The sequence below is a fragment of the Bacillus sp. MYb78 genome (assembly GCF_002975115.1).
In the GTDB taxonomy this organism is placed as follows: domain Bacteria; phylum Bacillota; class Bacilli; order Bacillales; family Bacillaceae_G; genus Bacillus_A; species Bacillus_A cereus.
The window spans coordinates 1-57,671 of sequence record NZ_PCOB01000012.1; the positions used below are offsets into that span (position 1 = coordinate 1).

A 57,671-nucleotide genomic window follows, 5' to 3' on the forward strand; every position below is an offset into this window, starting at 1 on the left:
GATTTTGTACATGCTTAAACAAGCGAAAATGTACATGTTTATCTTGACATTTACAAAATGGCCAAACTTCGGGTCTGATCCTATAATCACTAATGATTCAGGGGAGAAGACCTGTTTTAACATGGTAACGATCTGATTAAAAAAATAAATTGGTTGAAAGGTAAACCCTTGTTGAGTGATAAATAAATAAGGTAAATTTAATAATAATAAGAGTGATAAAAGAATTGATGAAAGCTTAATTGTGAATTGAGATATTTTATTTAACATTAAATCCCTCCGACATCTTTTTACAACATTATACAATAAATTCTATATTATTGTTTTATTTTTCTGAAAAATAAAAATACTATTAAATTTTATAGTATGTAAGATATATTTACAAGATAAAAAAGTGATAGCAGGGGGGCCGCGCTCTATGTTTATCAAGATAAAAGGACTAGTGAATCTAAAACAATAAACAAGAGCAAAATGCACAGAATTCTCATTCTGCGGGTAGTTACTTTTCTTGGCTTGATGGTTATGTAACGTGATCCCTAAAAATGAATATTGCTTTTCAACGCTTTTTCATGCAAATGAGTAGAACGTATGGAGGACTATGTATGTGTTGTTAATGAGAGGAAAGAGTGTATTGCGTAAAGAAGATAACGTAATTTTACCGCACGGAAAAGCTAAATTTAGTATATAAGTGAAATGGAATGAGGGGATTTACTTTTTGTTGTGAAAAAAATTTTCTTTTTATAACTTGATAAATGAAAAAATATTTTATATACTAATTCATGTAAACGGTTTACTAAATCTTATTTTGCTAGAAATGAAGGGAAGATTCGCATGGAAACAAGGGGGAGAGTAATCGGGATTGATATCGGTACCACAAGTACAAAAACGGTTGTGTTCACAGAAAAAGGAAAAGTCATTGCATCACATGCAATCGATTACCCAATTATTCAACCGAATGTAGGATGGGCTGAGCAAGATCCTGATGTAATATGTGCCGCTGTATACAAAAGTGTAAGCGTTGCCATTGAAAAAGGTAATGTATTACCAGAAGATATTTCTTCAATCGGTATTAGTACAGCTATGCACGCATTAATTGCAGTAGATGAAAATGGTGCGCCATTAACGCGTTCTATCATTTGGGCAGATAATCGAAGTACGAAGCAATCAGAAAAATTATTACAACAAATGAATGGGCATGAAATTTATAGACGTACAGGTACACCGATTCATCCGATGTCACCACTTTCTAAATTGTTATGGATGAAAGAAGAGGAACCAGAGTTATATACAAGTGCCTATAAATTCATTTCCATTAAAGAGTATGTGATTTACCAATTATTTTCACGCTACGTAGTTGATTATTCGATTGCTTCTGCTACAGGGTTATTTAATTTAGAAACATTAAACTGGGATGAAGATGTTTTGACTATGTTACATATGTCACCAGAACAATTATCAACCCCTGTACCCACTACATATATTTTATCAGGTATGAAGCCAGAATTAGCACAGAAGATGGGGATAAGTGCAGAAACACCAATTGTCATCGGAGCAAGTGATGGGGTTCTTGCAAATGTAGGAGTTGGTGCGATATCACCGGGTGCGGCTGCAATTACGATTGGAACGAGTGGTGCGGTTCGAACAATCTCATCAAATATAAATACAGATGAGAAAGGGAGAACGTTTTGTTACGCATTAACAGATGAGCACTGGGTAATCGGTGGTCCAACGAATAACGGCGGAATATTACTGAGATGGTTACGTGATGAATTTGGTAGTCCAGAGCAAGAAGTAGCAAGAAAGCTCGGCATTGATCCTTATGATTTATTAATTAAATATGCAGAAAGCGTACCAGCTGGAGCGGATGGGCTATTGTTCTTACCTTTCTTATCTGGAGAACGCGCACCTTACTGGAATGCAAACGCTCGTGGTACATTCTTTGGAATCAATCTTCAACATAAACGAGAACATTTTATACGTGCAGTGATGGAAGGTGTTTGTATGAGTGTATATTCAGTAGCACTCGCAATCAGGGATTGTACAGGGCCACTTACTGAAATACGAGTTTCAGGAGGGTTTGCAAAATCTGCATTTTGGAGACAAATGTTGTCCGATATGATGGGAAAAGAATTGTTTGTACCTGAAAGTCATGAAGCATCTGCGCTTGGGGCAGCGGCAGTTGCTTTATATGCTGTAGGAAAAATTGATTCTCTTGAAGAGGTAAAGGATTGGATTGATATTGTCCATCATCATGTACCGAATAAAGAAAATACGGCTATATATTTAGAAATGTTTTATATGTATGAACGACTTTACAATCGCTTGAAAGAAGAATTTGATTGTATAGCTGCTTTCCAACGTAAACAATAGGGGGATTGGGAGAAATGGTAGTTGGGATCGTACTAGCGGCAGTTGTCATACTACTTTTACTTATTACGGTAGTAAAATGGCATCCATTTGTCGCATTAATTTTAACAGCAATTGGTGTAGGTTTAGCAATGGGAATGCCTTTAATTGGAACTTCACCAAAAGATCCAGGGATTATTGATTCTATTAAACTAGGGCTTGGTAATACGTTAGGCTTTTTAGCGATAGTTTTAGCACTAGGAACGATGCTTGGAAAAATGATGGCCGAATCTGGCGGTGCTGAACGTATCGCTAACACATTAATTAATCGTTTTGGGAAGAAACGAGTTCACTGGGCGATGATGTTCGTTGCATTTTTAGTAGGGATTCCGGTATTTTTCCAAGTTGGATTCGTCCTATTAATTCCGTTAGTATTTACAATTGCGTTAGAAACTGGGGTATCACTTATTACAATCGGTATTCCGCTAGTAGCAGGACTGTCAGTCGTACACGGACTTGTCCCACCGCATCCAGCGGCAATGGCGGCAGTGGGTATTTTTAAAGCAGATGTAGGGAAGACAATTTTATATGCGTTAATTGTCGGACTTCCAACTGCAATTATTTCAGGTCCACTTTACGGGAAATGGATTGGTGCTCGTATACATAAGGAAGTACCATTAGATATAGCGGAGCAATTTATTGAAAGAGATAAGAAGAAAGAACTTCCTAGCTTCGGAAATACATTGTTTACTATTTTACTTCCAGTATTTCTTATGCTTGGTGCATCCATTGCTGAAGTAGCGTTACATAAAACGAGTCAACTTGCACAAGTGTTACACTTTATTGGAGATCCAATAGTCGCTTTATTAATTGCAACGATTTATTCTTTCTTTAGCCTTGGTTATGCAAAAGGATTTTCTAAAGATAAAGTATTACAATTTACAAATGATTGCCTTGGGCCAATTGCAAACATACTGTTAGTAATTGGTGCTGGTGGTGCATTTAATAAGGTATTATTAGATTCTGGAATTGGTACTACAATTGCTGAAATGGCGAAAGAATCACATATTTCACCAATATTACTTGGATGGGGAATTGCTGCACTTATCCGAGTTGCGACAGGATCGGCAACTGTTTCTATGATGACAGCAGCTGGTATTGTTGCGCCGATTGCAGCAAGTACACCAGGTGTAAATGTTGAATTATTAGCACTTGCAACAGGTGCAGGGTCATTAATTTTATCACACGTGAATGATTCAGGATTTTGGATGATTAAAGAGTATTTCGGAATGACTGTGAAAGAAACGTTATTAACATGGACTGCAATGGAGACTATATTATCTGTAGTAGCACTTGGGCTAATTTCGATATTAAATATATTTGTATAGAATAGGAGATTGATTAATATGAAACTAGGATTAATTGGATTAGGAAAAATGGGATTCCCATTAGCTGAACACTTACATGAAGACAAGCATGAAGTAGTTGTATACGATGTAAATAAAGAGCTTGTAGAAAAGGCAGGAAAACTAGGAATTACTGCACGTCATACATTAAAAGAAATGATCGCTGAATTAGAAGCTCCTCGTACGATCTGGGTAATGGTGCCTGCAGGAGAAGTTGTAGAGTCAGTATTAAAAGATGTGTATCCGTTATTAGATGAAGGTGATATCGTTATTGAAGGTGGAAATTCATTCTATAAAGATACGTTACGCCGTGCTGAAGAAGCAAAAAGCTTCGGATTACATTATGTAGATATCGGTACATCTGGCGGTGTAGAAGGAGCTAGATACGGTGCTTGTTTAATGGTTGGTGGAGAAAAAGAAATTTACGACCAATTAGAACCTTTATTTAAAGATTTAGCAGTAGAAAATGGCTATTCTTATGCTGGCCGCGTTGGTAGTGGTCATTTCTTAAAAATGGTTCATAACGGTATTGAATACGGCATGATGCAAGCAATTGCTGAAGGATTTGAAGTACTAGATAAGAGTGACTTTGATTTCAATTATGAAGATGTTGCAAAAGTATGGGCGAACGGATCAGTAATCCGCGGTTGGTTAATGGACTTAACTGAAAAAGCATTTGCAGATGATCCTAAACTTGATGGCATTAAAGGTGTAATGAACTCTTCAGGAGAAGGGAAATGGACTGTTGAAACTGCGCTTGAGTTACAAGCAGCGGCACCAGTAATCGCGATGTCATTATTTATGCGCTATCGTTCTCAGGAAGATGATACATTCCATGGAAAAGTAGTTTCAGCACTACGTAATCAGTTCGGTGGACATGAAGTTGTAAAAAAATAAGGATGTTTTTGAAAAGAAACTTGTGCATAAGCGCAAGTTTCTTTTTTATAGTTTAAGAAATTACTAATTTAAAAATACCAATCAATCATCGTTTTTTTGTCACAAATGACAGCGTCAACATTCATTGATTGAACAATATATTCTATATTTTCTTCTTTAGCTAATAATAAGGTTGTAAAGGAATCGTATATACTCATAAACGCATACTCATTGTCTTCTCCAGTAATAATTAACTCATTATTGCTAATGTCCCAAATATCTAATGGAGTAGTATTATTTACCTGTAATAATCCGTTTGTATCAAGAATTGGTTCAGAGAAATATAGATTTTTTGCACCTTTAGAACCGAGGAGTTTAAGTAATTTGTGTAATAAAAATATAGACGTATAATCTTCTGTTGGATAATAAAGATCTTTTTTTAAGTTTGAATGTAGCTTTTCAGCTAAATCCTCTCTTTTATATTCTTCTGAAAAGGCACTAATGGAAGTCAACATGGCCATTGCTAGGTCTGCGTATGAATGTAATCCACTACAAGACATCATTTCCTTCCAAGAAACGGATTTCCCATTGTGAATGATTTCTTCAGCGCTAGGATAGATGTGCTCATATGGTCTTTTTCTCACAGACTTTTCCCATCCTAAAGGCATTTGGACAAATGGATGTAGCAATATAGCTGCAGATTTAAAATTACTTGGTAGTTGTTCTAAAATTGGTGATTTGTCATCTAGCCAAATGTAATCCAACAAAATATAACCTTCTCTTAGACTTTGAAATGTACGGATTCCCGTATTATGTTTTTTTGTATTGATTGTATCAAATATAAAGCAAAGCATGAAATATGTCCCAACATAAAAGTAAGAATAAATAAAATGAAGTTTTCATAAATAGTAAAAGGGTGCTTATGTCATCAGTATAGCTAAAAAATGTTGTTACATATGAGAAGAGCGTGTTAATAAAATATGAGGTGGTTAAATGGGAAATGAGCAAGTGAAGTCTGTAAAGGAAGAAAAAAAGTTATGTCTTTGTATGATTGTCAAAAATGAGTCTAGAATTATGGAAAGATGTTTAAATGCAACAAAATCAATTGTAGATTATGTTTCTATTTGTGATACTGGATCGACGGATAATACGCCTGAAATTATTGAAAATTGGTGTAAGGAAAATGAGATACCTGGGACGGTTCATCATGAGCCGTTTAAAAACTTTGGTTATAACAGAAGTTTAGCTGTTTCATTAGCGCAAAAAACATATCCAGAAGCAGATTATTTATTAATATTAGATGCGGATATGATTTTAGAGGTTGATCCGAATTTCGATAAAACGAGCTTAACGGAAGATCATTATCTTACATTGCAATATGATGTTCATATTAAATATTGGCTTACACGTCTTTTGAAAGCTTCTTTATCATGGAAATCTGTCGGTGTTACTCATGAGTATTGGGATATAGATCGTTCAAAAGTTGGAGCGAATTACAATACGAGGGTAGATCGGTTAGAGACTCTTGTCGTGAATGATCCCGGAGATGGCGGGAGTAAAGCTGATAAATTTGAAAGAGATGAGAGGTTGTTGTTACAAGGAATAAATGACCCAGAAACAACGCCAGATTTGCATATAAGATATTTATTTTATTTAGCCCAAACTTATTTTCATTTAAGTCAATTTGAAGATTCGATTAAATGGTATAAAAAACGAGTGGAAGCAGGGGGGTGGGTTGAAGAGGTATTCTATTCGTTATTGCGAATAGGATTTTGTTATGAGCAGTTAGCAAATCGTTCAGCAAATAAACAAAATGAAGTGACAGATGCTGATGAAAAAGAAACTGTTAAAGGGCAAGAAGAGCAATATTTAGCATTAGCTGTTTTTTATTTTCAAAAAGCGTGGGAATATAGACCAACCCGGGCTGAACCATTATACCAACTTGCAAGGTTGTATCGATTACGATCTCAAAACAATATTGCTTTGATGTATGCTCTGCAAGGGAAGGAAATTCCTTTTCCAAAGGATGATCTTTTATTTGTAGATTATCATGTGTATGATTACTTATTTGACTATGAAATTTCTATTAGTGCTTTCTATATACCGCATAAAAAACATTTAGGGGCCGTGTCGCAAAAGTATTTGGAATCGATTAAAGAAGAGATTCCATTTCATATAGCAAATGTAGTAGAGAATAATGCGAAATTTTATTAAATACATTTTCGGTTAAAGGAGTAGTGGAGTAATCATGGAATTAATGCGATGGGCGATTGAACTAGGAGAATCGGTGCATGGAAATACGTATGAAGAATTGATGCCACTACTAGACTATTATTATGATCGTGATCATTTAAAAGCGTATTGTATCGCAAATCTTCTTTTAAACATGGATGTATTAGATGAACATCGGGAAAGAATCGAATTAAGAAGATGCATCGCTGCTTATTATGCTGGATTATATAAAGTAGCAAGAAAACATGCAAATGAGTTAGTACTTAAACATCCGGATGTAGATTTATATAAAAATAATTTAAAATTAATGGAAGCTTATTTGAATAAAGAATATGATTATTGTCTTTTTATATGCCCAAAGACATACGGTAGTTTCATAGATGTTGCGCGAGCTTTAAAGTGGCGGTTGGAGCAGGAGGGAAATACAGTAATTATATCAGAAACGATACTGGAAAATGTAAAGAATACAGTTGTTTTTGGAGCCCATACATACGCATATAACCCGAATCTTCTTCCGAAAGATGCAATTATTTATAATTTAGAACAGCTATACGAAGGAAGTCCATATGCACACCCCCTTTATTTAATATTATTAAAAGATAGAGTGATTTGGGATTATAGTAAACAAAATATAGAATGGCTAAAACAAAAAGGGGTAGGAAAAGAAATAAAACATGTAAAAATGAACTATGCTCCAACTTTGGAAATAAAAAAAGATGCATTTGAAGATGAGATTATTGAAGATATTGATATTCTGTTTATAGGTGCTCTTAATCCGAGGCGACAAGCTATTTTTGATCATCTAAAAGCGATTGCCCCGAATTTAAATATAGTTTTTAAAAATAATGCGTGGGGAATTGTTAGAAATGAATTGATTGCTAGAGCTAAAATTATATTAAATATTCATTTTTATTTATCAGGAATTCTTGAAACACCTCGCGTGTCTTATGCAGTCGCAAATAAGAAATTTATTATTTCCGAAAATAGTAATCCAGAAGATGAGGTAGAGTGGCCAGGAATTGTGTTTACTCCGTACGAAAAAATAATTGAAAACGTAATGAAATATATAGAATTACCAGAAGAACGGAAAAGATTAGCGGAAAAAGCATATAATCATTTTGAAGCAAATGAAAGTTTAGGTACATTGAGTCTCAGAGATGAAACGAAGTAATTGTGCGAAACTCATACGAAAGTATGAGTTCTTTTTTGTTTATCATACTATTTTATGAAACAAGTTAACTCTTAATATTGTGTTTTGTATAGAAATTTCTGATAATATATAAGTAGAACTTGAAAACAAAGGGGAGAAATAATCATGAAACTAGTCGTTATTAATGGTACACCAAGAAAATTTGGTAGAACTCGCGTGGTGGCAAAATATATTGCGGATCAATTTGAAGGGGAATTATATGATTTAGCAATTGAGGAGTTACCTTTATACAATGGAGAAGAGTCACAACGTGATTTAGAGGCAGTAAAAAAATTGAAAACATTAGTGAAAGCTGCGGATGGGGTTGTATTATGTACACCAGAATATCATAATGCGATGAGCGGTGCGCTGAAAAACTCTTTAGATTACTTAAGTAGTAGTGAATTTATTCATAAACCAGTTGCGTTGTTAGCGGTTGCTGGTGGCGGTAAAGGTGGAATAAATGCATTAAACAGCATGCGAACGGTCTCTAGAGGTGTTTATGCAAATGCCATTCCAAAACAAGTTGTGCTTGATGGATTACATGTGCAAGATGGTGAACTTGGGGAAGATGCCAAACCATTAATTCATGATGTAGTTAAAGAATTAAAAGCATATATGAGCGTATATAAAGAGGTGAAAAAGCAACTAGGAGTGGAGTGATATGTCCTCACTTTATCATGATTCTCGCTTGTATTACATTCTAGGGGCCAATAGTCTATCTGCTATTGGTTCCGGAATTGTTATGATAACGATTCCGTGGCTGTTAATTAAAGAGAGTGGAGGAGAGACAACGTTTGGTTATGTTTCTATCATTGCAACCCTCATTATGTTTTTATTAACACCATTCATTGGGCAAAGTATTGATCGTTTTTCAAGAAAATCTTTATTGTTATGTAACGAAGGAATCGGAATAGCCGTAATCGGAATAATGGTTATTTGGGGATTTGCTGGGCAACCTTATCATTCTATTCACTATATTCTTATTTATATAGCCGGATCATTCTACTATTTATTATTTTATCCTACAATATTTGCGTTCAACCAAGAGATATTTCAAGCAGAACATTATAAAAGTTTAAGTGGAACGATGGAAATACAAGGACAGTTAACACAAGTTATTTCTGGAGCGGCCGCGAGCTTCTTAATTGAAATTGTATCTTTGAAGTGGATTTTGTTAGTAGACATGTTAACTTTTGCTGGAGCATTTTTTCTTTTCTTATGTATACCGTACGTAAAGAAAAAAGAAGTGAAAAGAAAAATAACATTTAAGAAGCAATTGTTTGAAGGAATTCACTTTATGAAAAAACGTCCTAAGCTCTTTTGGTTCTTACTGGCCACTTATATGCCGTTTATAGGTGTTATGATGGCAAATTATTTAATACCAGTTTATATTTCGGATATACTTAAAGCCAATGCCTCTGTATACGCAATAGAGGGGATGATGTACGGTGTTGGAGCGGTTGTTGCAGGAATCTGTATTCCACTCATAATGAAATATGTAAAAACAGAAGTTTCAATCGTTATAACGATGTTTATTTATGTAATTTCAATTACCGCAATGATTATTGAACCTTCCGTAATTTTCTTATATGGACTTGCAATTTTTCATGCAGTTGGAAATGCGGGTACAAGAGTGGCGAGAAATGTATTGATGATGGAGGAAATTCCAAACGAAGTAATGGGACGTGTAGACAGCTTATTTCGCCTAATTGGTACTGGAATACGAATTTTATTATTAATGTTGTTTACAGCGGGTGTATCTAAAGTCGGAGTCATGCTGCCGTTTTACGTATTAAGCTGTATATTGATTTTCTCATTAGGAATCGCTATTTATTATGTACTATCACAACGTAAAGTAGCGGCGCATGTTTCTAATAAATCAATCGTTTGAAAAAACACTTCTGCCTCCCTTTCTTTTTCTATATAATAACAAGAAAGGGAGTGAATACTTATTTATGAACAAATGGATCTTTCTTATGATTTTATTATTACCGCCACTATACATCATTTATATGACGTTTCGAATGAACAAAGTTGCTCGTGAAAAGTTGAGCTATCACTCTCCGTACGTTCTTATACTGGGTGCAAAGTTATTTGGAGATAGACCGTCTTTATCTCTTCAAAATCGTTTGGATGTAGCGTTGGAGTATTTATTTTCCCATCCTGAAGCGAAAGTAATTGTTTCAGGTGGTCAAGGAGAAGATGAAGATATACCGGAAGCTCATAGCATGAGAAATTATTTAATGGTACACGGTATAGATGAGAGTCGTATTTTAATAGAAGATCAATCTACAAATACGTATGAAAACTTAAAATTTAGTATGGATTTATATAATGTGAAACATGCGGTAGTTGTAAGTAATACATATCATTTATATCGAACGAAAATAATTGCAAAGCGTTTAGGTATGAAGATGGAGGCGCTAGCTGCTGAAACACCAATTCGTTCTAAGAGAAAAATGTATGTTCGCGAATATGCTGCTATTATGAAAACAATATTGTTCGACCGTTAGAGCTCAAATGCGAGCTCTTTTTTAATTTAAAAGCGTATCATTTGAAATGAATGCCATATTCCATCAAAATAAAGGAAACAACAGTAAAGGAGTTGTGTTTGTGATTCAATTTAATCATGTGTCAAAATCGTATGAAGATGGCACGAAAGCAGTGGATTCATTGCATTTAGAAATTAAAAAGGGAGAATTTTTCGTTCTCATCGGTCCGAGTGGTTGCGGGAAAACAACGACAATGAAGATGATTAATCGTTTAATCGAAACGACTGAAGGATCGATTTTAATCGATGGAAAAGATATTCAACAATATAATATAAACGAATTACGTTGGGATATAGGATATGTGTTGCAACAGATTGCATTGTTTCCTCATATGACAATCGCTGAAAATATTGCAGTTGTTCCTGAAATGAGGCAATGGAGCAAAAAGGAAATAAAAGCACGCGTCGATGACTTGTTACATATGGTTGGATTAGATCCGGATATATATCGAGATCGTATGCCTGATGAATTGTCAGGAGGACAAAAACAACGTGTCGGTGTCGTGCGAGCATTAGCCGCAAACCCGAAAATCGTTCTTATGGATGAACCATTTAGTGCGTTAGATCCATTAAGTAGGGAACAGCTTCAGAAGGATATTGTACAGTTGCAAAAAAAGATTCAAAAAACAATCGTGTTCGTAACACATGATATGCAAGAAGCATTATCACTTGGAGATCGCATTTGTATTATGAAAGATGGAAAAGTTGTTCAACTAGATACACCAGAAGGAATTATACATAATCCGAAAAATGAATTTGTAGAGGAGTTCATTGGAAATCGTGGACGAACTTGGTATGAGGAGAAAAGTGTAGCAGATGTATTGCCGCTTGATCAAAGTGTGCAATTAGAAGGGCAGGCACTATCATTACATTCTTCTTTACAAGAAGCGTTAGTTCGTGTGCGTGATGAGGAGATCGTTCCAGTTGAAGAAAACGGTCAATATATTGGAGCGTTAACAAGTCGTCATATCGTCAATTACATTGTTGAACAAATGAAGGAGAGAGGCTAAACAGTGACTAATTTTATACAAACGTTCCAAGAACGAAAAATAGAATTACTAACTGCATTAAGTGAGCACTTACAAATATCGCTTATTTCATTATTTTTTGCAGTAATTATAGCGGTGCCACTTGGCATTTTATTAACAAGAAAAGAACGAATGGCTGAATTTATAATAGGAACTTCTGCAGTAATGCAGACAGTGCCGTCACTTGCATTACTCGGACTATTAATTCCGTTAGTAGGAATCGGAAAACTTCCAGCGATTATTGCATTAGTTGTGTATGCACTATTACCTATTTTACGAAATACATATACAGGAATAAGGGAATTAGATGAATCACTAATAGAAGCCGCGAGAGCTATGGGGATGAATAGTTGGAGAAGGCTGTGGAAGGTAGAGCTTCCGCTTGCATTGCCTATCATTATGGCCGGTATTCGTACAGCGATGGTATTAATTGTTGGAACGGCTACATTAGCAGCTCTCATTGGTGCTGGTGGGCTCGGTAAGCTTATATTATTAGGCATAGATCGAAATGATCATGCACTTATCATTTTAGGGGCCGTACCAGCCGCGTTACTCGCTTTATTCTTTGATATAGTACTTCGCATACTTGAACGACCGAAACGCTCTTCTAAGCATGTTATATTGACGATATGTATAGTTGTAGTAATGATTGCTTCTCCATTTCTTTGGAGTACAGAAAAGAAAGATATTGTTATTGCGGGCAAACTTGGATCAGAACCTGAAATTTTAATTCAAATGTATAAGCAGCTTATTGAACAAGATACCGATTTAAACGTACAATTAAAACCAGGTCTTGGAAAAACAGCATTTGTATTTGAAGCGTTGAAATCCGGGGAAGTAGATATATACCCAGAATTTTCAGGAACAGCTTTATCTACTTTCGTGAAAGAAGAACCAAAGAGCACAAATCGTGATGAAGTATATGATCAGGCTCGCATTGGAATGGAAAAGAAATATAATATGGTTATGTTGAAGCCAATGGAGTATAACAATACATATGCACTAGCCATGCCGAAAAAAATAGCAGATCAAAAGAATATAAATACAATTTCTGATTTAGGGAATGTTGCGCAGGAAGCCAAAGTAGGGTTTACATTGGAATTTGCTGATCGTGGAGATGGTTATAAAGGAATGCAAAAATTATATAACTATAAGTTCTCGAATGTTAAAACGATGGAGCCGAAGCTGCGTTATAGCGCAATTCAATCTGGAGATGTTAACGTAATTGATGCATATTCAACAGATAGTGAATTGGAGCAATACGGACTGAAAGTGCTAAAAGATGATAAAGGGTTATTCCCACCTTATCAAGGAGCACCATTATTAAGAAAAGAAACGTTACAGAAATATCCTGAACTTGAAAAGGTATTAAATAAATTATCTGGAAAGATTACAGATGGAGAAATGCGAAAAATGAATTATGAAGTTAACGTAAATGGTAAAAGTAGTGAAGAAGTCGCAAAACAATTTTTAGAAAAAGAGAATTTACTTCGTTAAATTTACAAGAAATATACAAATTTATATGTTTGAAATGACCGTTCATTACAAAATGAGCGGTTTTTTTGTGCATACTTATACATTTTTTCAAAAAAGTATTCCATTTTTGTTCATTTTCTTTTAGAATAAGTAATGTTTTCCTGAAAAAATATAAGAGAAACGTCTATTAGAGAAAAAGGTGACTTTAATAGTTGAACGAACATAACACCTAGAATGACAGATGGGGTGGTACAAATAGAAAAGAAGTTAGGATTTTTTCCGTTAATCGCATTAGTAGTTGGAACAATGGTTGGTGGCGGTGTTTTTAGTTTACCGCATGATTTAGCAGTAGGAGCAAACAGTGGTGCAATAATAATTGGCTGGTGTATTACAGCGATGGGAATGATTCCACTTGCGCTCGTATATCAAACGTTAGCAAGACAAAAACCGGAACTTGAAGGTGGAATTTATAGTTATGCACGTGCTGGTTTCGGTGAATATATTGGATTTAATAGTGCTTGGGGATATTGGCTAGCAGGAATCTTAGGTAATGTCGCAACAATTATGTTACTGTTTAGTACATTAGGTTATTTCTTTCCAATTTTCAAAGGAGGAAATAATGTTGCATCTATCGTTGGGGCATCACTTTTATTATGGACACTTCATTTTCTAATTTTATTTGGAATCCGTGAAGCTTCTATTATGAATGTTATCGCAACAATAGGGAAGTTAGTTCCAATCGTTTTATTTATTGTTGTAATGGTAACAGCCTTTCGCTGGGACACATTTACACATGATTTTTGGGGAGAAGGAACCTTCTCACTTTCCGCTATACTTGGTCAAGTGAAAAATACAATGCTTGTAACACTTTGGGTTTTCATTGGAGTTGAAGGAGCGGTTGTATTATCCGGAAGAGCGAAGAATAGCCGAGATGTTGGTAAGGCAACAGTAATGGGACTTATTTTAGTAATGTCCATATATATTTTAATTTCTGTTCTGTCAATGGGAGCGATGACAAGAAGCGAACTTTCTGTGCTAGAAACTCCGTCAATGGGACATGTATTAGAGCATGTTGTTGGTCCATGGGGTGCAGTTGCGATTAACATTGGGTTAGTTGCTTCACTTGTCGGTACATTAATTGGCTGGTTTTTACTTGTTTCTGAAATTTCTCATGTAGCCGGAAAAGATGGCGTATTTCCGAAAGTCTTTACGAAAACAAATAAAAAGCAAACACCGCACATGGCATTATGGATTTCAAATGGTGTTGCCCAAATTATATTTATCATCGTTCTGTTTTCAGAATCAACATATCAAATTATGTATTTCATTGCATCAACATCAATTTTATTACCATATTTATTATCAGCGTTATTCCAATTTAAATTAGTCATTACAAACGAGCTAAAAGACGCTAAATTAAAAAACGGAGCGTTAGCTTTAATTGCTTCTATTTACTCTGTATGGCTTCTTTATGCAGCTGGTTTAAAGAATTTACTACTAGTTTCAATTGTGTATGGAATTGGAATTATTGTTTACACGTTTGCAAGAAAAGAACAAGGGAACCGTTGCTTTGCAGGTGCAGAGAAATATGTGATGTGGGCAATTATTATTGCGGCTATCACATCACTGTATATGTTATTAACTGGAAATATAAAAATGTAAAAAGTCCTTTTCATTTAAAGGGCTTTTTTCTTTGTTTAGAGAATATTTACTACATAAGATATTCAGGAGGGATGAGAATGGAAGAAAAAGAACAGTTGTCTAGAATAATTGATTTAGCTAGTGAGTTAAGGAAAGTATTAGTGCAAGAATCTTTTTTTAATCATCATCCTGAGCTGAGAGGAGTCATTGAGAATTTAGCAAGTTCTGTTGAAAATTTGGCGGAATTGCAAAAAAGTAAAGATGAAAATGCTGAAGATCGATTACGTTACGTACTTGCTAAAATGAAAATTGCTCATAATGCAATTTTACAAGAGAAAAAAGCATTTCCTTCTCATTAATATACGTTTTAATTTTGAACCTGGCGGATAACGTCAGGTTTTTTATTTCTAGTTTTTCGTTTCTTTCATACACTAAGAATAGTATGAAAAAAGAAGGTGACTAAGGTGAAATTACATAAAGCTCTTCAGCCAAGTTTTATAAAACGAATGTACTATATGAGATTTTTAGGGAAATTTACAAAAGCTGAAAAAGAGAAGAGTGGAGAGAATTTCTTTGTACAATGCTTATCGCCAATACCATTCACTTTACAGGAACAATTTGCAAATGAACCATATGTATTTGAGGGGTTATGTAGTAATAAAAAGAATGAAAAAATCTTTTTGGAATTAAAGAAAAGAAAACTAGAAAAGCAATTAGTGATGTTTCGTCTTTATTATGAAAGAGGAAATGTATACGTGGAGTTAATATGTACAGAAGAACCGAAAGAAATAGCAAGCAGCTATAAAATGATTCCGGCACCTAAAGTTACAAATAATAAAAAAAGAGAATCTTTAGAACGAAAACTTAGCAACGGTTATTTATCATTTCTTATGCCAAAATTTCCGAAAGACTTTGAGCCTCCCGAATTATTGTGGCACGATGGAAGACTGTATGGAAACATATCCTTAAAGTCATCAATTAGCTCAATCGCATATTTTGAACAGAAACGTGAATGTAAATATATAAACTGCAGTGACTGGACGAAGTATGTAGAAATAGCGGTAGAAGATCAATTATATTTTGTAAGTGATCATGTGTATGAGCAATTAAAAAAACGAATGCATGAAGAAGGTAAGCTAGTTGAAGTAGAGGATATAAAAGTGCAAAAAGATGAATGGGAATGGGATGAGCGTGAATCGTCCTTTTTACAGTATGTACAAAGTATGGTGCATAATAAAGGGCTATATTTGGATGCAACGGATATTTATAATTTCCATATAAGTGTAAAAACAAATATGTTAACGATTCTTGGGGGTATACCGGGCGTTGGGAAATCACGTTTTGTGCAAACTTATGCAGAAGCATTAGGATTACAGTATGGGGAAGAATTGGTTTGGATTCCAATTTCACCATCGTATCAAGAACCACATGATTTACTTGGTTACCTTCATCCAAATGGTACTTTTATTGAAAGTGAAACGAAGTTAGTTAGGACGTTAATGAAGGCGAAAGAAAATCCCAATCAACTGTATATAATCGTTTTTGATGAAATGAACATGTCACATATTGAGCATTGGTTTACTCCATTTTTATCTGTTCTTCAACTTGAAACAAAAAATCGTATTTTAAACTTGTATGAGGGTGTTCAGGACATTGAGAATTCAATTCCATCAACAATTGAAATTGGAGAAAATATTATATTTGTAGGTACTGTGAATTTTGATGAAACAACGAAAGAGCTCTCCGATCGATTATTAGACCGAACGAACTTAATAACGTTACAAAAAATTCCGTTTTGTGAGATGGGCATGGAACTGGGGAAAGTCGTATTACACCCACCTTTGAAAGTAACAGCGGGAGAATTTCGGATAAATTGGATGAGAAATAAAGCGATGATTGAAGTGTTTTCTGAAGAAGAATTAGAGCTATTAGATAAGTTGCATGTCGTATTGTCATCACATGATGCGTCTAAGGGAATTTCTTTCCGATGTGCAAACGCAATTGCGACTTATTTGCAAAATATACCGTTCCAAAATAACCATACCTATATGATCAGTAGAGAAGAAGGGTTTGATTTACAAATAAAGCAGCGTGTATTGACGAAAATCAGAGGGACCGAAATGATGGTTGGTTCTTTACTTTCTGAAGAAGCAAAAAGGGGAGCGACCTTAGTACCTCTTTTGCAATCTGCACTTGCAAACAGAGTATCTACATTTGAACACTCTTTAGCATATATACGAGAAAAACGTAGGGAACTGGAGTTGTATGGATATGCAAAATGAAGGGCGTTACGAAACAAAAATCGTTGATACGAATGAAACGCTCCCTTTTGTATTAAAGTTAATCATTGGAAATGAGGGGAAAGGAGATTATATTTTATTAAATCGTCTTTGTACATCTACTACAGCATTAGTTCAATGCATTTATAAAGTACAAGAATTAAAACCGATTAGATTGCAGTACAATTATGAAATCCCAATGAATATTACTTTTATATGGAATAAAGTATATGAGGGACAGAAAAATATAAAAGAGGCTCAATATGAAATAAATGAAAAAAAACAAAGAGTATTAATATATGAACATGGGAAAACAGAATTCTTTTATCCATGGCGCTGTGGTTTATACCATTTTGAAGTGCGTATAGAAGATACAACGTATTATGGTGCTTTTCAAATCGTACCGAAAAATTTTTTTGATGATCAATTTGAAATGATTCAAGACTATGTGAAGTCAATTTTAAATGAGTTGATTTTGGATAGAGGTTATTATAAAAAGACTTTCACTGCACTTAGCGATATTGAGGATTCTTCTTATTTAGTTTTGCTTAGAAAGTTACCCCAAAAAATGAAGATGATAAAGCAAATCTTTAAGAAAATAGAATCAAGCTCAAAATTTATAAATGCATATAAATGGGAAGGAAAAGAGAGAAAGCCAACAAGAAAAGGAACCATAGTGGCAGAAAGAAAACCTTATGCAAAACATTATAATCGTAAGTTTATGGAACAAAAAAATAGTAAGGAAAATGCATTTCTTAAATATAAATCGATGCAATTTTATCATTATTTAATTGAAGCTAAAAGTTTTTTACGTCAAACAATTGAAATATTAGAAAGAGAAAAAAAGAAAAAATCAGAAGAGTTTCAAGCCGTAAAAACGATTATACAAACAATTGAGCGTAATGGATCAGTAACCGATAGAGAGAAGCAAAAATATAAAAATATACATTTACTAAAAGAAGCCGATTTACGAAAGAGCTCAATGAAAATACAAGAATATAAAATATTGGCGCACATTGTTCATGAAAATGTACAATACTTTCAAATGTTAATGCACTCCTCGTTTTGGAGGGAAGTTACTGAAACAAGTAACATGAACTTACATGATTTACCGATACCACATCAACAATTACTACATCATTTAGAAGTACTCCCGCAATATACGGATCAATCTCCATCGTTATTATTTGTTTATAAGCCAACGTTTTTAGTGTATGAATATTACGCTTTTTTTATCGTTATTTCAATTTTAGAGCAAATTGGTTTTGAGGCTAGAAATTCCATTCGTGAACAAATACAAGAACATTTTTATGTAGATGGATTACAAGATGGAACGACAGTAGTTTTACAACGAGATGATTTAAAGGTACATGTCGCATTTAATGACTTAATTGAAACACATCCTCTTATTGCATTAAGTAAAGGGAGTAATTTTTACAATGGTGAGGATACGAAGAAGCCAGATATTCGCTTAGACTGTTATGTAAAAGAAGATGGGAAATACGTATATAAATCTTCTATTATTATTGAAGTGAAGTATAGTCCAATGTACAATATTTTTCAGCACGTCGGAAATACGAAAGCAACTGAGCAAATGTATAAGTATTGGTCTATAAAGTATGTAGAAGAACAGGATGGAAAGCGAGTCTATTATCGAAGGTCAATTTATGAAGTCATTTGTGTATATCCAGGAAGCCATATGCATAGTAAAAAAATTGAGTCTGGATGCGGTGTTTTCTTGCAGTTATATCCATATAAGACGAAACAAGGGGAAGAGAAATTAGCTGGAAAACATGGGATGGTACAAATTTTTGAAAAGTGGTTAAAAAGCATTGAGAAGTAAAAGAAATCCTTTTTCATAAAGGATTTTTTTAGATTAAGAAGAATTATATGCTGTATGGAAAGAAACATATTGTAAGTTAGATTTGAAAAGTGATACAAATGTGTTATTAAAAGGAATGTGAGCGCGGGATAAAAGTCGATTAAATTGGAATCTAATTCATTTTGCAGAATATAATAAGTAATAAATATTTTTAGTTGCATACGAAGATTTGTTCTTATATGATAGATAGTGAAAGCGTTATCAAAAACAGGGCGACGATGGGAAAGGCGGTTAAATATGTTCCAGCGTGTTCAAACAAAGGAAGAACATTTTGGGTTCGAGCAACTATGGGGAGATTTTTGTGAAGAAAGAAACTTAATGTTCGTAGAACGTAATTTAAATCCATCACGATTTTTATTAATAGAAGATGAACATCCTATTGGTACAGTAGAATGTATTAAGTATACGGTACCTGAACAATCAAATTCTGAGTTTTTCTATCCGTTTTCTAAAAATGATTTAGTAAAAGATTTGAAGAATGTGTATGAAATAGGCAAGTTAAGTATTTCGAAAACGTCTCGTGGGAGAGGACATTTCAAAAGGCTAACAGCTATTTTATTTATACATGCGTTAGAAACAAAAGCTGAATGGTACATTGCAGCAGTAACAAAAAGAATGTATATGTATTTACTTACACTCGGTTTTCCAATTGAACCGATAGATAATCCATTTCAGTTTCATGATACTTTACAAGGTGTACCAGTAAGAATTCATGCTCGAAAAGGGGTTACGCATTTGTATTCTTTAAAAGAATTTCGCGATGTGATTCAAGGGAATGCTCATGCACAGGCATTAATTGCAGAATACAGTAAAAATATTATGTTAACGAAATAAAACGAAGTGAATATGTATAATAAAGAGAATAATATTTTTATAAGATATAACTCTTCATTAAAAAAGACCCTTATTATTTTAATAAGGGTCTAAAAATTATAATCCAAATATACTAAAAATCATTTTGCGGCGCTTTGGTTTCTTTTCTCGTTCGTATGTTGGTTTTGAATCAGGAGTAATATAAATGGGTTCTTCTTTCGTTAGGGCAGCTTCTAATTTTTGAATTCGTTCTAACATTTCCTCCATTTCACGACGGTGTTGCAAAAGTTGGTACGTGACGACATCATTTGCCTTATCTTGCATTTGTTCTTCCATTCGATCGAGTCTTCTCGTCATAGTGTTTAATTGATCAGCTAATTGTTCAAAATCATTCGATGATATGTTTTGAACAATTGTATTGACTTGAGTTTTTAATTCTTCAACCTCATTTGAGGAAGTCTTTTGAGTAGGTTGAGGATTTTGAGACTGCTCTATTTGAAATAGATGGTGTTCTAACATTTGATCGACATCATCTTGTGTGAAAATAAAGTGGCCATATTTGTTTTTTTCTATCGTAAGATTTAATTGTTGCGCGATCCGGACAACAGCCTTTGGGCTAACACCTAATTTTTTTGCGATAAATGGTGTTTTATATTCCAAAATAATCCCTCCTATATATATCCTGTTGAATGATTTCGAGCTATGAAGTAAGTTCCCTTCTAGTGCGACAAAAGAAGTGTGGAATCGGCAAAGAAAGTGTTTTTTCACGAAATTGAGTTGAGAAGAATAGTTCGTTTAAATAAAAATGTTTTATCGTAACATTTAGAATAATTTGACGAGTGTAAATGAATTAGATTATCATAATGATAAATATCTTTTTTATGTATGCATATAATATATAAAAAGGTGGTTGCTAATGTAGAATTTTGTTAGAGTATTAGAATGCTTACTTCACTTGAATAAAATTAAGTAGGAGGTGGCTTCCTTGCTTACAATGTAAGTAAGGAAAAGTATTTGGACATATATAGTATAAGTATAGTGATTGTTTTAATTGCCTTAACGGCATTTTTCGTTGCAGCAGAATTTGCAATTGTTAAAGTGAGAAGTTCACGAATTGACTATTTAATTGCAGAAGGAAATAATCGTGCAACATCGGTCAAAACAGTCATTACAAACTTAGACGAATATTTATCTGCTTGTCAGTTAGGAATTACTGTTACAGCTTTAGGAATTGGGTGGTTTGGTAAACCTGCGTTAAAGCAAATGTTTGATACGCTTTTTGCAAATTGGAATATCTCTACTCAACTAGCAGACATTTTTGCTGTAACTTTAGTATTTTTGTTAATTACTTTTTTACATGTTGTAATAGGGGAATTGGCCCCAAAAACATTTGCAATTCAAAAATCTGAACAAGTGAGTTTGCTTGTTTCTAAGCCGTTAATTTTCTTTTATCGTATTGCATTCCCATTCATTTGGCTATTAAATGGTTCAGCTCGAATCATTACGAAGCTGCTAGGGCTGAAACCGCCGAAGGGGCATGATGAGGTTCATTCAGAAGAAGAATTACGGTTGTTAGTTTCAGAAAGTTATAAAAATGGTGAGATTAATCAATCTGAATATAAATATGTAAATAAAATTTTTGAATTTGATGATCGGATTGCAAAAGAAATAATGGTACCTCGAACTGAAATGAATATTATAAGTAAAGAAATGCCCGCTGAAGAAGCTTTGCAAAAAATGTCTCGCGAAAAATATACAAGGTATCCAGTTGTTGATGGCGACAAAGACCACGTAATAGGTTTTGTGAATTTTAAAGATATTTTTACTGAGTTTGTACAACATAAAGCTGTTAATAAGAAGACAGTAGAGCAATATATGAGACCAATTATTTTAGTTATCGATTCTATTCCAATTCATGATTTGTTTTTAAAAATGCAAAAAGAAAGAACACATATTGCTATATTGATAGATGAATATGGTGGGACATCTGGACTTGTTACTGTTGAAGATATTTTGGAAGAAATTGTTGGAGATATTCAGGATGAGTTTGATACGGATGAGCAGCCAGAAATTCAAAAGGTTAGTGAAACGAAGACGATACTAGAGGGAAAAGTACTTGTTAGTGAAGTGAATACGTTATTTGGTTTAGGGATTGATGATGATGGTGTTGATACAATCGGTGGTTGGATTTTAACGAAGAATATAGAGATTGCTGAAGAGGATTCCATTGAAATTGAAAATTATAAGTTTTGTGTGAAAGAATTAGATGGACATTATATAAAAAGATTAGAAGTTACAAAGATAGTAGAATCGATTGTTATTTTAGAAGATGAAAAACAAATTCCGTTACAAGAGCAAATTAGCTCGTAAACTCTGCTATATAGCAGAGTTTTTTTGAGCATAATGTTTTTTGAGGGATAAGGGCTATGATACAATGACATAAGTTGAACCTTTCACTAGGTGAAGTATTGTTGTATACATATATTTGGAAGGAGAAGAAGTATGAAAAAGCATTTATATATAAACGGAAATTGGAAATCTGTAAACACGTATAAACCATTATACGCACCATATTCTGAAGAAACATTAGCGGAAATTGCACAAGGAACGGAAGAAGATGTAAAAGAGGCTGTTACTGCTGCAAAAAATGCAATGATAAAAATGAATAAATTATCTGCATATGATCGTGCGACTATTTTAGAGAAAGTTGCACAAAAAATGGATGAAAGAAGAGAAGAATTTGCAGAGATTATTGCAAAAGAAGCTGCAAAACCAATACGTGCTGCAAGGGGAGAAGTAGATCGTACTGTTCAAACGTACAAATTTGCAGCTGAAGAAGCGAAGCGTATATATGGTGAGACATTGCCATTAGACGCCGCACCTGGTGCGGATGGGCGTATTGCATATACAATCCGAAAGCCGATTGGGGTTATAGGGGCTATTACACCATTTAATTTCCCGTTAAATTTAGTAGCGCATAAAGTTGGACCAGCAATTGCTGCTGGAAATACAGTTGTATTAAAGCCAGCTGATCAAACGCCATTATCATCTTATGCATTAGTTGAGTTATTTGAAGAGGCAGGATTGCCAAATGGAGCTTTAAATATCATTTCTGGCCCTGGCGCCACGGTTGGTGAGGCAATCGTCAAAAATGATTACGTTGCTTCTATTACTTTTACCGGAAGTCCAAAAGTTGGAATCGGAATAAAACAAAAGGCTGGGCTAAAACGAGTTACGTTAGAACTAGGTTCAAATGCTGCTGTTATTATTGATGAAGATGTAGAGTTAACAGATGAAATAATTGAACGTGTAAAATGGGGAGCATTTGTTAATAATGGGCAAGTTTGTATTTCCGTACAACGTGTTTTTGTACATGAAACGAAAATGCATGAATTTCTCTCGAAGCTAAAGAAAGCGATGGAATCAGTTGTTGTTGGTGATCCACTGCTTGAGGAAACGGATGTATCAGCTTTAATTTCAAAAAAAGATGTAGAGCGAATTGATATGTGGGTTCAAGAAGCAATCAAGGAAGGAGCAACTGTTTTATGCGGTGGTAAGAAGCGGGATGCAAGAATTTTTGAACCGACTGTATTAACAAATGTTCCAGATCATGTATCTGTGCAGTGCCAAGAAGTATTCGGTCCACTCATGACAGTAAATACATTTAAAGAATTTGATGAAGCGATTGAGCAAGTAAATAATTCGCGTTACGGCTTACAGGCAGGAGTATTTACAAATAATTTATTTAAAGCAATGCGTGCAATTGATGAGCTAGAGGTTGGTGGTGTCATGATTAATGATATTCCAACGTTCAGAGTAGATCATATGCCTTATGGTGGTGTGAAAGAAAGTGGCACGGGGCGCGAAGGAATTAAATATGCAATAGAAGAAATGACAGAAATGAAATTAGTATGTATTAAAAAATAAAATAGAAAACTTAAAATTTGCGCTAAAAAACGAGTAGGGAATGTTTACGATTCCATACTCGTTTTTTTACGCTTTTAGTAACTATTTAATTAAGTGTAACTTTTACTTCAGTTCTTGTTTGAAAATAGTATCTTCTACATAAATTTGTTCTTTATCTACAGCAGTAGCATGAGTTAATACTAAACCGATTGGTGTTTCTGTATCTTTATTTTGAACAATTGTAAAAGGAACATTTTTTTCGTTTGCTAATTTAATGTATTTTGATAAATGTGGGTAAGCAATGCTACCATTTAGGAGGAGTTGTAATGATTGAGAAGAGCGCATGCTACCTGCCACTTCAGAGTATACATTACTTTGCATTACTTGACCGATCGTTAAAGCGATTTCTACACGCTCACGTAATGTAGTTAAATACATATTACGTTCTTCTGGTTTGTTTTGCTTTTGGCCGTAAATGCCTTCTTGGAGATAATCTTCCACATTTTTATTTACCATATTTTTCACACCTTTCATTTTCTATTGTACGCAAGAATTAAAAATGATGCAAAAAAAAGTCGTTTTGACTACGGAAATAATGAAAATATGTGAAGGAAAAAGGGAATTTGCATACAATTAGTTAAATAAGAAAGAAAAAATAATTTTATCAACAGAAATTAACAAAATGTGACAAAAATCTATTAACGAATCGTATTTTTTGTGTTAATATTCAAAATATAAAGGGTATTCGTCGTATGGAAATGGAGGGAATGGAGGTTTTTCCAATCGATAAGGATATTAAAGAAATATTTTGTTCACACTTGAAAAACAATAGGCACCAATTCGTAGAGAACTGGAAAAACAAAATGATAATTTCCGAAAAAGATCCATTTAAACTAGAAGTAGTTCAAAATGGAGAGGATTTACTAGAGTTAATTATCGAACTTACTATGGAAGATAAAGATATAAATTATCTTCAACCGTTATGCGAGAAAATTGCTATTGAACGTGCTGGAGCAGATGCGAATATTGGAGATTTTGTTTATAACGCAAACGTGGGAAGAAATGAACTTTTCGAAGCGATGTGTGAATTAGATGTTAGCGCTCGTGAATTGAAACCAATTATGGCAAAAATACATACTTGTTTTGACAAATTAATTTATTATACTGTTTTAAAATACTCGGAAATTATATCGAAGAATTTAGAGGAAAAACAGCAATATATTAACGAAACACATAAAGAAAGACTGACGATTTTAGGACAAATGTCAGCTAGTTTTGTACATGAATTTCGTAATCCGCTTACTTCCATTATGGGGTTTGTCAAATTATTAAAGGCAGATCATCCGAGTTTATCGTATTTAGATATTATTTCGCATGAATTAGATCAATTAAATTTTCGCATTTCGCAATTTTTACTCGTATCGAAAAAAGAAATGTGGAATGAATCGGAACGGTTTTGGCTTAATGACTTGTTTCAAGATATTATACAATTCTTATATCCGAGTTTGGTCAATGCGAATGTTTTGATTGAAAAGAATTTACCGTATCCAATTCCGCTTGTTGGTTATCGAAGTGAAGTGAGACAAGTATTTTTAAACATATTAATGAATTCAATTGATGCTCTTGAATCAATGAAAGAAGAACGAAAAATTATCATTGATGTATTTGAAGAAGATCAAGCTATTCGAATTGTGATAAAAAATAATGGACCAATGATTCCAGCTGAAAATGTAGAAACGATTTTTGAACCATTTGTAACTACTAAAAAGTTAGGAACTGGTATTGGATTATTTGTATGTAAACAAATTGTGGAAAAACATAATGGATCCATTATGTGTCGATCAGATAACGATTGGACAGAATTTCAAATTGCATTTCAAAAATAAACAGTCTACACCAAATGAATGGTGTAGACTGTTTTAATTTGTAAGTATAACGGCTTCTAATTTAGGATCTTTAGTTGAATAACCTACTATTGAAATTGTATAAATAACATTTGGTTCAACATTGAATTTCGGTATAGTCAATAAAACGTTTTTATTATCTGCGAGTGAAATTTCAATATCTGCTGTACCAGGGCTAACTTGTAAAAAATCTGTTATTTGTTTAAAGAGTACATTTTCAAATAAATGATCTCCATCTTTTAAATCTACATTTACAACAGGGGTATCTGGAGAGAAATGTGCAAAGCGTATTTTAGCTTGACCAGCTGGTAAATGTGTATTATCAAGTATAGGTTGTAATTGTAGGTGATTATCACTATTTATTGCAGCAAGAGTATAAGTATGATTTCCCATTATTGGTACCAATGCTGAAAAGATTGGAGTTTCATTTCCGACAGGGACAATATCTATACGGTATTTACCTTGCACTAATGATAAATAAGGGCTGAATTGCTTAAATGAAATACTTTTAATAACCTTTTGTCCGTTTACTAAAATATCAACCGCTGATATATTTGGATCGGCATGAAAAATTCTTATATGTGACGGTAAAGCAGCTTCTTGTGAATCCCTTTTCTCATGCGCCTGTACAAGTTTTGAAAGTGCATCGCAATATTTCATATATAATTCTATATATTTTTTAGGATTACGAAACTGATAGTAACGTGCGAGCTGTTCGTATTGCGTAACTTCTTGTCCATATTTTTCAATTTCAGATTGAGACATGAACATTCCTCCTTTGTCATCATTAAAACTATATGCGAAGCAAGAAAGCGGTTATGCGAAAAAAATAATTTTATAAAGGGAATATTAAAAATTGACAACTAATATGTCGTCATAAAGAGCTGCTGGTGCTTACGAGTATTTGGCAGAGTAAAGCAGTACATATGACTGCACGAAAGTAAAATAAATGCCAAATTGAAACTGCATTTCAATTAACATATTGAATACATGTCCAGCAATCGCTAGAAAACTAGAGTTTTTTTTAATTATAGGCAAATACACATACAAAGTGATAATTGTCCTACATAAATTATAAAGGAAAGGTAGTTTGAATCTGAGGAAAGGGGTGCCACTTCGGGATAGGGATATCCCGATAGTAATTGTGAATGAAGTTATGAAAAGGTTTTGTCTTATAGGCTGTAGGATGAATTTGTAAACATGATTTTTCTATTTATTTTAGCAATTGACAGTATTAACCCATAAGAGAGCGTCATGACGAACTGATTAGTGTGGTTAATCGGTTCTTTTTTTATAGTTTAAAAATGAAAAGTTTACATATTAAATATGAATCTGAATTGGTTAGTAAGGTGGGGTGTCGAAATTTGTTTTAAAATATGCAATTTAAAGTAGGATATTAGGAAGGAGTTTAACGGGAGTTCCGTCGAAGTGTACAGAATGTCGGCATTTAAGGGCAGCTGGCATTATGCTATAAAAACATTTGGTGATGTAGTCATTTCATATAAAAGGGAGGGTTATTTGGGCGTATAGAAAAGGATTGGTCTTCGCTTTGAGTTCTGAATTTTCTGTTTTATAAATATTTTTAAGCACTCATTTGTATATTTTATAATAGTTTTTTGATAAATTCACTGCTTTTGCAGAGGATTCTTTTTTATGAAAGAAACGTCAATTTTCTTCATATATATATACAAATTGGAGAAATGGGGGAGCGCTATGCGCGATTACTTAATTAAACCACTTGTTGGTCAGCCGTATCCAATGATTTCACATGGAAAAGGTGTTTATTTGTATGATCAAAATGGTAATAAATATTTTGATGGTTCGTCAGGAGCAATTACGGCAGGTATTGGGCATGGCGTAAAGGAGATTGCAGACGTTATTAAAAAGCAAGCTGAGGAGATTGCTTTTGTTTATAGATCACAGTTTACGAGTGAACCAGCTGAAAAATTAGCAAAGAAGTTAAGTGATTTAAGTAAAGGAGATTTGAACTGGAGTTTCTTTGTAAATAGTGGTACGGAAGCAAATGAAACAGCTATGAAAATTGCAATTCAGCATTTTCAAGAGCGAGGTATTCAAGGGAAACATAAAATATTATCAAGATGGATGAGTTATCACGGTATTACGATGGGTGCGTTATCGATGTCTGGTCACCCACTACGTAGACAACGTTTCGTATCTATTTTGGAAGATTATCCGACTATACCAGCTCCATATTGTTTCAGATGCCCTGTTCAAAAGGTATATCCAACTTGTCAGCTGGCATGTGCGACTGAACTAGAAAGATCAATTGAAAGAATTGGTGCAGAGCATATTGCTGCTTTTATTGCTGAGCCGATTATCGGAGCAGCTGGAGGTGCGGTTGTTCCGCCGAAAGACTATTATAAAGTCATTAAAGATATTTGCGACCATTACGATATTTTATTTATTGCGGATGAAGTGATGACTGGGCTTGGTCGTACTGGAGCATGGTTTGCAATGGAGCATTGGGGTGTAGAACCGGATATCATGACACTTGGTAAAGGGTTAGGAGCGGGATATACACCGATGGCAGCGACAGTTGTAAGTGATCGTGTTATGGAACCAATATTACGTGGGTCACGTTCAGTAATGAGCGGTCATACGTTAAGTGCCAATCCATTGTCTGCAGCAACGGCTTTAGCTGTTATTGAATATATGGAGAAACATAATCTCCCTGAAAAAACAGCAGAAAAGGGAGAGTATTTAATAAAAGGCTTACAGAAAGTTCAGCAACAATCGACAATCATTGCTGATGTGCGCGGAAAAGGGTTGCTAATCGGAGTAGAATTGCAACCGTTTACAAAAGCGTCGGAGCTTATTTCAGTTGCAGCTAAAAATGGCCTACTTTTATACCAAGCAGTTTCAGGGCAAGCAGGAAAAGAAGATAGTGCACTGCTTGTAGCACCGCCAATGACAACTACATATTCCGAGTTAGATGAATTACTTTCAATTTTCTCTAAAAGTGTGGAAGAGATGATGCAAAAAGGAGGGCATAGTATCGCATGACAACTATTACAAATACATTCGGTAAATTAAAAGAAATTGAGGAAGTAATTTCTTTGTTCCATGATGATATGACATTAATGTTTGGGGGATTTGGAGGGATTGGATCCCCTCCATCTTTAATACAGGCAATTTTAGAAAAAGGCGTTACAAATTTAAATTTGATTGGAAATGACACTGGATTCCCTGATGTAGGTATCGGTCGTCTTGTTACAAATGAAAGAGTTAAATCACTAATTACTTCTCATATTGGCTCCAACCCAAATGCAGGAAGGCAACTAAACGAGGGAAGATTACAAATTGAGTTTTCTCCGCAGGGAACATTAGCAGAGCGCATTCGCGCCGGTGGCGTTGGTCTTGGTGGTGTTTTAGTTGATGTTGGTGTTGATACGATTGTGGAAGAGGGAAAACGAACAGTTGAAATGAATGGTAAGACCTACTTAGTTGAAACAGCATTAACTGCTGAAGTTTCAATTGTATATGCGAAAAAGGCAGATCCGTTTGGGAACCTTGTATTTGACAAAAGTGCACGAAATATGAATCCTCACGTAGCGATGGCTGGGGATATAACAATTGTAGAAGCAGAAGAAATAGTCCCGCTTGGAAGTTTAGATCCAGAGGAAATTGTCGTTCCAGGTGTTTTCGTAAATTATATTGTACCGTCGGAAGGAGTGAACTGGAAATGGGTATGGGCGTAGAAGTGAGGGATAAGATTGCTAGGCGAGCGGCGAAAGAAATACAAAATGGCATGATTGTAAATTTAGGTATTGGCATACCATCGCTTGTACCAAATCATTTGCCTAACGATATAAATGTTATGTTTCATGCGGAAAATGGAATCGTCGGTATGGGACCAACGCCAAGTAAAGGGAATGAAGACGAAAATTTGTGTAACGCGGCAGGTTTACCAACTTCTCTTATAACAGGAGCGAGTTATTTCGATAGTTGTACAGCGTTTGGTATGATTCGAAAAGGTTTGCTAGACATAACGATTCTTGGTTCATTACAAGTAAGTGAAAACGGTGATTTAGCAAACTGGATTGTACCTGGAAAACGTGTTCCAGGTATTGGTGGAGCAATGGATTTAGCACAAAAAGCGAAGCGGGTCGTTGTTGTGATGAATCATGTTGATAAGTACGGAAGTGCAAAAATTATTTCAGAGTGTACATTGCCATTAACTTCAAAGAAATGTGTAGATTTAATTATTACTGATATGGCGGTCATGGAGGTAACTCCGAGTGGACTTATATTACAAGAATTAATGAGCCCATACACAGTAGAAGATATAAAACGACATACAGAAGCTGATTTTCAAATTAGTTCTAACTTACTAGTAATTGAATGAAGGGAGATGTAATATATGGAGCAATTAAAAAAGCAAGTTTGTGATTATATTGAGAGCCATGAAGAGGAAAGTGTGAAATTTTTAAAACGATTAATTCAAGAAAAGAGCGTATCTGGTGATGAAAGCGGTGCGCAGGCGATTGTGATTGAAAAATTACGTGAATTAGGTTTAGACCTCGATATATGGGAGCCTTCTTTTTCTAAAATGAAAGATCATCCTTATTTTGTATCACCCCGTACAAGTTTTTCAGATAGCCCAAATATTGTAGCAACTTTAAAAGGAAGTGGCGACGGGAAATCTATGATATTAAATGGGCATATTGATGTAGTTCCAGAAGGGGATGTGAATCAGTGGGAACATCATCCTTATAGCGGTGAGAAAATAGGAAATCGTATATATGGCCGTGGAACGACGGATATGAAAGGTGGAAATGTCGCACTCATGCTTGCAATGGAAGCGATTATTGAATCTAGCATTGAATTAAAAGGAGACATCTATTTTCAAAGTGTAATAGAAGAGGAAAGTGGCGGAGCAGGGACATTAGCAACTATATTACGAGGATATAAGGCAGATGGTGTCATTATTCCAGAGCCTACTAATATGAAGTTTTTCCCGAAACAACAAGGTTCCATGTGGTTTCGTTTACGTGTAAAAGGGAAAGCTGCACACGGTGGAACACGTTATGAAGGGGTTAGTGCAATTGAAAAAAGTATGTTTGTTATAGAACATGTAAGAAAGCTAGAGGAGAAAAGAAATAGTCGAATTACAGATCCGTTATTTAAAGGGATTCCGATTCCAATTCCAATTAACATTGGGAAAATTGAAGGAGGGAGTTGGCCAAGTTCTGTTCCAGATGAATTAATTTTAGAAGGAAGATGCGGTGTTGCGCCGAATGAGACTATAGAGGCGGCAAAAGAAGAGTTTGAGAATTGGATTGTTGAATTAAATGATGTGGACAATTGGTTTGTTGAAAATCCAGTAGAAGTAGAGTGGTTTGGAGCGAGATGGGTTCCTGGTGAATTAGAAGAGAATCATGAACTCATTACAACACTTCATCACAACTTTGTTGAAATCGAAGGGAACGAACCAATTATTGAAGCATCTCCGTGGGGGACTGATGGAGGTTTATTTACACAAATTGCAAACGTACCAACAATAGTATTTGGTCCAGGAGAGACGAAAGTAGCACACTATCCAAACGAATATATAGAAGTTGATAAAATGATAGCTGCCGCAAAAATTATTGCATGTACATTACTAGATTGGTGTGAGGTGAGAAAATGAAATACTATGAATCTTTTAGAGAACAGACGAATTGTTATACAGTAGAAGGCGTTTTAGATTATTTTAATAAGCGTATTCGGGTAGATCACTATACAGGAAATGTTGAAAGTATTATACAGACAATTGACGAACTAGCAGAGGAACATTCTTTCACTAAATGTATTATTAAAGGAAAGGGAGAGCATGTTTCAACATGGCTCTCTTTCGGTTTTTTGTTGGAAGCAACGATACCTCATTATTTTCAAGGACACGATGCATACTTTTTTGTGAAATATAATAATGATGAAAGACGAAATAGTATGCATTGGACTGAGGAAGATACTATATTAAGCGGTGTAAAAGGAAAAGAAATAAAAGAAAAAGTAGTTCCAGAGAAATTTTTGCTGAGAAAAGCGACTGAAGAAGATGCAGAAGAATTAGCAACTGTATTCGGAAAAGTATTTGAAGTGTATCCGACACCTTTAAATGAAGCGAGTTATGTATTACAGACGATGAAAGAAGACGATACAATTTACTACGTATATGAATATGAGGGGAAAATTATTAGTACAGCATCTGCAGAAATGAATATAAAAGAAGGGAATGCAGAATTAACGAATTGTGCTACTTTACCTGAATATCGTAAACATGGATTTATGAAAAGTTTACTAATTAAATTAGAGGAAGAGCTTCGAGAAAGATCTATTTTCTGCTCCTATACAATTGCTCGATCGCTTTCTTTCGGAATGAATGCTGCATTTCATCAATTAGGTTATACGTATACAGGAAGACTGGCGAATAATTGCTACATTTTCGATAAGTTGGAAGATATGAATATTTGGGTGAAAGATCTATCTAGCTATTCGAAAGCAGTAAAACTTCCGCCTCAAAATTCGGCTGTAAAGCAAAACAGTTAGGTGGAGCTGGGTGTTCGAAAAGCTGTACTAATTAGAGTTTCGAGTTATCTAATGAAAAAATAAAATTGGTCAAAATTATAGAACGGAATCGTCATGCTTACAATCGCACATAGGTGTGCCTAAAATTCGGCATGTAATTGCTGGATTTTCGGCAAGAGGGGGGATGACATTGCTAGCAGTTTCGACACAAGAAGTCATTGAAGCGATTTTGGGCAGTATTGATGAGGCTATACACGCTGTAGATGAGAATGGAATTACAATATTTTACAATTCTGTAGCTGCAAAACACGATGGATCGAAGATTGAAAAAGTGTTAGGGAAACATCTGTTAGAAGCGTTCCCGTCTTTATCAAGGGAAACGAGTACATTGATGAAAGTACTAGATACAAAAAAACCTATCGTACATCAAGCACAGCATTATCAAAATTTAAATGGTGAAGATGTTTGTACAGTAAATACGACGTTACCTATTTTTATAGATGGGAATATTGCTGGGGCTGTTGAAATTGCAAAGGATTACTCTACAATTCAAAAACTTACTGACACAATTGTTGACTTACAGTCGAAAATAAAGCGATCATCTAGAAAAAAAGTGATTAAAAAGCATGCTGCATTTGAGACGATAGTGACAAATGATACGCGGTTTAAACAGACGAAAGAGTTAGCACAAAAAGTAGCACCAACAGACGCAAATGTTTTAATATATGGTGAAACAGGAACAGGAAAAGAACTGTTCGTACAAGCAATTCATGAAGCTTCTAAAAGAAAAAACAAGCCATTTATTGCACAAAACTGTGCAGCTTTACCAGAGTCGCTATTAGAAAGTTTATTGTTTGGAACGACAAAAGGAAGCTATACAGGAGCGATTGAAAGAGCTGGGCTATTTGAACTTGTTGATGGTGGTACATTATTTTTAGATGAACTGAATTCAATGCCTCTTGATTTGCAGGCAAAAATGTTACGAGTGTTAGAAGATGGAGTCATTAGAAGAATTGGTGATAATAAGACGAGAAAAGTAGATGTTCGTGTTATTACCGCAATGAACCAGCCTCCAGAAATATGTTTACGAGAGAATAAAATTCGCACTGATTTATATTATCGCTTAAACGTATTTTCATTATATATCCCACCGCTTCGTGAAAGAACTGAGGATGTACTATTATTAGCATCTTATTTTTTGAAAGAATATAATAAAAGTTATAAAAAAGGTGTACTTCAAATTGATGAGGAAGCGAAAGATAGACTGCAAGCTTATCAGTGGCCTGGAAATGTCCGAGAGTTAAAACATACGATTGAACATGCTGTTATTATTGCAGAAGGGAATACATTAACAGCCAATTGTTTACCACGTACATTTCGGAAAGAGAATTTTTCGAAGAAGAAGGGTATAATGCCACTTAGAGAAGCACTTCATCAAACAGAAAAAGAATTAATAGATCAAGCGTTGATTGAAACGGAAGGGAATATATTACAAGCCGCAAAAATGTTAGGTATCCCTCGTCAAACGCTTCAATATAAACTGAGCAAGTACGACAAAACCGCCGAATAATCGGCGGTTTTTGTGTGTTTGCACGAATAAAAGAGCGTTTACATATATAAAAAGTAATGAATATGATGTTAAGTATTGATTTCATACAACGCTTAAAAATATTTTTTCGCTTATGTAATAGAATTCTCCGCACATTTACTTATCAACAATGTAAAGTTGGCATAACTATTGCTTATATAAAGGATGAGCGTATAAAAAGGGGGAATAGCAATGTTACATGATGTATACAAACCAAATCGTCACTGGAAGGATATCGAATTATGGAAAGATGTTACTGAAGAGCAATGGAATGATTGGGTTTGGCAATTAACGAATACGATCAAAACGTTAGATGACTTAAGAAAAGTAATTAACTTAACACCTGAAGAAGAAGAGGGCGTTAAAATTTCAACGAAAACGATCCCGTTAAACATTACACCGTACTATGCTTGGCTAATGAATCCTGATGATCCACGCTGTCCGATTCGGATGCAATCAGTACCGATTTCGGAAGAGTTATATAAAACAAAATATGATTTAGAAGATCCGCTTCACGAAGATGAAGATTCACCAGTTCCAGGGCTAACACATCGTTATCCGGACCGTGTACTATTCTTAGTAACAAATCAATGTTCTATGTATTGTCGTTACTGTACACGCCGTCGTTTTAGTGGACAAATTGGAATGGGTGTACCGAAGAAACAATTAGATGATGCGATTGCTTATATTAGTGAAACACCACAAGTACGAGATGTATTAATCTCCGGTGGTGATGGACTTCTAATTAACGATAAAATTTTAGAATATGTATTAAAAAATTTACGAGAGATTCCGCATGTTGAGATTATTCGTATCGGAACGAGAGCACCAGTAGTATTCCCACAACGTATTACAGAAAATTTATGTAACATTATTAAAAAATACCATCCAGTATGGTTAAATACACATTTCAATACATCTATTGAAATTACTGAAGAATCGAAAAAGGCATGTGAAATGTTAGCGAATGCTGGTGTTCCAGTCGGAAACCAAGCAGTAATTTTAGCTGGTATTAACGACAGCGTTCCAATTATGAAAAAACTTATGCATGACTTAGTAAAAATCCGTGTACGTCCATATTACATTTATCAATGTGATTTATCTGAAGGTATCGGTCACTTCCGTGCACCAGTATCTAAAGGTCTTGAAATTATTGAAGGTTTACGTGGACACACATCTGGTTATGCTGTTCCGACATTCGTTGTTGATGCGCCAGGTGGAGGCGGTAAAATTGCACTTCAACCAAACTATTTAATCTCACAAAGTGCAGATAAAGTTGTACTTCGTAACTTTGAAGGTGTTATTACGACGTATCCAGAGCCAGAGAGCTATATTCCAGGAAGAGCGGAAGGATACTTTAAAGAGATTTATCCGAACTACGAAGAAAAACGTTCAGATGTTGGTATCGCAGGTCTTATGAGCGATAAGAAATTTAACCTCGTTCCAGACGACTTACAGCGTATGAACCGTCGTAAAGACTATGAAGATAATGATACTCATGCATCTTTAAAAGATAAACGTGATAAACGTGATCAATTAAAAGATAAAAAATATCAAGCACAAATGGCTAAATTAGAAGAAAACGACAAAAAAACTGAGGGTGATGCAGTATGAATTGTATGTGGTGTGACAGTACAGAAGCGAAAGAAAGCTTGAATACTGTATATTGGGAATTACCAGATGGTACGAAAGCCATTGAAATCCAAAAGACACCATGTATTTCTTGTTCCTCGTGCGGGATGGACTATCAATCAGACCATACAGTAAAAGAAATTGAAGATCAATTATTTTTAATTTACACGAAAGATTTACCAAAACAACTAACGTATGAAGAATTAATGGGAAGACCGCGTCTATTAAAAAGAAATTATTTCGACTTTTAACCAGCTTTTATGCTGGTTTTTTTCTTTTTTGCCTTGTATAATGTACCCAAGTTAGAAAGGTAGGGAATATTTTTGAAAAAGACATTTTACCATTATATGATGAAGCATCGTGCAGCTTTATTTAGAAATGAAATTTCAGATTTAGCAGAGGCGATGTATGATGATTTAAGTTTTCCGAAGCAATCTGAAGACTATGATGAAATTAGTTCATACTTAGAGTTGAGCGGAATGCTAGAAAGTATGTCTATATTTGATGAAGCCTGGGATTTATACATACAAGATAGATAAAAACTATTTGAAAACATACAGAATACATTACTTTGTTTAAAGTGAAGTATTCTGTATGTTTTTTATTATGAAATTTGTTGATTTAAAGCTAGTCTATTACTAGATTTCTTTTGAGTGTAACGTAAATTTTATAAGATTATAATTTTTATTGAAAAAATTTATGAATATAAGCTTCTGTGATAAGCGTTTTTATGTAGGTTGCATATACTGATATCAAAATCACGACGTCAAAAAAAGGAGAGATAGAGATGGCAAGAAAAAAACAACCTAAATACAACGTAGGGGACATAGTCGTGATTACGCTATATGGAACCGTTGGGAAAATCACAAATATGAAGGTTTTAGATGGAGTTTATGTATACGAAGTCAATAATCACGATGGATTTTACGTAGAGCAAACATTGCAGCACGTTACAGAGCAAGATATGAAAAAGGGCGATACGGAGTGGATTGAATTAAATTATAATTTCACGTTTGGTGATCTTGTGCAAGTAACTGGATATGATAAAGATGTTTTCCGTATTGTTGGTTTTCGTACAGAAGTATGGAGATATAAGAATGACGCATGGGAAGATACAATTTATGAATTGTCACGGATTACGGATGGTGAATGGTTAGAAGCGGATGAGTCAGATTTAACGTTACTTGCGAATGCTCAAACGGCAAATGCAATTTTGAAGAAACTGAAACAAGATAAAGCAGGTATGAATAAATTAGATTTAGGTAAGTTAAAGTCAATTAACAACTCGAAAAAAGTGAGTGTTAAGACGAATCGTCAAGAAATCATTGATGGGTTACTTGATATTTATAACGATTATCAATTATTGTTCGATACATTTAAAGATGAAGAATATAAAATTGTAATGGATGTTGTTCATAATTATTTAGTTAAATTGACAGAGAAAAAATAGTTAACTAGAAAGAGAGAATAAATTGAACAACAACATATGCAGTATAAGGTATGCCTACAACTATTAAAAAAATAAAAAGCCACTTTATAAGAGAGTCTGCCCATTGATCTTCATGCATGAACTCTTCTTTTGTTTGTCCTACTTCATATTGATTTTCCATTATTGTTTCCCCCTTTGAATAGCTTGTACTACAATCGTATGCATCTCGTCCAAAGCTTATGACCTATAAAAAAATAAAATCTATTTTTCTAATCTCATATACATAATTTTGAGATTTTTTCATAAAACAGAAATAAAGGAGTGATGCTCATGAAGGAAATTGAAGTCGTGATTGATACGGAAGAGATTGCGGAGTTTTTTTATGAGCAACTAATTGAAAGAGGGTACGTCCCAAAACGAGAAGAAATTGAAGATCTCGCAGATATTACATTTGAGTATTTATTAGAGAAATGTATGATTGATGAAGTTTTTGATGAAGAGGATGAATGAAAGTAACGACGGGCATAACTCGTCGTTTTTTACTCTTTACAAACCTGTCACAAATATAGTCAATAATTATTGGTATAATGAAAAGGAAATTTTACTCAAGAGGTGAAGGAATGTTCAAAAAAATTATTGATTCTTTATTAGGAAAGAAAAAATATCGTTCGTATTCAAGTAGTGATTATCGTCGTAGAGGGCGCTCGTATTCAAGTAGCGATTATAAACGACGTTCATCTGGTTATGGACATCAACATTATAAAAGAAAACGTAAAAGCCGTAGCTTCTTTTCAAGTAGCTGATGAAATGGCGTCGTGTACTAGCTTTATTTGATAGACCACTGCGAAAAAATACAATTGTTGCAGAACGTTATAAAATTGAATCAGTAATTGGAATGGGCAGTTATGGGGTTACATATGTCGTTAATGATTTACAAATAAATAGATATAAAGTCTTAAAACAATTAAGACAAAGTAAACAAAGATATGAGTCTGGTAGAAAATCATTTGAACAAGAGAAAATGATTTTACAAACATTGAATCATCATGCAATTCCTAGTCTATATGATCATTTCATATGGGAGAAAAAGAGCTTCTTTGTAATGGAGTACATGCCTGGTAAAAATTTTGAAGATTATATTTTCATAGATGGGTATGTATATACAGAACGTGAAGTTTTTGAGATTTTATATAAAATATTAGAAATTGTATCGGTGTTTCATAGTGAAGGCATTATTCATCGAGATTTACGCATTCCAAACATACTAATGAAAGAAAATCAAATTAGTATTATTGATTTTGGATTGGCTAAATGGAAAGGTGAGGATGATGAGCGAGCTACAACTTACGAAGGTGAACAAGCTTTGATGCGAGAAGTTCACTTTCGTAGTGACTTTTATGCGCTCGGTCATTTCTCATTATTTTTATTATATGCAGGATATGAATCTAATGAAAAAAAGGAAAAACCATGGTACGAAGAATTAACTTTGGAAAATTATAATCGCGAAATGCTTATGCGAATGTTACAAATAAAAACGCCGTACTATGAGAATGTACAAGATTTAAAACAAGATGTAGCTTCTGCTTTAGAGAGGATGGAGACTCCATGTTTCAAAAGTTTTTAGCAAGCGTTGGTATTGGAAGTGCAAAGGTAGATACTGTTCTTGAAAAAGATGAGTATATTGTTGGGGAAGAAATAGTTGGAAAGGTTCATATAACTGGAGGTTCAGTTAGCCAACAAATTGAAAGCATTTACTTAACATTATCGACGTCGTATGTACGAGAAGTGGATGATAAAAAGGTAACAGCAACATATGATTTAGAGCGAGTACGCTTAACAGAACCTTTTTCTGTAGAACCGAATGAAAAAGTTGAAATTCCATTTTCTTTTCCAATGCCAATTGAAGCACCACTTACACTTGGTATGAAAACGGTTTGGATTCATACAGGTCTTGATATTAAACGTAGTATAGACCCAAGTGACCGCGACTACGTTCAAGTGTTACCCAATGCATTATTAAGTAGTGTTTTAAATAGTGTAAATGAATTAGGGTTTAAAGCACGTCATATAGAATGTGAAGAATTACCGCATCGATTACGTAAGCAAGTTCCATTCGCACAAGAATTTGAGTTTATTCCGGTTTCTGGAGAGCATTATGGGAAATTAGATGAATTAGAATTATTAATCTTGCCACGTGCATACGACCGACTAGAAATTATTATGGAAGTAGATAGAAAATCCCGTGGTTTAGCTGGATTATTCGCTGAGGCGCTTGATCTTGATGAGAAGGTGATTCGTTTTACCGTAACAAGAGAAGATATCCCTGAAATGAAGCAAAAAATTAATAATTATATTTTTTAATAAACTATGCATAAAAAAGAAATGGAGAGGAAAACTAAAACAACCGCTCCATTTTTTTGCATAGTGAGGTTATGTATGTGAAACGATATCGACATTTATACTTGCTAAGTTTTACGTTACTCATTTGTTTTGTCGTATTATCACTTTCGTATCATACCGCTTGTATTGAGAATTTTGACAATATAGTCGCACATTTTATTCAAAGCTTTCGAAACGATTATTTGACGACCTATTTTACTTGGGTGTCTTTTATCGGTTCCAAAAGAATATATTTTCCATTACTCATTATTCTTGTAATGTATTTTCTCGTTAGAAAAAAGTTGCTTAGTGCGTTACTTCTAACAATTAATTACTACGGATCTCGTTATTTAAACAGTATGCTTAAACTATGGTACGAACGAGCAAGACCTGATGTCACGCAGCTTGTTACTGCAACTGGATATAGTTTTCCGAGCGGTCATACGATGAATGCTACTGCTTTTTTAGGATTTATTGCATACGTCACAATTACTGAAGATCGTATTTCATTGCATAAAAAATTATTAATTATTCTTATAGCAAGCTTTGTTGTATTATCTATTTCAGTTAGCCGAATATATCTTGGCGTGCACTATCCATCTGACGTATTAGCAGGATGGGCAGCTGGCGGTAGCTGGCTCGTTTTATGTGTTATATTTCATAAAACGTTCATAAAAAAAGAACCTATGTCATAATAGGTTCTTTTTTCATTGGCTCAACATGAATGTGTGCATGGTAAATTCCGAACTTTTTGCGAAGCATAGCCTCGATATTGTCAGTAATACAGTGACTTTCTCCAACATCCATACGAGCATCTACCTCAATTGTAATATCAACGTACGTTTGATTCCCGTACATACGTGCTCGAATATCTACAATGTTTTCCACACCGCCAATATGTTCAATAGCATCAGCGTATTCCTCCATTTTATCAGGATCAATTCCATCTGTTAGCATATGAGAAGATTCTACGAAAATCTCCCATGCAGTTTTACAAATAATAAGACCAACAATTAAAGCGGCAATAGGGTCTAAAATAGGCATTTGGAACTGAGAACCGACAATACCTACTACAGTACCAATACTTACGAGTGCATCTGATAAATTATCCTTTGCAGCGGCTTCTAATGATTTACTTTTTGTTCGTGCTGCAATTTTTTTCGTATACAAATACACGCAGTACATAACGACAGCAGAAAATAGAGCAACCCATGCAGCGAGTACATTAGGTGCTGCTTGTTTCGGATTTAAGAAAGATTGAATGGCACTAATAACAACTTCTAATCCGACTGTTGCCATAATGAAGGACGCAACAAGTGATGCGATTTGTTCGGCCCGCGAATGCCCATACGGATGATCTGGGTCACGAGGTTTACGAGATATTTTTAGACCAATTAATATTGCTAAAGAAGCACCGATATCCGTTAAGTTATTTAAACCGTCAGCACGTAATGCACTAGAGAGGGTAATATAACTGATGATGATTTTCATAGAGGATAAAAATATGTAGGCCATAATGCTGACAATAGCACCTTTATCAGCTTCTTTATGAGAAAGAGTATCCATTGTAATCACTCACCTTTCTTTAAAGGAATTCTTTCTATAAATAGAGTATCAAACGAAAGTCGTGTGGGTCTATACAAACATTGTTGACGTTTTATAGCTTTTTAAGAAGGGGATAACAAAGTTTCGTGAAGGAAAAATATGTTGAAAAGTACAAAGTCAGGGTGTAAACCGAATTGGAGTTTATTTACTAAAGAGATAGGAGGGTAGATGGATGAAGAAACGAATACTTTTCTTACTATGTATTATTCTTATAATGACAAGGTGTAATTCATTAAACGATGAAAAACGTCAAAAGATAAGTATGAAAATAGATGAAAGCCCTCTGAAAAATATTTTCCAGAGGGCTTTTATTTTAGTATGCTTCTAAAAACTCAGTAACTTGCTCTTCAGTTTTTGCGTTAGCACTATGTAAGTGGCCTAACTTCTCACCATTTTGGTATACAAGTAAACTTGGAATACCCATTACTTGATATTCTTCAGCGATACTTGGAAACTCATCTTTATTAATAGAATACCATTCAAATTTATTGAACTCTTCCATTACATCTCCGATAAAGTTGTCCATACGTACGCAATCTGGGCACCATGTAGTAAAGAACTTAACAACTACAGGCTCCTCGCTTGCGATGATGTCTTTGAATTCTTGTTCTGTTTTAATTTCTTTCATAAGTAAAACTCCTTTCAATATCACACGAATTTATATGCAAAATTCGTATTTGCAAACATGTTGCAAACTTATTATTTGTTTTTTAGTTTTGTAGTTCGTTCACACTTATAAAATTGTATGTAACATGACTGCGCTACTAAGTGTGAAAATAACGAAACCTCACTTTTCTTTATAAGCTTTTTCCAGGATTGTGTCAAACTTTTGAATTTTATACAGAAATTAAAGAAGCCCACACTTTGATTGAGTATGGGCAGAGGGACTAAAATTAATCGCTTATTAATTTCGAATAGATATTTAAATCGATAAGCTTTCCAGCTGATTTTTCGCTCTTTCTCAGAGTACCTTACAAAAGTAAAGTTTAATTTTTCTAATACTTTTATGGAATTTACATTTGCAGGTTCAACTTTTGCTTCAACACGATTTAGTTTTAGATGTGTAAAAGCATAATCTAATAAAGAGGATATTGCTTCAGGTGCATATCCTTTACCCCAAAATGTTTTTGAAATATCATAGCCAATCTCAGTCTTTGAGTTTTCAAAATCTAAGGAATTATAGCCACATGAACCGATAATGTGATTAGATTCTTTTTCAATAATAGTAAAACGTATAGCTTTATTGTTTTGAGCGAGTTCGTTAAGGAATTGAATCATATCTTTTGCCTCGTTCTCATCAGTGAAATTACTTATATTCATGAATTTAGTGACATCAGGATCAGACCATATTTTAAACATACTTAGTGAATCAGATGCTTTCATTTTCCTTAAATATAATCTCTGTGAGTGTAGTTCTGTAATCAATACTTTTACCTCCGTTATGTTGTAATGATAGGTAGATTAAAAATATTGATATCTGCGCATAATTCAGTCCCTTCTAGATTAATTAACTTTTATTATACAAGAAAATTACTACATTGAACAAAGGCGTTAATTGGAGGTAACGAAATGACAAACTCATCAATTGAATATTGCGTTCAGTGTGATTAAGAAAGTGGTGTATAAAGATGGGACGAGATGAGAGTTACTTCCAAACTAAAAAAAGAGTAGATAATTTAAAAACATTTTACATTCATTTAACCATCTACTTACTAGTCAATCTGATGCTTTTTTTACTTTTTAAGTAGTGAATTAGCTATTTTTTATTTTAATTACAAAAATTGAATAAGGTTAGAAATTATATGGTTGTAATGGGAATTAAGGGATATGAATAAAAAAATTTATCCCGCATTAACGGGCAGTAAGATCCTCACCTCAAAATTCAGCGGAAGCAAAGAAGTTAGGTGGAGTCGGGCTGCCCGTAAAAGCCCGATTGGTGAGGGCTGATTAAAGTTTCACTTTATTAGGGATTTGCCTTAAACATTTATTACAGTCAAGAATATTTATAATAATATGAACTAAAAAAGGTCCAATTTTTGTAATGTTGGAGGGGATTATTGTGGACATAACTCAAAGCGTATCAAGAATAGTGGTTAATGGGAAAGACCTTTCTTTCACTTCAGTTCAAACCTCTGCATGGAATCATGGACCTGTAAATGATTTAATCGTTACGACGAATCAGAGAGTGAATGAGCTTTATCAATTCATGTGGTCACAAGTACCGGTTACGATTTCGGTATATTTCCTTCAAGGAGCGGATTTACTTAGGTTCGTTAGGGTTGCGGGAATTAATGAGCGTGTAACAGGAGAATATGTATATCATTTCATTTGGTAATAAGAAGGAGTCAAAGTAGTCTAGCAGCTACTTTTTTATTTTGTCATTTGAATATAAGCGAGCGGACTAGCTTTATAGTACCCACTGAAATAAAGAATCATAATATAATTTGTAATAACTTATACGGGAAGGGAGCTGAAAATCATGTTTTATTCATATTTTAATTCTGAAACTGGTATGCGACCAGCGTATGGTACATCTATAACGTATAGTGGAGCACAAAGTACAGTCCAAGCTATTCAACAAGCATTGCAAATGCAACAACAATTGCAAATGCAGCAGCAAGGTGTACAACCGTATTATTCTTCCATAGAGTATTTTTACCCAGTACATCATGTTACACCGTACGGAAGTTCTTTTCTTACTATTCCATATGGAACTGTATACAACTTATAACTAATAAGGAATGAAGTGGTGTATATAAATAAGGGTGCAGGTTAATAGCGCCCTTATGAATAATAAAAATAGCTAGTCCAAACCTTATAAATCAATCTTATATAATATGTAGTAATAAGTTTGAAAGGGGAATTAGTATGTCTTGTTATTACTACTGTAAGTATTGTAAGGAGTATAAAAAGAAGCATCATGATTGTTGTAAGAACACTAGTAAGTGCCATGATAACAAGGACAATCTTGTTAGAGCATCCGCATTTAGAGCTAGAAATACAGTAAATCAAAATGTTCCTGCTAATACTTTTGTGAAAGTGTTATTTCAAAATGAACAATTTGATTTAGCGAATGAGTATAATCCAGCAACATCTATTTTTATGCCGAAGACTAAAGGAGTATATTCTGTTATTGGAACGATTGGTTTCTTTCCAAATGATCCAACTTTAAATTATAGAGCGCGTGTAGAAATTCGTGTGAATGGAAACGCAGCGATAGCTATAGATAATGACTTTTTTGGTCCAATAAGTTTTGGAAATGTAGTAAGTGTTTCGACGATTGTTCAATTGAATGCAGGGGATGAAGTTGAGATTTATGCACAAAGTAGTATAGATGGAGTTTTAAGTCCTTTAGAAGATGGTGCACATTTTGAAGCAGCAAGATTTCCTTCTCCAATTAAATAAAACAGATCATTAAATATTTTTTAGTAGGTTTAGTTAATCCCCTTACCAAATGGTGGGGGATTATTATTGTTTTTCTAAAATATATAAGTAAATAGGTAAAGTATAGTTTAATTTTCAGAGGCTTCAACCTTCTTCAGGTATTGAACAAAATAATATGTAAATAAGTAACATGCTTCTGAAAACTCATTGTTAGTAAGTTTACTAGTTTTCTTATAGAACAAGAAAGACGGAATACATAAAAAATCGTATCATTACGTTTTTTTTACTATATAGAAATTACATATTGAACATAGATTTGTGTAGGCAATGCTAATACACTGAAAAGAATAACATAAAGGCGAGTACACTATATAAAAACAAAATCAATCCTAAGATGAGTAGTATTGGATGCAGCTTGAACATATTTGACCTCCTTGTGTATATAAAAAATTTTAATATATTGTTGGTCAATTTAGAAGGGGGACGGTTACATGAAAAAAGAGCATACATAAAAAGTACGCTCTAAAGAAAGATAGGTTTTATGAGTGGATAATCTCCATACGATAATATATGTTCTTTTAATAAAAACGTGTAAAAAATCAATGAATTATCAATGGAATATCATAAAATGTGTAATTTTAGTTTAGGAATGCATCTATTTTCTTTCTCAGTTATTTTAGGTAACAAATTTGTGAAAATCGTACATTATGCGGACTAACAACGGGATAGCGATCGTACTTCAGTCACATATTTCTTAAAGTCTGGATATTGCGTGATAGTTTGACATCTAGGGGTGCATAGTTGATTAATTATAGACACATTTGTAATTACTTCGTTACAAGGACCGAAAAATGTAACTTTTAGTTTTGAATTTGGTGGGATTTTGAACACGATAGGTTTTTTTTCCATGAAATCAGCTCCTAATATTGAGTATTATAAGTTAAAGGATGTAGAGTCGTATTAGTATAATATGAAACTTCAGTGGATTTGCTTATAATAAAGAATTTCATAGTAGTAAAATTGCTTAAAGATGTAAAGGGGAAATTGAGAATGCGAAATAAAACGTTTAATTAATATAATCAATAAATACGCAAATGGTTAATATAACTAATGCATTTTTTTATTTTCTACATATTATGTTAGTAAGAATTGTATAAGGAGGTAGTATAAAATAGTGGAAGAAAATGTACAAGCTCAGCTTTCGCCACCGTGGATCACATATTTTAATGAATTAAAAAATTCAATAGGTGCTGATCCAACTGTTACAGTTGGGCCGCTTATTCCTGTTGGTGGTAATTATATTATTTTAGTGCATGCGTTAAGTAATGAAAAAGCGAGAGCATTAGCAACGCTTTTAAAATCTTTTGTACAATTTGGGAATGTAAGTGTGACAGTTATTGTAACGAATAATGAGAATGAAATTGTAAATCCATTTCCTTGTCCACTAGATGCATTTGAAATAGCTCATTTATTTCAAGTAGCACTAGAAAATAATCCTTATTTTGAACAAGTTGTGGTACAGCCTCAGTTCCCTGGCGGACCGAATGTTGTCTTTCCGGTTTTCGCCGCGGAAGTCATTCAGTTTTTCAATGACGATATTTCTAACTTATGTCAAACGTTTACAGGTGTTGCTGCCAATGTATTTCGTGATGTAATGAATGATGAGGTTTGTGGTATCCCAATTCTATTTTCCACAAGTTGTGTTATGAGCAGTGAAAACTCACAATTACAAAATACAGATTTAGCACCAAAGTTGTTTTATTAAACTGTAAAAAGACATTTTCATTAATAGAAAATGTCTTTTTTATGCACCAATAGTGTGCAGATTGGACGATTGTAGGTTAGTAGGAATAATATTCAATTAATTAAAAGTTTTCTAAATCTCAAATTTCATGGAAAGATAGTAATTTTGACTTAAGAATGTATAGAAAATGAGGAATGATTTATATTAGCTGAAAGGGAATTGATATTAGAAGTTTTAATTTAATAATGTAGGGGATGTTTTCTAATATCCGTAAAAATGATTGATACCTGGATTGATAGGACGAGATTACATAACAAATGAATAGTAGGGTATATTTCAAATATGAGAATGTTTTATATGGTATATATGTTAAAGTTAATAGAAATATTTCTGAAAGAGAATATATTTTTTAAAACAGTAACGATTCTTTTTATTTATATTATAGATAGCTAGTTTTAGAGAGTTAAGGCTTACAATAAAACAAGCTATGAATAAGACATTAAAAAGGAGCTGGAATGTATGGGTTATATTGTAGATATTTCAAAATGGAATGGAACTATCAATTGGGATATTGCAGCATCTCAGCTAGATTTAGTGATTGCTAGAGTTCAAGATGGCTCTAATACGGTGGATTTTATGTATCAAAATTATGTTAGTGAAATGAAAAAGTATAGTATCCCATTCGGTAATTATGCTTTTTGCCGTTTTATATCTATTGCTGATGCAAAAAAAGAGGCACAAGATTTTTGGAATCGTGGTGATCAATCAGCTAAGTTTTGGGTGGTGGACGTAGAAGTTCAAACGATGGCAGATATGCAAGGCGGGACACAGGCATTTATTGATGAATTACGCCGTTTAGGTGCAGAAAAAGTAGGATTATATGTAGGGCATCACATGTATTTATCATTTGGAGCACGTAATATTGAAGCTGATTTCGTATGGATCCCTCGTTATGGAGGGAATAAGCCAGCATATCCATGTGATATTTGGCAATATACGGATTCAGGGAATGTTCCTGGGATTGGGAAATGTGATCTGAATCGATTAGTAGGAAATAAGTCACTTTCTTGGTTTATAGATTCGAACAAAGCAAATCAATCTAACATAGTGTATAAACAGCAACCGAATGGCATTGGTATTGCAGTTTCGAAATATCCTGATGGATACGGAATAAATTTATATGAGAATCCCATGAATCCTCAATTTACAGGTGCACTCACTCAGAAAATTCCATATTTAATCTTAACAGGTTATTGGGGAGGCGGTGAGCAAGATATGATTTGTTTAGGGAACGATAAGCAGTGGGCATATTTAAAACATTTTAAGGTGAAATGGTTTTATGCAACTTCGAAATATCCTGTCGGCTACAGAGTAAATTATTATGAAGAGCCTGAATGTATGAATTATAAAGGAAATATAGATGGATCGACATCTTTTCGAGTGTGGGGTAGAGTGGGAAATGCGGTAGATATCGGGCAGAATAGTTGGATACCTGAAGAACATGTAAGTATTAAGTAACTATAGCAGCCGTATTGTTTTTGAGGTGTATGTAAAGAGTCTTCTTACTATACATAATAGTAAGAAGACTCTTTATGTTTAAAAATGGAAATGCATGATACATAGTCAACTCATATGAAATGAATTACATGCAGAAAACACACTGTTTTCACAATGCCTGTGTATAGTTAATTTGCATAATGATAAAAGTGAGGTATTTGAATTGAAAAAGAAAAAAATATTTATTGGAACAATTATTTCATGCGTGATGCTAGCATTATCTGCATGTGGTTCTTCAGACAACGTAGTAACATCAAAAGTAGGAAATGTTACAGAGAAAGAATTAAGTAAAGAATTAAGACAACAATATGGAGAAAGTACTTTATATCAAATGATGTTAAGTAAGGCATTGTTAGATAAATATAAAGTTTCGGATGAGGAAGCAAAAAAGAAAGTAGAAGAAGCAAAAGATAAAATGGGTGAGAACTTTAAATCAACTTTAGAACAACTTGGATTGAAAAATGAAGATGAATTAAAAGAAAAAATGAAGCCAGAAATTGCATTTGAGAAAGCGATTAAAGCAACAGTCACAGAAAAAGATGTGAAAGATAACTATAAACCAGAAATGAAAGTAAGTCACATTTTAGTGAAAGATGAAAAGACAGCTAAAGAAGTAAAGGAGAAAGTAAATAATGGTGAAGATTTTGCTGCCTTAGCAAAACAGTATTCAGAAGATACTGGTTCAAAGGAACAGGGCGGGGAAATATCTGGTTTTGCTCCTGGACAAACAGTGAAAGAATTTGAGGAAGCTGCGTATAAATTAGATGCAGGCCAAGTAAGTGATCCAGTTAAAACAACTTACGGTTACCATATTATTAAAGTGACGGATAAAAAAGAATTGAAGCCATTTGATGAAGTAAAGGAAAAAATTCGTAAAGATTTAGAACAACAAAGACTACAAGATACGACAGGTAAATGGAAACAACAAGTAGTCAATGATTTATTGAAAGATGCTGATATTAAAGTGAATAATAAAGAATTTAAAGATACATTTAAATTTCTAGAAAAGAAATAATGATTGTAATCATAATTAGAAAAGGGAACTCATATAGAGTTCCCTTTTCTAATTAGTGTGTGAGTTATAAATAGATAGTAAGACAATACAATATTACATTTAAATATTAAGAATTACAATGGAAAATAATGGATGATAGTTAAAGGTGCTATAACTATTTCAACGAAAGTGGATATTATACGATTTTCATTATGCAAGTTTGTTACATATATTTATTCTTTAATAATGGATATCGAACATAATTTAAAAAATAATACATATAATGTTTTTGAATAAATATTTAATATGGATAATTAGTAAAAAGCTGAGCATTCGAATGGAAAGGATGTTCTTTTTGGTGTGAAAATTTTAGGATAAATAATGAATCGTATTAAACGCGTCATTTACCACATCAATAAATTAAGGTGGGGAGAATATATGAAAGTAATCTTTCAAGGAGAGGGCGGCGCGAAAATTTTTGAGTCATATGATGAAAATGTAAGTGATTTATTAGCTATATTAAAAGAAACGAAGGGGATTAAAATCGGAATTGTTGAGTATAAAGTGTTAAAGTACGAACTTAATTATTTTCGTCATCCGAAAAAAGCGGATACAGAGAGAGAGTTACATATAATAGTACAACCTAAGTATATGTAATGAAATATAATAATAAAAATCACTGATTCAGTTTTGTAAAGTTTCATAGAGTATGTAAGAAAAGAGAGTGTTGTAAATGCTCTCTTTTCTTATGCTTTGTGAGTTCGTTCATCATAGTATATGTGTTCAGTTATAGATGGTTAATAAACGAAAAAATTTAAAACTTTTTTGTTTAGGCAGGGATTTTATATTTGAGTAAATAAATATACTATGAAGTATTTTTTATACGAATATTGGAGGAGTATAAAATGAGTTTAGCAAGTTACATAGGCTGTAATGTAGAAATTCCGTTAACGGAGCCCGATTCTAATGATGTAATTGTTTTTGGACCATGTTTTGCAGATGAAAGTATGCTTGAAATTGTACAAGAGTATCAATTCCAAAAAAATTACATATATGAGGTTTCAACTAGTTGGGGAATTGAACTTGTCGAGTGGCAAAACGTAAAGGAAAAAAAGAAGCGAAAGAAAAACTTTTAACTTTATGCAAGATTATGGAAGGTTATTTGGAAGATGGAGACTATTTCGAATTATTCAGTTGTTGGGTTGGTGATGAAGATAAGGAACGAGTAGGGGAATTGAAATTAAAAATAAATCATTTTAATATAGATGAATTATGTATTCCAGAAAGAACATTAGTTAGGATAGAAAAATAAACATTGAAATATTTTTTAAGAAAAGGCGATTTCACTTTGTGTGAAGTCGCCTTTTAGTTGTTATATGCATTTTACATAAGAAATGAGAAGTTTATTTGATAAAGGAAAAAGTATGGAGATAAATAAAATTATGTTTTTTGTTAAAAAATAATAAGTATGGCTCTTCTCAAAAGAACGTAAGTTCGTGTATAATAAGAACGAATGTTCTTTTGAGAGGTAACCTAATTATAGTTTAGAAGTAAATCCGAGTTTAGTGCGTATTAAAAATAACTAAGGGATAGTATGGCTAAATAAATGTATAAATGATCAAGGAGATAAAAATGAACGATGTAAAGATACAAAAAGAAGAAAGAGAGTGGGTTCCGTTTACAGTAATATCCGAACAACTTTTAAATATGAGAAAGATTATTGGAGAGAAATTAAAAGTACAAAAACCGCTTTTAACAAACGAAGCAAAAGAGAGAATTTCTGATAAATTATTAACGTCATTACTGTCTGAGAAAGAAATATTGGTAACATATTTTGAAGATGGTTACATACTAACAAACTACATGACTGTTGTACATATCAATCCGGTAAAACAAATTGTAATTTGTACAGACGCCTTTTATAAAACTTACGTATTTAACGCTATGGATATTATTGAAATAACGTAAAAGAAGCTGAATATTAAATGACAGCTTCTTTTATTTCTGATTTATGAGACAAATAATACAAGAAAAAGCAGCTAGCTTCGTGCTAGCTGCTGAGCCCCAGGGAAAGGGAGAAAAAGATAGGGTACTCCAAAATCAACAAGAGCTGTCAAACAGCCTGATTATAGTATAGACAAATTAAAATTTTCTATACAAAAAGTTGAACATAAGATTAGGCTGTACCCACTTGGTTTTGATCTGCAAGGTCAGAATCAAATGTATTGGTCGCGCTAACACCGCTAAAAGTATTAACAACAAAACCAACGTTTGATGCGCCAGAACCATTATAAGCTTTCGTATTTTCTTTTGGAGAAACGTTGTAGAAATCACCTAAGTTAAATGAACCATTACTATTTTGTACAACTAAATTCCCTACAACTGATGGCATAATTTTCACCTGCTTTATAATAAGTTGTTAACATTACTATATGGAGTTATAGTCCAGATGGTTCATATAATAAAAATTGTGGAATAGTAAAACGTTTGGAGCATGGATTTCAATAAAAGTGTGTTAAAATTAATATAATAAAGTTGAGTAATTTTTTAAAAAAATTTGTATAATTGATATATACGAAAATAAAGGAGGCAAAATGTAATGAAAGATATTATGAAAAAAGTTGATTTAACAGATGCCAAATCAAGTAATCTTGTTGCACTAATTTATAGTAATGAAGTTATATTAGTTGAAGACGCATTTTGTCCAAATGAAATAAAATTAAAGTTTAATGAAATTGCAATTTTATCTGCAATTAAAACAGCTCATATTGCGAAAGTGTCTATTAGGAAAGAACTTGAAGCGCTTTTTCATGATACGGGTGTTATATTAGTGAAACAAAATGTTGATTATGGTAGTAGCCAATCTATTACCATGCATTTTGAGCAATTTAAAAAATTGCAATATGAGATTGAATATTTAAATAAAAGTATGTAATAAGGCAGCTAAATAAAGGTTCTATCATAAAGGTGGAATGTGTTGTGTTGAAAAAGTGGTTTGAAAATTATTTGGGTGAATCGCATTGTAAACATAAATATATTTTTATTAAGATGCAGGATAATGAGGATTTTAAAAAAGTACATTAGGTGTAGTTTATATTTACCAGTGTGAGAAATGTGGAAAAGAGAAGTTGAAATGTAAAAACGATAATGAAATAAACAATGAATTTTTAGATATATAGCAAAAAGTAACCATGATGGTTACTTTTTTTATTTATGTATGCAATATCAAAACCATTACTAAAGTATGAGTTGAGTTGATACTATAGTAAATGGCTGAATAAAAATGAAGAGAGTAAGATATAGGGAAGGAGGATGAGAGAAATGCAGAGAAAAGAAATTGGTAAATCTGTAATTATTACAGGTGTGACACAAGGGTTAGGACGTGCGATGGTTGACCGATTTGATGAATTAGGGTGGAACATATATGGTTGTGGACGTTCAAAAGATAAAATTGAAGAACTAAAAAAACAGTACAGTAAAATACATGATTTTCAAGTAATTGATGTTTCAGATTCTCAGCAAGTTAACAACTGGGCAAATTATATACTTAATAGACATACGGCTCCCGATATGATAGTAAATAATGCATCGATTGTAAATCAAAATGCACAACTTTGGAAAATTACGGCTCAAGAATTCGAAAATGTAATGAATGTAAACGTGAATGGTGTAGTAAATGTAATAAGAGCGTTTGTTCCCACAATGGTAGCTAGGAAAGAAGGAATTATCATTAATATGAGTTCTAGTTGGGGGAGAGAAGGTGAAGCTGAGCTTGCGCCATATTGTGCCTCGAAATTTGCAATTGAAGGTATCACTAAATCTATGGCACTGGAATTACCTCATGGCATGGCTGTAGTTGCTTTAGATCCTGGAGGGAGTATTAGTACTCCAATGCTGAAGTCATGTGCGCCACAATATATAAATGAATCACCTACACCTGAAACTTGGTCACATAAAGCAACTCAATATATATTGAATATAACAATAGATAAAAATGGAGATTCATTGACATGCCCAGCATGCATATAAAAAGCACCTTTAAGGTGCTTTTTATATTAGTAGCACATTATATCATTCACAAAATTACATTTGAAAAATAAAATAAAAGATTAAGGGTGGAATTTATTTATTCCGCTATTTGCCGATCAGTAAGACCCCCACCTCAAAATTCAGCGAAAGCAAAGAATTTAGGCGGGGGATGAAGAAAACCCCACTGATTAAAGTTTCACTTTATTTTGAAGGGTTTAGAAAATATTTAAATAGGTGATAAAAATGAATCCAAGCGGTTTAAAAGTTACAGGGGCATGGTTTCAAGTAGGAGGGAACCTTACAGCTGCAATTGGAACGACAAGAGGATTTATTGGAGAAGAGAAAGTTGAATCGGATCTTGTTATTGTAGGAAGCTCATTACAAGCCCTCGGGTATATATTACAAATCATTGCGAGCAATTATGATGATGGGGAAGAAAAAAGAGAAAATCAAAATATAGGCTTAGAGAATCAAAGTAAATTACTTGATCAAATAGGAATTGAGCTATTAGCATTAGGGAATATATCAAATGTAATAGGAACATATTTTAATATAAATGAACAATCGAAAGAAAATGATTATCTTATTATTACAGGGAACAGTTTACAATCGATCGGTGCTTTTTTAGGAATAGAAGCAGCTTTGATGGATATAAATGTACTACAGAAAATTATTATATTAGGTAACTCCATGCAAAGTTTAGGTGCTGGATTACAAGCGTATCAAGGTGTTTCAAATGTATTGAAAGATGAGAGAGAAAATGAAGATAGTATTTTTGATAAGAAGGATGAGAGAATAATTGCACTCATTGGTATTTGGATACAAGCGATAGGAACGTTAATTTCTGCAATTGGAGTAACTGCAATAGAGGAAGAAAATAGGCTAGAAAACAATGAAAAGGTTGAAATACTTATATAAATAGAAGGAGATACATGAATTTTATAGGTACGTTAAGATTAAAATAGTAGTAGGTTTTTTTGCCTATAGATAGAATATATAAAGTAAGAGATGTTATATATACTTAATGAAAATTTATGTAACAACAACATCATAAGGTTTCTTTACGTATGTTTTGAAAAGGGATATATAAAATACAAAATAAGGAGTTTTCAAGGGATGATGTATTTATTAGCAATTTTTCTTCCACCTGTTGCTGTACTATTTTGTGGAAAACCAATTCAGGCAATAATAAATTTCATATTAACATTAATATTTTGGGTTCCAGGAGTTATACATGCAATTCTTGTAGTGCATGATAAAAAAGCTGATCGGCGTTTGAAAAAACAAATTCAAGCATATGATGAAATTAATAAGAGGAATCGAAGATAATTCATCTGTGAAATGTTTTTAAAAGAAAGGAGGATTAACCTCCTTTTTTTAGTGGGTGTTAAGTTTAAATTTTTGTGTGGCGGAAAGAATTTTTAATATAAGTTTTATGATAATAACTTTTAGATTGTGCATGTAATAGGCCAGTATAAATACTTTCTGGTACATTAAAGAAATCGTACATACCGTTCTTTAATTGGATTCGCAAAATCATAGAAAAAGGATTATAGCCAACAGCAACTATATTTTTTGAAATCACGGGAGATAGCTTCATCATTACGCAACTCCTCACTTTTCATTTTTAATAATTTCTTGTATATGTTGAGGTTGTGATGTTGAAATCCTTATAATTTAAGAGGTATTATACTTATATGCAATATATTAAATGTTTGTTATACGTAATTATAAGGAAGTTCACACGAAGTACATATCGTTGTGCTATTTTTATTTCACCTTTGATTTATAAATAAGAAAATATTGACCATTTGAAAAAAAGGTATATTATTTATACGAGGTATTAAAAATTCACTTTTTACATTCTATGCTTAAAGGGGCAGCGTTATTAGGAAAAATAGAAGTGAAAATAGTTTGTATAAGAAGTATTCTAAAATTTATAATCTGTGAATTGGGAAAATATTGAATGCTCCAGGTCAATATACTTTCTTAATCAAATGCATTTTAGAAAGTGACCTCAATATTTTTAAGTAAATCAACGGGAGAATTGAAAGGCAGGAGAAAGTAACATGTCAGAAAATTATCGTTCTCGAGAGGAACGACGACAAGTTAAAAAGAAAAAACAACCAGCTTCTAAAACACAAAAACCAAAAGGTAAAACATCATTCTTTCGCAAGTTTTTAATTACTTGTTTATTACTTGGTATTGTTGGTTTAGTAGCGGGGGTTGCTACCTTTTTCGTAATGATTAAGGATGCACCAAAACTTGAGAAAGCAAAACTTGTTAATCCGTTATCCTCAAAAATTTATGATAAAAACGGGGATTTGGTATATGAATATGGAAAAGAAAAAAGGACGAATGTTACGTATGAGCAAATACCTAAATTAGTAGAAAATGCATTTTTAGCAACAGAAGATTCACGTTTTTATGAGCATAGCGGAGTAGATTTTAAAGGTACTGCGCGTGCTGTTCTAGTAAGTCTTAAGGGAGATTACGGTTCTCAAGGTGGAAGTACGATAACACAGCAAGTTATTAAAAACTACTTCTTATCAATGGACAAAACACCAAAGCGTAAGGCGCAAGAAATATATTTAGCTTATAAGCTAGAACAACAGTATTCAAAACATGAAATATTAGAGATGTACTTAAATAAAATTAACTTAGGAAACCGTTCATATGGGATCGCAACAGCAGCACAAAACTACTATGGTAAAGAATTGAAGGACTTAACATTACCAGAAGTTGCGATGCTGGCAGGTTTACCGAAAGCACCGAATAACTATGATCCAACGAAAAAAGAAAATGTTCAAAAAGCAACAGAAAGAAGAAATGTTGTTCTAAACTTAATGAATCGACATGGATATATAACAAAACAGGAAATGGAAGAAGCATCAAAAGTTGACGTAGAAAAGGGACTCAAGCCTGCAACTCAACTACAAACAATGCCATACCCTGCATTTATGGATGCAGTTGTGAAAGAAGTAGAAAAAGAATTGCCAGATGCTAATATTGGTTCTGATGGTTTAGAAATTTATACAACGTTAGATCCGAAAGCGCAGAAACTTGCTGATAATATTTTAAATAATAATATCATTGATTATCCGAACGATAAATTCCAAGGTGCATTTACATTTATGGATACGAAAACAGGAGAAGTTCGTGCTATAGGTAGTGGCCGTGGAGAAAATAAAGCTGTATTTAAAGGGCATAATATGGCAATTGAATTAGATCGTGCAGCTGGTTCAACGATGAAGCCGATTTTCGACTACGCTCCTGCAATTGAATATTTAAAATGGGCTACTTACCATCAAATTGATGACTCTCCATTTAAGTATTCAACGGGACAAGAAGTACGAAATTCAGATAGAAGTCATATGGGCCCTATTACAATGCGTGTAGCATTAGAAAAGTCACGAAATATCCCAGCAATTAAGACTGCGAAAGAAGTTGGAATTAATAAATCAAAAGACTTCTCTGAGAAATTAGGCATTACATTTAATACGGCACCGACTGAATCAACAGCGATTGGTACAAATGAAGTATCACCAACTGAAATAGCGGGCGCTTATGCGGCATTTGGTAATGATGGTAAATATACGAAACCGCATTTTGTTAAGAAAGTCGTTTATCCAGATGGTAAGTCACAAAGTTTTGGACAAAAACCAAAACAAGTTATGACAGATTCTACAGCATATATGATTACAGATATGCTTCGTTCTGTAGTTACATCAGGTACTGGTACATCTGCAAATATAGCATCTTTAGATGTAGCTGGTAAAACGGGTACGACAAACTACTCATCAAAACAATTAGCTCAATATAAAATTCCAGAAAGTGCAACTCGTGATAGTTGGTTTGCTGGATATACACCGCAATATACGATGGCAGTATGGACAGGGTATATGAAAGATGGTAAAGACGAGTATATTAGTAGTAAAAATACGAAAATTGCACAGTTGATCTTTAAAGAAATGATGAGTGAAATGGCTACAGATAAATCACGCTTTAAAATGCCAAGTAGCGTTATTCAAGAAGGTAGTGAGCTACGTATAAAAGGTGAAAAACGTGATTCATCGCCAAATACTAGCGTACCGGATACAACGGAGCAACCAAAACAAGATCAACAGCAAAAAACTGAAGAAGAGAAAAAGCAAGAAGAATTAAAGAAACAAGAAGAACTGAAAAAACAAGAAGAGCAAAAGAAACAAGAGGAACTTAAGAAGCAAGAAGAACAAAAGAAACTAGAAGAGCAAAAGAAACAAGAAGAAGAAAAGAAACAAAATGAACAAAATAACGGAAATGGTCAAGGAACGACACCTCCAGCGAATAACGGAGGAGGCCAAGGAACGACACCTCCAGCAAATAACGGAGGAGGCCAAGGAACGACACCTCCAGCGAATAATAATGGAGGTCAAGGAACTCCAACCCCACCTGCAACAGTACAACCAAATAATGGTGGAAATGCAGGAGAGGTTCCTGCCAATAATGGACAATAAGAAAAATTTATAGAAAAGTTTTCAAAAGAGCACTTAAGATTTGTAGGAATTTACAATCTTAAGTGCTTTTTTTATTTTGCTACAGAAAATGTAATGTTAAGGGCTGGATAGAAGAAAAAGAGTGAATTAACGTAAAGAGAGGAAAGTCTATTTGCAAAAGATGGTATGTGTTGGTTATCCCGCAAAGTGACTAACTGTGATGAATCATATAAAGTATTAAATAAGTAAAAATTATATTCAAATCTTTAATAAATATCTTTCTTTAATGGTTACTTTAGTTGGGGGGGAATAATTTAAAAAGTCGAATTTCTTATTTAGGAAATTCGACTTTTTATGTTGAAACTGGAGTGAGGTTAATCTTTATTGCAATGTAGGGGGAATACAGTGATGGCTATTAAATGTTAAACGTGCCATAAAAATTTTGAAAATAAATTGATGGGAAATGATAAAAGACTTGAGCCTGAGGTGGTGGAGCGTAGCTAGGGTGATAAAAGGTAGTGCTACTTGGATGGGCACCATGATGCCAAAATGAAGGGGTAGCTTGACCTGGTGATTGGTATTGTTGCCAAATTGCTGGAAGTTCAATGCCGACATCGGAACTTGCTGTATGAACGGCGGGGGCATGTATTTCGGGTATCGAAGGAACCGTGACAGTTACTCTTGATGATAATACCCACATAAAATAATCACTCCTAAGTTGTGATAATAAATTAGTATATTCTTTTCACACGTATAAAGGTACATATATAGGACTTTCGTTTAAAACATGCGTACAAAGTC

At 33.7% G+C, this 57,671-nt stretch carries 59 protein-coding genes and 4 pseudogenes; 50 read left to right on the top strand and 13 right to left on the bottom strand.

Annotation, left to right across the window (positions count from 1 at the left end; translation table 11 throughout):
• A pseudogene (locus CQ064_RS20715) lies at nt 1–267 on the bottom strand (hypothetical protein); the annotation flags it as partial.
• A 561-nt stretch (nt 268–828) separates the two neighbouring features.
• On the opposite strand from CQ064_RS20715, the gene gntK reads away from it, so the two are divergent.
• The 3 genes from gntK to gnd are packed head-to-tail and all read left to right on the top strand — an operon-like array spanning nt 829 to nt 4,646.
• Nucleotides 829–2,367, top strand: coding sequence for a gluconokinase (gene gntK, locus CQ064_RS20720; protein ID WP_000449997.1), 1,539 nt, complete (start codon nt 829–831; stop codon nt 2,365–2,367).
• A 14-nt stretch (nt 2,368–2,381) separates the two neighbouring features.
• Nucleotides 2,382–3,731: a GntP family permease gene (locus tag CQ064_RS20725; RefSeq protein WP_000260205.1), complete on the top strand. Its 1,350-nt coding sequence runs from the start codon at nt 2,382–2,384 to the stop codon at nt 3,729–3,731.
• Between the two features lie 18 nt (nt 3,732–3,749).
• A complete protein-coding gene (gene gnd / locus CQ064_RS20730) occupies nt 3,750–4,646 on the top strand; it encodes a phosphogluconate dehydrogenase (NAD(+)-dependent, decarboxylating) (protein ID WP_000765981.1) in 897 nt (298 codons plus the stop codon).
• A gap of 68 nt (nt 4,647–4,714) precedes the next feature.
• Here the strand turns inward: gnd and CQ064_RS20735 are convergent, their stop codons facing one another.
• Nucleotides 4,715–5,479 carry a DUF2711 domain-containing protein gene (locus tag CQ064_RS20735; RefSeq protein WP_000882218.1) on the bottom strand — a complete coding sequence of 255 codons (765 nt, stop codon included), beginning with the start codon at nt 5,477–5,479 and terminating at the stop codon, nt 4,715–4,717.
• 139 nt (nt 5,480–5,618) lie between these two features.
• Here CQ064_RS20735 and CQ064_RS20740 point away from each other — a divergent pair, with 139 nt between their 5' ends.
• The 12 genes from CQ064_RS20740 to CQ064_RS20795 all read left to right on the top strand — a co-directional run bounded on the left by CQ064_RS20740 (nt 5,619) and on the right by CQ064_RS20795 (nt 19,740).
• On the top strand, nt 5,619–6,839 hold the full coding sequence (locus CQ064_RS20740) for a glycosyltransferase (RefSeq protein ID WP_000526232.1): 1,221 nt from the start codon (nt 5,619–5,621) through the stop codon (nt 6,837–6,839).
• 34 nt (nt 6,840–6,873) lie between these two features.
• Nucleotides 6,874–8,028: a CgeB family protein gene (locus tag CQ064_RS20745; protein WP_000422335.1), complete on the top strand. Its 1,155-nt coding sequence runs from the start codon at nt 6,874–6,876 to the stop codon at nt 8,026–8,028.
• Between the two features lie 144 nt (nt 8,029–8,172).
• The gene (locus CQ064_RS20750; RefSeq protein ID WP_000780357.1) at nt 8,173–8,709 is read left to right on the top strand and encodes an NADPH-dependent FMN reductase; all 537 of its coding nucleotides are present in this window, start codon (nt 8,173–8,175) and stop codon (nt 8,707–8,709) included.
• A gap of 1 nt (nt 8,710) precedes the next feature.
• A complete protein-coding gene (locus tag CQ064_RS20755; protein WP_000097160.1) occupies nt 8,711–9,940 on the top strand; it encodes an MFS transporter in 1,230 nt (409 codons plus the stop codon).
• A 64-nt stretch (nt 9,941–10,004) separates the two neighbouring features.
• Nucleotides 10,005–10,562: a YdcF family protein gene (locus tag CQ064_RS20760; RefSeq protein WP_001045718.1), complete on the top strand. Its 558-nt coding sequence runs from the start codon at nt 10,005–10,007 to the stop codon at nt 10,560–10,562.
• 100 nt (nt 10,563–10,662) lie between these two features.
• Complete coding sequence (locus CQ064_RS20765) at nt 10,663–11,610, top strand: ABC transporter ATP-binding protein (protein ID WP_000614073.1); 948 nt, start codon at nt 10,663–10,665, stop codon at nt 11,608–11,610.
• A 3-nt stretch (nt 11,611–11,613) separates the two neighbouring features.
• Entirely contained in the window at nt 11,614–13,125 is a 1,512-nt protein-coding gene (locus CQ064_RS20770; RefSeq protein WP_000181020.1) for an ABC transporter permease/substrate-binding protein, read from the top strand.
• Between the two features lie 213 nt (nt 13,126–13,338).
• Nucleotides 13,339–14,766, top strand: a complete 1,428-nt coding sequence (locus tag CQ064_RS20775) for a basic amino acid/polyamine antiporter (RefSeq protein ID WP_000129441.1) — start codon at nt 13,339–13,341, stop codon at nt 14,764–14,766.
• A gap of 77 nt (nt 14,767–14,843) precedes the next feature.
• Nucleotides 14,844–15,104 (top strand): hypothetical protein, encoded by a 261-nt coding sequence (locus CQ064_RS20780; RefSeq protein ID WP_000391447.1) that lies wholly within the window; start codon nt 14,844–14,846, stop codon nt 15,102–15,104.
• 105 nt (nt 15,105–15,209) lie between these two features.
• Nucleotides 15,210–17,027: an AAA family ATPase gene (locus CQ064_RS20785; protein ID WP_000766193.1), complete on the top strand. Its 1,818-nt coding sequence runs from the start codon at nt 15,210–15,212 to the stop codon at nt 17,025–17,027.
• The gene (locus CQ064_RS20790; RefSeq protein ID WP_001178738.1) at nt 17,017–18,867 is read left to right on the top strand and encodes a hypothetical protein; all 1,851 of its coding nucleotides are present in this window, start codon (nt 17,017–17,019) and stop codon (nt 18,865–18,867) included. The genes CQ064_RS20785 and CQ064_RS20790 overlap by 11 nt, the downstream gene beginning before the upstream one ends.
• Before the next feature lie 276 nt (nt 18,868–19,143).
• A complete protein-coding gene (locus tag CQ064_RS20795) occupies nt 19,144–19,740 on the top strand; it encodes a hypothetical protein (protein WP_000487795.1) in 597 nt (198 codons plus the stop codon).
• Nucleotides 19,741–19,836: 96 nt separating this feature from the next.
• Here CQ064_RS20795 and racA read toward each other — a convergent pair whose 3' ends face one another.
• Nucleotides 19,837–20,379: a chromosome-anchoring protein RacA gene (gene racA / locus CQ064_RS20800; protein WP_000456014.1), complete on the bottom strand. Its 543-nt coding sequence runs from the start codon at nt 20,377–20,379 to the stop codon at nt 19,837–19,839.
• Between the two features lie 354 nt (nt 20,380–20,733).
• On the opposite strand from racA, the gene CQ064_RS20805 reads away from it, so the two are divergent.
• Together CQ064_RS20805 and CQ064_RS20810 are read left to right on the top strand one after the other, a co-directional pair.
• Nucleotides 20,734–22,089 (top strand): hemolysin family protein, encoded by a 1,356-nt coding sequence (locus CQ064_RS20805; RefSeq protein ID WP_015055122.1) that lies wholly within the window; start codon nt 20,734–20,736, stop codon nt 22,087–22,089.
• A gap of 132 nt (nt 22,090–22,221) precedes the next feature.
• Nucleotides 22,222–23,646 carry an aldehyde dehydrogenase family protein gene (locus tag CQ064_RS20810; protein WP_000716480.1) on the top strand — a complete coding sequence of 475 codons (1,425 nt, stop codon included), beginning with the start codon at nt 22,222–22,224 and terminating at the stop codon, nt 23,644–23,646.
• Between the two features lie 102 nt (nt 23,647–23,748).
• Here CQ064_RS20810 and CQ064_RS20815 read toward each other — a convergent pair whose 3' ends face one another.
• Nucleotides 23,749–24,141 (bottom strand): YueI family protein, encoded by a 393-nt coding sequence (locus tag CQ064_RS20815; RefSeq protein ID WP_000247561.1) that lies wholly within the window; start codon nt 24,139–24,141, stop codon nt 23,749–23,751.
• A gap of 236 nt (nt 24,142–24,377) precedes the next feature.
• Between CQ064_RS20815 and CQ064_RS20820 the strand changes: the two genes are divergently transcribed.
• Entirely contained in the window at nt 24,378–25,511 is a 1,134-nt protein-coding gene (locus CQ064_RS20820; RefSeq protein WP_000425086.1) for a BA2291 family sporulation histidine kinase, read from the top strand.
• A 33-nt stretch (nt 25,512–25,544) separates the two neighbouring features.
• Here the strand turns inward: CQ064_RS20820 and CQ064_RS20825 are convergent, their stop codons facing one another.
• Nucleotides 25,545–26,294: a DUF4397 domain-containing protein gene (locus CQ064_RS20825; RefSeq protein WP_000083276.1), complete on the bottom strand. Its 750-nt coding sequence runs from the start codon at nt 26,292–26,294 to the stop codon at nt 25,545–25,547.
• A gap of 948 nt (nt 26,295–27,242) precedes the next feature.
• Here CQ064_RS20825 and CQ064_RS20830 point away from each other — a divergent pair.
• The 10 genes from CQ064_RS20830 to CQ064_RS20875 all read left to right on the top strand — a co-directional run bounded on the left by CQ064_RS20830 (nt 27,243) and on the right by CQ064_RS20875 (nt 36,724).
• Entirely contained in the window at nt 27,243–28,553 is a 1,311-nt protein-coding gene (locus CQ064_RS20830) for an aspartate aminotransferase family protein (RefSeq protein ID WP_001205873.1), read from the top strand.
• Nucleotides 28,550–29,248 (top strand): acetate CoA-transferase subunit alpha, encoded by a 699-nt coding sequence (gene atoD / locus CQ064_RS20835; protein ID WP_000208107.1) that lies wholly within the window; start codon nt 28,550–28,552, stop codon nt 29,246–29,248. Before CQ064_RS20830 ends, atoD begins: the two co-directional genes overlap by 4 nt.
• On the top strand, nt 29,233–29,895 hold the full coding sequence (locus CQ064_RS20840) for a CoA transferase subunit B (protein ID WP_000525294.1): 663 nt from the start codon (nt 29,233–29,235) through the stop codon (nt 29,893–29,895). Before atoD ends, CQ064_RS20840 begins: the two co-directional genes overlap by 16 nt.
• Nucleotides 29,896–29,910: 15 nt before the next feature.
• The gene (locus CQ064_RS20845; protein ID WP_000436692.1) at nt 29,911–31,179 is read left to right on the top strand and encodes a peptidase; all 1,269 of its coding nucleotides are present in this window, start codon (nt 29,911–29,913) and stop codon (nt 31,177–31,179) included.
• On the top strand, nt 31,176–32,075 hold the full coding sequence (gene ablB, locus CQ064_RS20850; protein WP_000878589.1) for a putative beta-lysine N-acetyltransferase: 900 nt from the start codon (nt 31,176–31,178) through the stop codon (nt 32,073–32,075). Before CQ064_RS20845 ends, ablB begins: the two co-directional genes overlap by 4 nt.
• Nucleotides 32,076–32,238: 163 nt before the next feature.
• Nucleotides 32,239–33,624: an arginine utilization transcriptional regulator RocR gene (gene rocR / locus CQ064_RS20855; protein ID WP_023521852.1), complete on the top strand. Its 1,386-nt coding sequence runs from the start codon at nt 32,239–32,241 to the stop codon at nt 33,622–33,624.
• A 210-nt stretch (nt 33,625–33,834) separates the two neighbouring features.
• Nucleotides 33,835–35,256, top strand: coding sequence for a lysine 2,3-aminomutase (gene kamA / locus CQ064_RS20860; RefSeq protein WP_000902145.1), 1,422 nt, complete (start codon nt 33,835–33,837; stop codon nt 35,254–35,256).
• Nucleotides 35,253–35,525: a YokU family protein gene (locus tag CQ064_RS20865; protein ID WP_000995766.1), complete on the top strand. Its 273-nt coding sequence runs from the start codon at nt 35,253–35,255 to the stop codon at nt 35,523–35,525. Before kamA ends, CQ064_RS20865 begins: the two co-directional genes overlap by 4 nt.
• Before the next feature lie 72 nt (nt 35,526–35,597).
• On the top strand, nt 35,598–35,813 hold the full coding sequence (locus tag CQ064_RS20870) for a YozE family protein (protein WP_000750717.1): 216 nt from the start codon (nt 35,598–35,600) through the stop codon (nt 35,811–35,813).
• 248 nt (nt 35,814–36,061) lie between these two features.
• Nucleotides 36,062–36,724 carry a hypothetical protein gene (locus CQ064_RS20875; protein ID WP_000101498.1) on the top strand — a complete coding sequence of 221 codons (663 nt, stop codon included), beginning with the start codon at nt 36,062–36,064 and terminating at the stop codon, nt 36,722–36,724.
• A gap of 4 nt (nt 36,725–36,728) precedes the next feature.
• On the opposite strand, the gene CQ064_RS20880 is transcribed toward CQ064_RS20875, so the two are convergent.
• Nucleotides 36,729–36,884 (bottom strand): DUF3930 family protein, encoded by a 156-nt coding sequence (locus CQ064_RS20880; protein ID WP_000431486.1) that lies wholly within the window; start codon nt 36,882–36,884, stop codon nt 36,729–36,731.
• A 149-nt stretch (nt 36,885–37,033) separates the two neighbouring features.
• On the opposite strand from CQ064_RS20880, the gene CQ064_RS20885 reads away from it, so the two are divergent.
• From CQ064_RS20885 to CQ064_RS20905, 5 genes are all read left to right on the top strand, one after another.
• On the top strand, nt 37,034–37,213 hold the full coding sequence (locus tag CQ064_RS20885; RefSeq protein WP_000658451.1) for a YozD family protein: 180 nt from the start codon (nt 37,034–37,036) through the stop codon (nt 37,211–37,213).
• A 110-nt stretch (nt 37,214–37,323) separates the two neighbouring features.
• Nucleotides 37,324–37,506, top strand: coding sequence for a hypothetical protein (locus tag CQ064_RS20890; RefSeq protein WP_000473371.1), 183 nt, complete (start codon nt 37,324–37,326; stop codon nt 37,504–37,506).
• Nucleotides 37,506–38,327, top strand: a complete 822-nt coding sequence (locus CQ064_RS20895) for a serine/threonine protein kinase (protein WP_000872060.1) — start codon at nt 37,506–37,508, stop codon at nt 38,325–38,327. Before CQ064_RS20890 ends, CQ064_RS20895 begins: the two co-directional genes overlap by 1 nt.
• The gene (locus CQ064_RS20900; protein WP_000486630.1) at nt 38,309–39,064 is read left to right on the top strand and encodes a sporulation protein; all 756 of its coding nucleotides are present in this window, start codon (nt 38,309–38,311) and stop codon (nt 39,062–39,064) included. The genes CQ064_RS20895 and CQ064_RS20900 overlap by 19 nt, the downstream gene beginning before the upstream one ends.
• A gap of 77 nt (nt 39,065–39,141) precedes the next feature.
• The gene (locus CQ064_RS20905; RefSeq protein WP_000833369.1) at nt 39,142–39,777 is read left to right on the top strand and encodes a phosphatase PAP2 family protein; all 636 of its coding nucleotides are present in this window, start codon (nt 39,142–39,144) and stop codon (nt 39,775–39,777) included.
• Here the strand turns inward: CQ064_RS20905 and CQ064_RS20910 are convergent.
• The 3 genes and pseudogenes from CQ064_RS20910 to CQ064_RS20920 all read right to left on the bottom strand — a co-directional run bounded on the left by CQ064_RS20910 (nt 39,767) and on the right by CQ064_RS20920 (nt 42,112).
• Nucleotides 39,767–40,648 (bottom strand): cation diffusion facilitator family transporter, encoded by an 882-nt coding sequence (locus CQ064_RS20910; protein ID WP_000380385.1) that lies wholly within the window; start codon nt 40,646–40,648, stop codon nt 39,767–39,769. The two genes, CQ064_RS20905 and CQ064_RS20910, sit on opposite strands and share 11 nt — an antisense overlap.
• A 352-nt stretch (nt 40,649–41,000) precedes the next feature.
• The gene (locus tag CQ064_RS20915) at nt 41,001–41,315 is read right to left on the bottom strand and encodes a thioredoxin family protein (protein ID WP_000658787.1); all 315 of its coding nucleotides are present in this window, start codon (nt 41,313–41,315) and stop codon (nt 41,001–41,003) included.
• A 265-nt stretch (nt 41,316–41,580) separates the two neighbouring features.
• A pseudogene (locus tag CQ064_RS20920) lies at nt 41,581–42,112 on the bottom strand (GNAT family N-acetyltransferase).
• A 203-nt stretch (nt 42,113–42,315) separates the two neighbouring features.
• On the opposite strand from CQ064_RS20920, the pseudogene CQ064_RS20925 reads away from it, so the two are divergent.
• The 4 genes and pseudogenes from CQ064_RS20925 to CQ064_RS20940 all read left to right on the top strand — a co-directional run.
• Nucleotides 42,316–42,426, top strand: a pseudogene (locus tag CQ064_RS20925) (2TM domain-containing protein); the annotation flags it as partial.
• A gap of 320 nt (nt 42,427–42,746) precedes the next feature.
• Complete coding sequence (locus tag CQ064_RS20930; RefSeq protein WP_000355695.1) at nt 42,747–43,022, top strand: hypothetical protein; 276 nt, start codon at nt 42,747–42,749, stop codon at nt 43,020–43,022.
• Nucleotides 43,023–43,166: 144 nt separating this feature from the next.
• Nucleotides 43,167–43,418, top strand: a complete 252-nt coding sequence (locus tag CQ064_RS20935) for a DUF3947 family protein (RefSeq protein WP_000500094.1) — start codon at nt 43,167–43,169, stop codon at nt 43,416–43,418.
• A gap of 137 nt (nt 43,419–43,555) precedes the next feature.
• Nucleotides 43,556–44,092, top strand: a complete 537-nt coding sequence (locus CQ064_RS20940) for a C1q-like domain-containing protein (protein ID WP_001278089.1) — start codon at nt 43,556–43,558, stop codon at nt 44,090–44,092.
• A 693-nt stretch (nt 44,093–44,785) separates the two neighbouring features.
• Here the strand turns inward: CQ064_RS20940 and CQ064_RS20950 are convergent.
• Complete coding sequence (locus CQ064_RS20950) at nt 44,786–44,980, bottom strand: hypothetical protein (protein WP_000412560.1); 195 nt, start codon at nt 44,978–44,980, stop codon at nt 44,786–44,788.
• Nucleotides 44,981–45,245: 265 nt separating this feature from the next.
• Here CQ064_RS20950 and CQ064_RS20955 point away from each other — a divergent pair, with 265 nt between their 5' ends.
• The 7 genes from CQ064_RS20955 to CQ064_RS20980 all read left to right on the top strand — a co-directional run bounded on the left by CQ064_RS20955 (nt 45,246) and on the right by CQ064_RS20980 (nt 50,334).
• Complete coding sequence (locus tag CQ064_RS20955; RefSeq protein WP_000392281.1) at nt 45,246–45,836, top strand: hypothetical protein; 591 nt, start codon at nt 45,246–45,248, stop codon at nt 45,834–45,836.
• Nucleotides 45,837–46,334: 498 nt separating this feature from the next.
• Nucleotides 46,335–47,333, top strand: a complete 999-nt coding sequence (locus CQ064_RS20960) for a glycoside hydrolase family 25 protein (RefSeq protein WP_000540672.1) — start codon at nt 46,335–46,337, stop codon at nt 47,331–47,333.
• A gap of 202 nt (nt 47,334–47,535) precedes the next feature.
• Nucleotides 47,536–48,387 carry a peptidylprolyl isomerase PrsA gene (locus CQ064_RS20965; RefSeq protein ID WP_000727352.1) on the top strand — a complete coding sequence of 284 codons (852 nt, stop codon included), beginning with the start codon at nt 47,536–47,538 and terminating at the stop codon, nt 48,385–48,387.
• A 417-nt stretch (nt 48,388–48,804) separates the two neighbouring features.
• Nucleotides 48,805–49,023, top strand: a complete 219-nt coding sequence (locus CQ064_RS20970; protein ID WP_000864277.1) for a hypothetical protein — start codon at nt 48,805–48,807, stop codon at nt 49,021–49,023.
• Nucleotides 49,024–49,271: 248 nt separating this feature from the next.
• Nucleotides 49,272–49,502, top strand: a complete 231-nt coding sequence (locus CQ064_RS34115; RefSeq protein WP_000050521.1) for a KH domain-containing protein — start codon at nt 49,272–49,274, stop codon at nt 49,500–49,502.
• Nucleotides 49,457–49,678: a hypothetical protein gene (locus CQ064_RS34120; RefSeq protein ID WP_002093987.1), complete on the top strand. Its 222-nt coding sequence runs from the start codon at nt 49,457–49,459 to the stop codon at nt 49,676–49,678. Before CQ064_RS34115 ends, CQ064_RS34120 begins: the two co-directional genes overlap by 46 nt.
• 320 nt (nt 49,679–49,998) lie before the next feature.
• Complete coding sequence (locus CQ064_RS20980; protein ID WP_002093988.1) at nt 49,999–50,334, top strand: YolD-like family protein; 336 nt, start codon at nt 49,999–50,001, stop codon at nt 50,332–50,334.
• A gap of 208 nt (nt 50,335–50,542) precedes the next feature.
• On the opposite strand, the gene gerPF is transcribed toward CQ064_RS20980, so the two are convergent.
• Nucleotides 50,543–50,758, bottom strand: coding sequence for a spore germination protein GerPF (gerPF, locus tag CQ064_RS20985; RefSeq protein ID WP_001141569.1), 216 nt, complete (start codon nt 50,756–50,758; stop codon nt 50,543–50,545).
• Between the two features lie 207 nt (nt 50,759–50,965).
• Here gerPF and CQ064_RS20990 point away from each other — a divergent pair, with 207 nt between their 5' ends.
• From CQ064_RS20990 to CQ064_RS21010, 5 genes and pseudogenes are all read left to right on the top strand, one after another.
• On the top strand, nt 50,966–51,301 hold the full coding sequence (locus tag CQ064_RS20990; RefSeq protein WP_000651909.1) for a hypothetical protein: 336 nt from the start codon (nt 50,966–50,968) through the stop codon (nt 51,299–51,301).
• Between the two features lie 44 nt (nt 51,302–51,345).
• Nucleotides 51,346–51,545 (top strand): annotated as a pseudogene (locus CQ064_RS20995) (hypothetical protein).
• 142 nt (nt 51,546–51,687) lie between these two features.
• Nucleotides 51,688–52,395 carry an SDR family oxidoreductase gene (locus CQ064_RS21000; protein ID WP_001189039.1) on the top strand — a complete coding sequence of 236 codons (708 nt, stop codon included), beginning with the start codon at nt 51,688–51,690 and terminating at the stop codon, nt 52,393–52,395.
• 243 nt (nt 52,396–52,638) lie between these two features.
• Nucleotides 52,639–53,313, top strand: a complete 675-nt coding sequence (locus CQ064_RS21005) for a DUF6944 family repetitive protein (protein WP_001069868.1) — start codon at nt 52,639–52,641, stop codon at nt 53,311–53,313.
• Nucleotides 53,314–53,511: 198 nt separating this feature from the next.
• Nucleotides 53,512–53,724, top strand: coding sequence for a YqaE/Pmp3 family membrane protein (locus CQ064_RS21010; protein WP_000990219.1), 213 nt, complete (start codon nt 53,512–53,514; stop codon nt 53,722–53,724).
• Between the two features lie 64 nt (nt 53,725–53,788).
• Here CQ064_RS21010 and CQ064_RS21015 read toward each other — a convergent pair whose 3' ends face one another.
• A complete protein-coding gene (locus CQ064_RS21015) occupies nt 53,789–53,998 on the bottom strand; it encodes a KTSC domain-containing protein (RefSeq protein ID WP_000977080.1) in 210 nt (69 codons plus the stop codon).
• 466 nt (nt 53,999–54,464) lie between these two features.
• Between CQ064_RS21015 and CQ064_RS21020 the strand changes: the two genes are divergently transcribed.
• On the top strand, nt 54,465–56,891 hold the full coding sequence (locus CQ064_RS21020) for a transglycosylase domain-containing protein (protein WP_024927965.1): 2,427 nt from the start codon (nt 54,465–54,467) through the stop codon (nt 56,889–56,891).
• Nucleotides 56,892–57,285: 394 nt separating this feature from the next.
• Here CQ064_RS21020 and CQ064_RS21025 read toward each other — a convergent pair whose 3' ends face one another.
• The gene (locus CQ064_RS21025) at nt 57,286–57,570 is read right to left on the bottom strand and encodes a hypothetical protein (RefSeq protein WP_000270103.1); all 285 of its coding nucleotides are present in this window, start codon (nt 57,568–57,570) and stop codon (nt 57,286–57,288) included.
• Nucleotides 57,571–57,671: the final 101 nt, after the last annotated feature.

Excerpts from the sequence above, each read along its gene's own strand:
- CQ064_RS20935 (WP_000500094.1), top strand. The coding sequence starts at position 43,167 with ATGTTTTATTCATATTTTAATTCTGAAACTGGTATGCGACCAGCGTAT.
- CQ064_RS20780 (WP_000391447.1), top strand. The coding sequence starts at position 14,844 with ATGGAAGAAAAAGAACAGTTGTCTAGAATAATTGATTTAGCTAGTGAG.
- CQ064_RS21010 (WP_000990219.1), top strand. The coding sequence starts at position 53,512 with ATGATGTATTTATTAGCAATTTTTCTTCCACCTGTTGCTGTACTATTT.
- CQ064_RS20810 (WP_000716480.1), top strand. The coding sequence starts at position 22,222 with ATGAAAAAGCATTTATATATAAACGGAAATTGGAAATCTGTAAACACG.
- CQ064_RS20750 (WP_000780357.1), top strand. The coding sequence starts at position 8,173 with ATGAAACTAGTCGTTATTAATGGTACACCAAGAAAATTTGGTAGAACT.
- CQ064_RS34115 (WP_000050521.1), top strand. The coding sequence starts at position 49,272 with ATGAGTTTAGCAAGTTACATAGGCTGTAATGTAGAAATTCCGTTAACG.
- CQ064_RS20795 (WP_000487795.1), top strand. The coding sequence starts at position 19,144 with ATGTTCCAGCGTGTTCAAACAAAGGAAGAACATTTTGGGTTCGAGCAA.
- gntK (WP_000449997.1), top strand. The coding sequence starts at position 829 with ATGGAAACAAGGGGGAGAGTAATCGGGATTGATATCGGTACCACAAGT.
- rocR (WP_023521852.1), top strand. The coding sequence starts at position 32,239 with ATGACATTGCTAGCAGTTTCGACACAAGAAGTCATTGAAGCGATTTTG.
- CQ064_RS20815 (WP_000247561.1), bottom strand. The coding sequence starts at position 24,141 with ATGGTAAATAAAAATGTGGAAGATTATCTCCAAGAAGGCATTTACGGC.
- CQ064_RS20880 (WP_000431486.1), bottom strand. The coding sequence starts at position 36,884 with ATGGAAAATCAATATGAAGTAGGACAAACAAAAGAAGAGTTCATGCAT.
- kamA (WP_000902145.1), top strand. The coding sequence starts at position 33,835 with ATGTTACATGATGTATACAAACCAAATCGTCACTGGAAGGATATCGAA.
- CQ064_RS20990 (WP_000651909.1), top strand. The coding sequence starts at position 50,966 with ATGAAAGATATTATGAAAAAAGTTGATTTAACAGATGCCAAATCAAGT.
- atoD (WP_000208107.1), top strand. The coding sequence starts at position 28,550 with ATGACAACTATTACAAATACATTCGGTAAATTAAAAGAAATTGAGGAA.
- CQ064_RS20910 (WP_000380385.1), bottom strand. The coding sequence starts at position 40,648 with ATGGATACTCTTTCTCATAAAGAAGCTGATAAAGGTGCTATTGTCAGC.
- CQ064_RS20895 (WP_000872060.1), top strand. The coding sequence starts at position 37,506 with ATGAAATGGCGTCGTGTACTAGCTTTATTTGATAGACCACTGCGAAAA.
- CQ064_RS20820 (WP_000425086.1), top strand. The coding sequence starts at position 24,378 with ATGGAAATGGAGGGAATGGAGGTTTTTCCAATCGATAAGGATATTAAA.
- CQ064_RS20740 (WP_000526232.1), top strand. The coding sequence starts at position 5,619 with ATGGGAAATGAGCAAGTGAAGTCTGTAAAGGAAGAAAAAAAGTTATGT.
- CQ064_RS20885 (WP_000658451.1), top strand. The coding sequence starts at position 37,034 with ATGAAGGAAATTGAAGTCGTGATTGATACGGAAGAGATTGCGGAGTTT.
- CQ064_RS20960 (WP_000540672.1), top strand. The coding sequence starts at position 46,335 with ATGGGTTATATTGTAGATATTTCAAAATGGAATGGAACTATCAATTGG.
- CQ064_RS20875 (WP_000101498.1), top strand. The coding sequence starts at position 36,062 with ATGGCAAGAAAAAAACAACCTAAATACAACGTAGGGGACATAGTCGTG.
- CQ064_RS20915 (WP_000658787.1), bottom strand. The coding sequence starts at position 41,315 with ATGAAAGAAATTAAAACAGAACAAGAATTCAAAGACATCATCGCAAGC.
- CQ064_RS20865 (WP_000995766.1), top strand. The coding sequence starts at position 35,253 with ATGAATTGTATGTGGTGTGACAGTACAGAAGCGAAAGAAAGCTTGAAT.
- CQ064_RS20970 (WP_000864277.1), top strand. The coding sequence starts at position 48,805 with ATGAAAGTAATCTTTCAAGGAGAGGGCGGCGCGAAAATTTTTGAGTCA.
- CQ064_RS20845 (WP_000436692.1), top strand. The coding sequence starts at position 29,911 with ATGGAGCAATTAAAAAAGCAAGTTTGTGATTATATTGAGAGCCATGAA.
- CQ064_RS20830 (WP_001205873.1), top strand. The coding sequence starts at position 27,243 with ATGCGCGATTACTTAATTAAACCACTTGTTGGTCAGCCGTATCCAATG.
- CQ064_RS20735 (WP_000882218.1), bottom strand. The coding sequence starts at position 5,479 with ATGCTTTGCTTTATATTTGATACAATCAATACAAAAAAACATAATACG.
- gnd (WP_000765981.1), top strand. The coding sequence starts at position 3,750 with ATGAAACTAGGATTAATTGGATTAGGAAAAATGGGATTCCCATTAGCT.
- CQ064_RS20825 (WP_000083276.1), bottom strand. The coding sequence starts at position 26,294 with ATGTCTCAATCTGAAATTGAAAAATATGGACAAGAAGTTACGCAATAC.
- CQ064_RS20790 (WP_001178738.1), top strand. The coding sequence starts at position 17,017 with ATGCAAAATGAAGGGCGTTACGAAACAAAAATCGTTGATACGAATGAA.
- CQ064_RS20760 (WP_001045718.1), top strand. The coding sequence starts at position 10,005 with ATGAACAAATGGATCTTTCTTATGATTTTATTATTACCGCCACTATAC.
- CQ064_RS21015 (WP_000977080.1), bottom strand. The coding sequence starts at position 53,998 with ATGATGAAGCTATCTCCCGTGATTTCAAAAAATATAGTTGCTGTTGGC.
- CQ064_RS20940 (WP_001278089.1), top strand. The coding sequence starts at position 43,556 with ATGTCTTGTTATTACTACTGTAAGTATTGTAAGGAGTATAAAAAGAAG.
- CQ064_RS21025 (WP_000270103.1), bottom strand. The coding sequence starts at position 57,570 with ATGTGGGTATTATCATCAAGAGTAACTGTCACGGTTCCTTCGATACCC.
- CQ064_RS20775 (WP_000129441.1), top strand. The coding sequence starts at position 13,339 with ATGACAGATGGGGTGGTACAAATAGAAAAGAAGTTAGGATTTTTTCCG.
- ablB (WP_000878589.1), top strand. The coding sequence starts at position 31,176 with ATGAAATACTATGAATCTTTTAGAGAACAGACGAATTGTTATACAGTA.
- CQ064_RS20890 (WP_000473371.1), top strand. The coding sequence starts at position 37,324 with ATGTTCAAAAAAATTATTGATTCTTTATTAGGAAAGAAAAAATATCGT.
- gerPF (WP_001141569.1), bottom strand. The coding sequence starts at position 50,758 with ATGCCATCAGTTGTAGGGAATTTAGTTGTACAAAATAGTAATGGTTCA.
- CQ064_RS20950 (WP_000412560.1), bottom strand. The coding sequence starts at position 44,980 with ATGGAAAAAAAACCTATCGTGTTCAAAATCCCACCAAATTCAAAACTA.
- CQ064_RS21020 (WP_024927965.1), top strand. The coding sequence starts at position 54,465 with ATGTCAGAAAATTATCGTTCTCGAGAGGAACGACGACAAGTTAAAAAG.
- CQ064_RS20745 (WP_000422335.1), top strand. The coding sequence starts at position 6,874 with ATGGAATTAATGCGATGGGCGATTGAACTAGGAGAATCGGTGCATGGA.
- CQ064_RS20725 (WP_000260205.1), top strand. The coding sequence starts at position 2,382 with ATGGTAGTTGGGATCGTACTAGCGGCAGTTGTCATACTACTTTTACTT.
- CQ064_RS20840 (WP_000525294.1), top strand. The coding sequence starts at position 29,233 with ATGGGTATGGGCGTAGAAGTGAGGGATAAGATTGCTAGGCGAGCGGCG.
- CQ064_RS20755 (WP_000097160.1), top strand. The coding sequence starts at position 8,711 with ATGTCCTCACTTTATCATGATTCTCGCTTGTATTACATTCTAGGGGCC.
- CQ064_RS20900 (WP_000486630.1), top strand. The coding sequence starts at position 38,309 with ATGTTTCAAAAGTTTTTAGCAAGCGTTGGTATTGGAAGTGCAAAGGTA.
- CQ064_RS21005 (WP_001069868.1), top strand. The coding sequence starts at position 52,639 with ATGAATCCAAGCGGTTTAAAAGTTACAGGGGCATGGTTTCAAGTAGGA.
- CQ064_RS21000 (WP_001189039.1), top strand. The coding sequence starts at position 51,688 with ATGCAGAGAAAAGAAATTGGTAAATCTGTAATTATTACAGGTGTGACA.
- CQ064_RS20980 (WP_002093988.1), top strand. The coding sequence starts at position 49,999 with ATGAACGATGTAAAGATACAAAAAGAAGAAAGAGAGTGGGTTCCGTTT.